The organism is Streptomyces peucetius (assembly GCF_025854275.1).
Classification (GTDB): domain Bacteria; phylum Actinomycetota; class Actinomycetes; order Streptomycetales; family Streptomycetaceae; genus Streptomyces; species Streptomyces peucetius_A.
The window spans coordinates 1,536,997-1,593,083 of sequence record NZ_CP107567.1; the positions used below are offsets into that span (position 1 = coordinate 1,536,997).

At 72.2% G+C, this 56,087-nt stretch carries 50 protein-coding genes and 1 pseudogene (2 of these 51 only partly in view); 27 read left to right on the forward strand and 24 right to left on the reverse strand.

Translation table 11 applies throughout. The annotated features are described in order from the left end of the window. Positions 1-520: the 3' portion of a pseudouridine synthase gene (locus tag OGH68_RS07085; RefSeq protein WP_264242462.1), read on the forward strand. It extends 425 nt beyond the left edge of the window; the window shows 520 of its 945 coding nt (coding positions 426-945); the start codon falls outside the window, past its left edge; it ends in the stop codon at positions 518-520. On the opposite strand, the gene OGH68_RS07090 is transcribed toward OGH68_RS07085, so the two are convergent. The 3 genes from OGH68_RS07090 to OGH68_RS07100 are packed head-to-tail and all read right to left on the reverse strand — an operon-like array spanning position 493 to position 2,968. Further along, a complete protein-coding gene (locus tag OGH68_RS07090; protein ID WP_264242463.1) occupies positions 493-1,122 on the reverse strand; it encodes an MBL fold metallo-hydrolase in 630 nt (209 codons plus the stop codon). The genes OGH68_RS07085 and OGH68_RS07090 overlap by 28 nt on opposite strands. Next, positions 1,122-2,210: an S-(hydroxymethyl)mycothiol dehydrogenase gene (locus tag OGH68_RS07095; RefSeq protein WP_264242464.1), complete on the reverse strand. Its 1,089-nt coding sequence runs from the start codon at positions 2,208-2,210 to the stop codon at positions 1,122-1,124. Before OGH68_RS07095 ends, OGH68_RS07090 begins: the two co-directional genes overlap by 1 nt. 56 nt (positions 2,211-2,266) lie before the next feature. Then, complete coding sequence (locus OGH68_RS07100; RefSeq protein WP_264242465.1) at positions 2,267-2,968, reverse strand: FadR/GntR family transcriptional regulator; 702 nt, start codon at positions 2,966-2,968, stop codon at positions 2,267-2,269. Between the two features lie 152 nt (positions 2,969-3,120). On the opposite strand from OGH68_RS07100, the gene OGH68_RS07105 reads away from it, so the two are divergent. Next, complete coding sequence (locus OGH68_RS07105; protein ID WP_264242466.1) at positions 3,121-3,630, forward strand: gluconokinase; 510 nt, start codon at positions 3,121-3,123, stop codon at positions 3,628-3,630. A 9-nt stretch (positions 3,631-3,639) separates the two neighbouring features. Continuing rightward, positions 3,640-5,037 (forward strand): GntP family permease, encoded by a 1,398-nt coding sequence (locus OGH68_RS07110; RefSeq protein ID WP_264242467.1) that lies wholly within the window; start codon positions 3,640-3,642, stop codon positions 5,035-5,037. Here the strand turns inward: OGH68_RS07110 and OGH68_RS07115 are convergent. After that, positions 5,023-5,685, reverse strand: a complete 663-nt coding sequence (locus OGH68_RS07115) for a cytochrome b/b6 domain-containing protein (protein ID WP_264242468.1) — start codon at positions 5,683-5,685, stop codon at positions 5,023-5,025. The two genes, OGH68_RS07110 and OGH68_RS07115, sit on opposite strands and share 15 nt — an antisense overlap. Further along, on the reverse strand, positions 5,627-6,292 hold the full coding sequence (locus tag OGH68_RS07120; RefSeq protein ID WP_413471089.1) for a molybdopterin-dependent oxidoreductase: 666 nt from the start codon (positions 6,290-6,292) through the stop codon (positions 5,627-5,629). Before OGH68_RS07120 ends, OGH68_RS07115 begins: the two co-directional genes overlap by 59 nt. Before the next feature lie 382 nt (positions 6,293-6,674). On the opposite strand from OGH68_RS07120, the gene OGH68_RS07125 reads away from it, so the two are divergent. Together OGH68_RS07125 and OGH68_RS07130 are read left to right on the forward strand one after the other, a co-directional pair. Continuing rightward, the gene (locus tag OGH68_RS07125) at positions 6,675-8,780 is read left to right on the forward strand and encodes a M14 family zinc carboxypeptidase (protein WP_264242470.1); all 2,106 of its coding nucleotides are present in this window, start codon (positions 6,675-6,677) and stop codon (positions 8,778-8,780) included. After that, positions 8,780-12,253 (forward strand): S8 family serine peptidase, encoded by a 3,474-nt coding sequence (locus OGH68_RS07130; protein WP_264242471.1) that lies wholly within the window; start codon positions 8,780-8,782, stop codon positions 12,251-12,253. The genes OGH68_RS07125 and OGH68_RS07130 overlap by 1 nt, the downstream gene beginning before the upstream one ends. 74 nt (positions 12,254-12,327) lie before the next feature. Here OGH68_RS07130 and OGH68_RS07135 read toward each other — a convergent pair whose 3' ends face one another. Next, positions 12,328-13,983, reverse strand: a complete 1,656-nt coding sequence (locus OGH68_RS07135) for an FAD-binding dehydrogenase (protein ID WP_264249950.1) — start codon at positions 13,981-13,983, stop codon at positions 12,328-12,330. A gap of 96 nt (positions 13,984-14,079) precedes the next feature. Between OGH68_RS07135 and OGH68_RS07140 the strand changes: the two genes are divergently transcribed. The 6 genes from OGH68_RS07140 to OGH68_RS07165 all read left to right on the forward strand — a co-directional run bounded on the left by OGH68_RS07140 (position 14,080) and on the right by OGH68_RS07165 (position 18,411). Next, positions 14,080-14,613 (forward strand): NUDIX hydrolase, encoded by a 534-nt coding sequence (locus OGH68_RS07140; protein WP_264242472.1) that lies wholly within the window; start codon positions 14,080-14,082, stop codon positions 14,611-14,613. Between the two features lie 95 nt (positions 14,614-14,708). Next, on the forward strand, positions 14,709-15,098 hold the full coding sequence (locus OGH68_RS07145; protein WP_264242473.1) for a YidH family protein: 390 nt from the start codon (positions 14,709-14,711) through the stop codon (positions 15,096-15,098). Continuing rightward, positions 15,095-15,391, forward strand: coding sequence for a DUF202 domain-containing protein (locus OGH68_RS07150; RefSeq protein WP_264242474.1), 297 nt, complete (start codon positions 15,095-15,097; stop codon positions 15,389-15,391). Before OGH68_RS07145 ends, OGH68_RS07150 begins: the two co-directional genes overlap by 4 nt. Before the next feature lie 169 nt (positions 15,392-15,560). Further along, positions 15,561-15,857 carry a hypothetical protein gene (locus OGH68_RS07155; RefSeq protein ID WP_264242475.1) on the forward strand — a complete coding sequence of 99 codons (297 nt, stop codon included), beginning with the start codon at positions 15,561-15,563 and terminating at the stop codon, positions 15,855-15,857. A gap of 311 nt (positions 15,858-16,168) precedes the next feature. Then, the gene (locus tag OGH68_RS07160) at positions 16,169-17,188 is read left to right on the forward strand and encodes a phosphotransferase family protein (RefSeq protein WP_264242476.1); all 1,020 of its coding nucleotides are present in this window, start codon (positions 16,169-16,171) and stop codon (positions 17,186-17,188) included. Positions 17,189-17,196: 8 nt separating this feature from the next. Next, the gene (locus OGH68_RS07165; protein ID WP_264242477.1) at positions 17,197-18,411 is read left to right on the forward strand and encodes an acyl-CoA dehydrogenase family protein; all 1,215 of its coding nucleotides are present in this window, start codon (positions 17,197-17,199) and stop codon (positions 18,409-18,411) included. A gap of 613 nt (positions 18,412-19,024) precedes the next feature. Here OGH68_RS07165 and OGH68_RS07170 read toward each other — a convergent pair. Genes OGH68_RS07170 through OGH68_RS07180 form a run of 3 tightly spaced genes read right to left on the reverse strand, consistent with a single transcriptional unit; the run spans position 19,025 to position 22,085 of the window. After that, positions 19,025-19,618 carry a TetR/AcrR family transcriptional regulator gene (locus tag OGH68_RS07170; protein ID WP_264242478.1) on the reverse strand — a complete coding sequence of 198 codons (594 nt, stop codon included), beginning with the start codon at positions 19,616-19,618 and terminating at the stop codon, positions 19,025-19,027. 50 nt (positions 19,619-19,668) lie between these two features. Beyond that, a complete protein-coding gene (locus tag OGH68_RS07175; protein ID WP_264242479.1) occupies positions 19,669-21,324 on the reverse strand; it encodes an AMP-binding protein in 1,656 nt (551 codons plus the stop codon). Further along, positions 21,321-22,085, reverse strand: coding sequence for an SDR family oxidoreductase (locus OGH68_RS07180; protein WP_264242480.1), 765 nt, complete (start codon positions 22,083-22,085; stop codon positions 21,321-21,323). The genes OGH68_RS07175 and OGH68_RS07180 overlap by 4 nt, the downstream gene beginning before the upstream one ends. 170 nt (positions 22,086-22,255) lie before the next feature. Here OGH68_RS07180 and OGH68_RS07185 point away from each other — a divergent pair, with 170 nt between their 5' ends. The 3 genes from OGH68_RS07185 (at position 22,256) to OGH68_RS07195 (ending at position 25,724) form a co-directional block, all read left to right on the forward strand. Beyond that, entirely contained in the window at positions 22,256-23,494 is a 1,239-nt protein-coding gene (locus tag OGH68_RS07185; RefSeq protein WP_264242482.1) for a DUF1343 domain-containing protein, read from the forward strand. 233 nt (positions 23,495-23,727) lie between these two features. Next, the gene (locus tag OGH68_RS07190) at positions 23,728-25,011 is read left to right on the forward strand and encodes a serine-threonine protein kinase (protein WP_264242483.1); all 1,284 of its coding nucleotides are present in this window, start codon (positions 23,728-23,730) and stop codon (positions 25,009-25,011) included. A gap of 101 nt (positions 25,012-25,112) precedes the next feature. Continuing rightward, positions 25,113-25,724: a hypothetical protein gene (locus tag OGH68_RS07195; RefSeq protein WP_264242484.1), complete on the forward strand. Its 612-nt coding sequence runs from the start codon at positions 25,113-25,115 to the stop codon at positions 25,722-25,724. A 111-nt stretch (positions 25,725-25,835) separates the two neighbouring features. Here the strand turns inward: OGH68_RS07195 and soxR are convergent, their stop codons facing one another. Continuing rightward, on the reverse strand, positions 25,836-26,315 hold the full coding sequence (soxR, locus tag OGH68_RS07200) for a redox-sensitive transcriptional activator SoxR (protein WP_264242485.1): 480 nt from the start codon (positions 26,313-26,315) through the stop codon (positions 25,836-25,838). 100 nt (positions 26,316-26,415) lie between these two features. Between soxR and OGH68_RS07205 the strand changes: the two genes are divergently transcribed. After that, positions 26,416-26,877 carry a MaoC family dehydratase gene (locus OGH68_RS07205; RefSeq protein WP_264242486.1) on the forward strand — a complete coding sequence of 154 codons (462 nt, stop codon included), beginning with the start codon at positions 26,416-26,418 and terminating at the stop codon, positions 26,875-26,877. Between the two features lie 25 nt (positions 26,878-26,902). On the opposite strand, the gene OGH68_RS07210 is transcribed toward OGH68_RS07205, so the two are convergent. Continuing rightward, entirely contained in the window at positions 26,903-27,541 is a 639-nt protein-coding gene (locus OGH68_RS07210) for a TetR/AcrR family transcriptional regulator (protein ID WP_264242487.1), read from the reverse strand. Positions 27,542-27,653: 112 nt separating this feature from the next. Beyond that, positions 27,654-28,805, reverse strand: coding sequence for an acyl-CoA dehydrogenase family protein (locus OGH68_RS07215; RefSeq protein ID WP_264242488.1), 1,152 nt, complete (start codon positions 28,803-28,805; stop codon positions 27,654-27,656). Positions 28,806-28,871: 66 nt separating this feature from the next. Here OGH68_RS07215 and OGH68_RS07220 point away from each other — a divergent pair, with 66 nt between their 5' ends. Genes OGH68_RS07220 through OGH68_RS07230 form a run of 3 tightly spaced genes read left to right on the forward strand, consistent with a single transcriptional unit; the run spans position 28,872 to position 31,234 of the window. Continuing rightward, complete coding sequence (locus tag OGH68_RS07220) at positions 28,872-29,558, forward strand: TetR/AcrR family transcriptional regulator (RefSeq protein ID WP_264242489.1); 687 nt, start codon at positions 28,872-28,874, stop codon at positions 29,556-29,558. A gap of 15 nt (positions 29,559-29,573) precedes the next feature. After that, positions 29,574-30,272, forward strand: a complete 699-nt coding sequence (locus OGH68_RS07225; protein ID WP_264242490.1) for an ArsR/SmtB family transcription factor — start codon at positions 29,574-29,576, stop codon at positions 30,270-30,272. A gap of 32 nt (positions 30,273-30,304) precedes the next feature. Further along, on the forward strand, positions 30,305-31,234 hold the full coding sequence (locus OGH68_RS07230) for a DMT family transporter (protein ID WP_264242491.1): 930 nt from the start codon (positions 30,305-30,307) through the stop codon (positions 31,232-31,234). A 155-nt stretch (positions 31,235-31,389) separates the two neighbouring features. Here OGH68_RS07230 and OGH68_RS07235 read toward each other — a convergent pair whose 3' ends face one another. From OGH68_RS07235 to OGH68_RS07280, 10 genes and pseudogenes are all read right to left on the reverse strand, one after another. After that, entirely contained in the window at positions 31,390-32,751 is a 1,362-nt protein-coding gene (locus tag OGH68_RS07235) for an MFS transporter (protein ID WP_264242492.1), read from the reverse strand. A gap of 180 nt (positions 32,752-32,931) precedes the next feature. Then, positions 32,932-34,011: a Zn-dependent alcohol dehydrogenase gene (locus OGH68_RS07240; RefSeq protein WP_264242493.1), complete on the reverse strand. Its 1,080-nt coding sequence runs from the start codon at positions 34,009-34,011 to the stop codon at positions 32,932-32,934. Positions 34,012-34,098: 87 nt separating this feature from the next. Next, positions 34,099-35,493 (reverse strand): aldehyde dehydrogenase family protein, encoded by a 1,395-nt coding sequence (locus tag OGH68_RS07245; RefSeq protein ID WP_264242494.1) that lies wholly within the window; start codon positions 35,491-35,493, stop codon positions 34,099-34,101. Positions 35,494-35,633: 140 nt separating this feature from the next. Next, a complete protein-coding gene (locus OGH68_RS07250; RefSeq protein WP_264242495.1) occupies positions 35,634-36,965 on the reverse strand; it encodes an ABC transporter ATP-binding protein in 1,332 nt (443 codons plus the stop codon). Between the two features lie 254 nt (positions 36,966-37,219). After that, entirely contained in the window at positions 37,220-38,005 is a 786-nt protein-coding gene (locus tag OGH68_RS07255) for a class F sortase (RefSeq protein WP_264242496.1), read from the reverse strand. Positions 38,006-38,069: 64 nt separating this feature from the next. Next, positions 38,070-38,747: a hypothetical protein gene (locus OGH68_RS07260; RefSeq protein WP_264242497.1), complete on the reverse strand. Its 678-nt coding sequence runs from the start codon at positions 38,745-38,747 to the stop codon at positions 38,070-38,072. Positions 38,748-38,862: 115 nt separating this feature from the next. Continuing rightward, positions 38,863-40,164, reverse strand: a pseudogene (locus OGH68_RS07265) (MFS transporter). A gap of 1 nt (position 40,165) precedes the next feature. Further along, on the reverse strand, positions 40,166-41,599 hold the full coding sequence (locus OGH68_RS07270; RefSeq protein ID WP_264242498.1) for a CitMHS family transporter: 1,434 nt from the start codon (positions 41,597-41,599) through the stop codon (positions 40,166-40,168). 134 nt (positions 41,600-41,733) lie between these two features. Continuing rightward, the gene (locus tag OGH68_RS07275; protein WP_264242499.1) at positions 41,734-44,043 is read right to left on the reverse strand and encodes a molybdopterin oxidoreductase family protein; all 2,310 of its coding nucleotides are present in this window, start codon (positions 44,041-44,043) and stop codon (positions 41,734-41,736) included. 161 nt (positions 44,044-44,204) lie between these two features. Then, positions 44,205-44,849: a TetR/AcrR family transcriptional regulator gene (locus tag OGH68_RS07280; protein ID WP_264249952.1), complete on the reverse strand. Its 645-nt coding sequence runs from the start codon at positions 44,847-44,849 to the stop codon at positions 44,205-44,207. Between the two features lie 95 nt (positions 44,850-44,944). On the opposite strand from OGH68_RS07280, the gene hmgA reads away from it, so the two are divergent. From hmgA to OGH68_RS07300, 4 genes are all read left to right on the forward strand, one after another. After that, positions 44,945-46,273, forward strand: a complete 1,329-nt coding sequence (gene hmgA / locus OGH68_RS07285; RefSeq protein WP_264242500.1) for a homogentisate 1,2-dioxygenase — start codon at positions 44,945-44,947, stop codon at positions 46,271-46,273. Positions 46,274-46,300: 27 nt separating this feature from the next. Beyond that, positions 46,301-47,053 carry a GntR family transcriptional regulator gene (locus OGH68_RS07290; RefSeq protein ID WP_264242501.1) on the forward strand — a complete coding sequence of 251 codons (753 nt, stop codon included), beginning with the start codon at positions 46,301-46,303 and terminating at the stop codon, positions 47,051-47,053. Between the two features lie 23 nt (positions 47,054-47,076). Continuing rightward, entirely contained in the window at positions 47,077-48,270 is a 1,194-nt protein-coding gene (locus OGH68_RS07295; RefSeq protein ID WP_264242502.1) for a type ISP restriction/modification enzyme, read from the forward strand. Between the two features lie 313 nt (positions 48,271-48,583). Further along, positions 48,584-49,786: a CaiB/BaiF CoA transferase family protein gene (locus OGH68_RS07300; RefSeq protein ID WP_413470947.1), complete on the forward strand. Its 1,203-nt coding sequence runs from the start codon at positions 48,584-48,586 to the stop codon at positions 49,784-49,786. Between the two features lie 60 nt (positions 49,787-49,846). Here the strand turns inward: OGH68_RS07300 and OGH68_RS07305 are convergent, their stop codons facing one another. Beyond that, positions 49,847-50,110 (reverse strand): hypothetical protein, encoded by a 264-nt coding sequence (locus tag OGH68_RS07305; RefSeq protein ID WP_264242504.1) that lies wholly within the window; start codon positions 50,108-50,110, stop codon positions 49,847-49,849. Between the two features lie 283 nt (positions 50,111-50,393). Between OGH68_RS07305 and OGH68_RS07310 the strand changes: the two genes are divergently transcribed. After that, positions 50,394-51,431: a serine/threonine-protein kinase gene (locus tag OGH68_RS07310; RefSeq protein WP_264242505.1), complete on the forward strand. Its 1,038-nt coding sequence runs from the start codon at positions 50,394-50,396 to the stop codon at positions 51,429-51,431. 80 nt (positions 51,432-51,511) lie between these two features. Here the strand turns inward: OGH68_RS07310 and OGH68_RS07315 are convergent, their stop codons facing one another. Continuing rightward, entirely contained in the window at positions 51,512-52,321 is an 810-nt protein-coding gene (locus OGH68_RS07315) for an SGNH/GDSL hydrolase family protein (protein WP_264242506.1), read from the reverse strand. Positions 52,322-52,811: 490 nt separating this feature from the next. On the opposite strand from OGH68_RS07315, the gene OGH68_RS07320 reads away from it, so the two are divergent. The 4 genes from OGH68_RS07320 to OGH68_RS07335 all read left to right on the forward strand — a co-directional run. Continuing rightward, complete coding sequence (locus tag OGH68_RS07320; RefSeq protein ID WP_264242507.1) at positions 52,812-53,645, forward strand: glycosyltransferase family 2 protein; 834 nt, start codon at positions 52,812-52,814, stop codon at positions 53,643-53,645. After that, complete coding sequence (locus OGH68_RS07325) at positions 53,642-54,664, forward strand: glycosyltransferase family 2 protein (RefSeq protein WP_264242508.1); 1,023 nt, start codon at positions 53,642-53,644, stop codon at positions 54,662-54,664. Before OGH68_RS07320 ends, OGH68_RS07325 begins: the two co-directional genes overlap by 4 nt. Then, complete coding sequence (locus OGH68_RS07330; protein ID WP_264242509.1) at positions 54,661-55,455, forward strand: polysaccharide deacetylase family protein; 795 nt, start codon at positions 54,661-54,663, stop codon at positions 55,453-55,455. Before OGH68_RS07325 ends, OGH68_RS07330 begins: the two co-directional genes overlap by 4 nt. A gap of 67 nt (positions 55,456-55,522) precedes the next feature. Next, on the forward strand, positions 55,523-56,087 hold the 5' portion of the coding sequence (locus OGH68_RS07335) for a DUF5925 domain-containing protein (RefSeq protein ID WP_319020187.1). Its footprint extends 533 nt past the window's final position; 565 of the gene's 1,098 nt are visible here — the first part of the coding sequence; the start codon lies at positions 55,523-55,525; its stop codon lies off the right edge, out of view.

A 56,087-nucleotide genomic window follows, 5' to 3' on the forward strand; every position in this document is an offset into this window, starting at 1 on the left:
CCAGCCCGCGCACCGCCTGGACCGGCTCACGGCGGGCCTGGTGCTGTTCGTCGTACGGCCCGGCGACCGGGGCGCGTACCAGACGCTGTTCCGGGACCGGCGGGTGCGCAAGGAGTACGAGGCACTCGCCCCGTACGACCCGGCGGTGGCGCTGCCGCGGACCGTGCGGAGCCGCATCGTCAAGGAGCGGGGGGTGCTCGCGGCGCGGGAGGAGCCTGGCGAGCCGAACAGCGAGAGCCGGATCGAGCTGCTGGAGACGGACGGCGGGTACGGCCGGTACCGGCTGCTGCCGGCCACCGGCCGTACCCATCAGCTGCGGGTCCACATGAACGGCCTGGGACTGCCGATCCTGAACGACCCGCTGTTCCCCGTGGTGCTGCCCGAGGCGGAGGAGGACTTCTCGCGTCCCCTGCAACTGCTGGCGACGGTCCTGGAGTTCACCGACCCGGTCACCGGGGAGCGGCGCCGGTTCGAGACCCGGCTGAGCCTGGCTCAGTGGCCCCGGCCCACCCATTCCTGAAGATGCGGCGCCTCGTCGCCGATGGTGGTGGTGGCGCCGTGACCGGTACGGACGACGGTGTCCGGCGGCAGGGTGAGCAGGCGGTCACGGATGGAGTCGATGATCGTCGGGAAGTGGGAGAACGACCGCCCGGTCGCGCCCGGACCGCCCTGGAAGAGCGTGTCGCCGGTGAACACGGTGGCCAGGTCCGGGGCGTGGAGGCAGACGGCGCCGGGGGCGTGACCGGGGGTGTGCAGCACCGTCAGAGCGGTGTCCGCGACCGTGATCACCGCTCCGTCGGCCAGGTCGCCGTCCGGGGCGCGCTCGGGATGGGTCTGCTTCCACAGGGGCAGGTCGTCCGGGTGGAGCAGGATCGGCGCGCCGGTGGCGGCGGCGAGAGCCGGGGCCGCGTCGATGTGGTCGTTGTGCGCGTGCGTGCAGACGATGGCGCGCAGGGTACGGCCGCCGAGCGCGGTCAGGATGGCGTCCGCGTCGTGGGCGGCGTCGACGACGACGGCCTCGTGGTCGTCGCCGACGATCCAGACGTTGTTGTCGACGTCCCAGGTGCCGCCGTCGAGCGAGAAGGTGCCGGAGGTGACCAGGTGGTCGATGCGGGCGGCCATCAGAGCTGCACCACCGATCGCAGGACGTCGCCCTCGTGCATCCGGGCGAACGCCTTCTCGACGTCGCCGAGCCCGATGGTCTCCGTGACGAACGCGCCGAGGTCGATACGGCCCTGCTGGTGGAGGTCGATCAGCATGGGGAAGTCTCGGGAGGGCAGGCAGTCCCCGTACCAGGACGACTTGAGCGCGCCGCCCCTGCCGAAGACGTCCAGGAGAGGCAGTTCGAGCTTCATGTCCGGGGTGGGCACGCCGACGAGGACGACGGTGCCGGCCAGGTCCCGGGCGTAGAAGGCCTGTTCGTAGGTCTCCGGGCGGCCGACGGCCTCGATGACCACGTCCGCGCCGAACCCGCCGGTGAGCTCGCGGATCGCCTCGACGGCGTCCCCGGTACGGGAGTTGACGGTGTGGGTGGCGCCCACCTTCTTCGCCGTGGCGAGCTTGCGGTCGTCGATGTCGACGGCGATGATCCTCGCGGCTCCGGCGAGCCGTGCGCCGACGACGGCGGCGTCTCCGACGCCGCCGCAGCCGATGACGGCCACCGAGTCACCGCGGCCCACCTGGCCGGTGTTGATGGCGGCGCCGATGCCGGCCATCACCCCGCAGCCGAGCAGACCCGCCACGGCCGGGGAGACCGCCGGGTCGACCTTGGTGCACTGGCCCGCGGCGACCAGGGTCTTCTCCGCGAAGGCGCCGATGCCGAGCGCGGGCGACAGTTCGGCGCCCGTGGCGGCGAGGGTCATCTTCTGCCGGGCGTTGTGCGTGTCGAAGCAGTACCAGGGCCGCCCGCGCCGACATGCCCGGCACCGGCCGCACACGGCCCGCCAGTTGAGGATCACGAAGTCCCCGGGCCCGACCTCGGTGACACCGTCGCCGACCGACTCCACGACGCCCGCGGCCTCATGGCCGAGGAGGAACGGGAAGTCGTCGTTGATCCCGCCCTGCTTGTAGTGCAGATCGGTGTGGCAGACCCCGCAGGCCTGCACCTTGACGACGGCCTCTCCCGGTCCCGGGTCGGGGATCGTGATCGTCTCCACCCGTACCGGCTCGTTCCTTCCGGGTGCGATCACGCCTTGCACCTGCTGCGGCATCGCAGTACCTGCCCTTCCTCGCGCAGTGGACGTCGGCCCCCACTATGCCTGTGACATCAGGGCGCGAGGACGTCGAGCTCCTGAAGGGCCCCGACGGCGATCTCCCGGGTGAGCCGCTCGGCCCGGTCGGCGTCGCCCTCGCGAACGGCCTCCGCGACCTGTACGTGCAGGGTGACCGCCGCCGGGTCGGGGTCGTCGAACATCACATGGTGGTGGGTGCGTCCGGCGAGCACCTCGGCGACGACGTCGCCGAGCCGGGCGAACATCTCGTTGCCGGAGGCGTCCAGCACGACGCGGTGGAAGGCGATGTCGTGTTTCAGATACCCCTCGAGCTGCTGGCCCCGGGAGGTGGCGACCATGCCGAGCGCCTCCTCGGTCAGGGCCGCGCACTGCTCGGGGGTCGCGTGCACCGCGGCGAGGCCGGCCGCGACCGGTTCGATCGCGGAGCGCAGCACGGTGAGTGAGCGCAGCTGACGCGGGCGGTCGGTGCCGGCGAGCCGCCAGCGGATGACGCGGGGGTCGTAGACGTTCCATTCCCCAGCGGGGCGCACCGTGACGCCGACGCGGCGGCGTGACTCCACGAGGTGCATGGACTCGAGGACGCGGACCACTTCCCGGACGACGGTGCGCGAGACGTCGAAGCGCTGGGCCACCTCGTCGGTGCGCAGCACGCTGCCCTGCGGATACTCACCCGCGGTGATCGCCAGACCGAGGGTGTCGAGCACGTGCGTGTGGAGCCCGCGGCCTTCTGTGGTCATGGACAAAGCGTACGGCGTGTGGATCTACGCGAGGCCCACGGGAACAAAAAGTATGACGTTTCTGTCTCAGGCTCTTGAATACGTCGTACCTAATAGGTTTCAGTAGCGCGACGGACCGACGTCGAACGTCGACGAAGACAGCGAGGCACGCAATGAGCACCCCCCACGTCGTCGTGGTGATGGGCGTGGCAGGAACCGGCAAGACCACGATCGGCCCCCTGCTCGCCGCCGCCCTGGGCGTCCCCTATGCCGAGGGCGACGACTTCCATCCCCCGGCGAACATCGCCAAGATGTCGGCCGGCGTCCCGCTGGACGACGAGGACCGCCGGCCGTGGCTCGACGCCATCGGCGAGTGGGCCCACGGCAGGGCGGGGCTCGGCGGAGTGGTCTCCAGCTCCGCGCTCAAGCGTGAGTACCGCGACCGGCTGCGGGCGGCGGCGCCCGACGCCGTCTTCCTCCACCTCACCGGCGGCCGCGAGCTCATCGAGCAGCGGATGACGGAGCGCAAGGGACACTTCATGCCCACCGCGCTTCTCGACTCCCAGTTCGCCACCCTCCAGCCCCTGGGAGACGACGAGGCGGGCGTCGCCGTCGATGTGTCCGGCACCCCCGAAGAAATCACCGAACGGGCCGTCGCCGCGCTGCGCGGGCTCGAACCTTAAGGAATCACCGTGACCAGTCTCAGCGTCGAGATGCTGGCAGCGGACACCGTCGAACCGATCACCTCGGCGGGTAACGCACAGCTGGGCATCGCCGTCCTCGCGGGCATCGCTGTCATCGTCCTGCTCATCACCAAGTTCAAGCTGCACGCCTTCCTCGCGCTGACCATCGGGTCGCTCGCGCTCGGCGCGTTCGCCGGTGCTCCGCTCGGTGCGGCGATCGCCTCCTTCACCACCGGTCTCGGTTCGACCGTCGCGGGTGTCGGCGTCCTGATCGCCCTCGGCGCGATCCTCGGCAAGCTGCTCGCGGACTCCGGCGGCGCCGACCAGATCGTCGACACGATCCTCGCGCGGGCGAGCGGACGGGCCATGCCGTGGGCGATGGTGCTGATCGCCTCGATCATCGGACTTCCGCTCTTCTTCGAGGTCGGCATCGTCCTGCTGATCCCGGTCGTGCTGATGGTCGCCAAGCGCGGCAACTACTCGCTGATGCGCATCGGCATCCCGGCACTGGCCGGCCTCTCCGTGATGCACGGCCTCATCCCGCCGCACCCCGGCCCGCTCGTCGCGATCGACGCCGTCGGCGCCAACCTCGGTGTCACGCTGGCCCTCGGCCTGGTCGTCGCCGTGCCGACCGTGATCATCGCGGGTCCGGTGTTCTCCAAGTACGCCGCGCGCTGGGTGGACATCCCCGCGCCCGAGAAGATGATCCCGCAGCGTCAGTCGGAGCACCTGGAGAAGCGTCCGAGCTTCGGCGCCACCGTCGCCACGGTGCTGCTGCCCGTCGTCCTGATGATGGCCAAGGCACTCGTCGACATCGTCGTGGACGACCCCGAGCACTCCGTCCAGCGGGTCACCGACGTCATCGGCTCGCCGTTGATAGCACTCCTCGCCGCCGTCGTCCTCGGCCTGTTCACCCTGGGCCGCGCCGCCGGGTTCACCAAGGAGCGCCTCTCCTCGACCGTCGAGAAGTCGCTCGCCCCGATCGCCGGTGTGCTGCTGATCGTCGGCGCCGGCGGCGGTTTCAAGCAGACGCTGATCGACATCGGTGTCGGCCGGATGATCCTGGACTTCTCCGAGGACTGGGCCATCCCGACACTGCTGCTCGCCTGGCTGATCGCCGTCGCGATCCGGCTGGCGACCGGCTCCGCGACCGTGGCCACGATCTCCGCGGCCGGTCTGGTCGCCCCGCTCGCCGCCGACATGTCGACGTCGCACGCCGCCCTGCTCGTCCTCGCCATCGGCGCCGGCTCGCTGTTCTTCAGCCACGTCAACGACGCCGGCTTCTGGCTGGTGAAGGAGTACTTCGGCATGAGCGTCGGCCAGACGATCAAGACCTGGTCGGTGATGGAGACGATCATCTCGGTCGTCGGCATCGTCTTCGTCCTGCTGCTGTCACTCGTCCTCTAGCCACCTCGGGTGGTGGTCGCGGGACCACCGGCGCTCGACCGACCCGGTGCGCATGCCACGGCGTGCCTCCGGGTCGGCGAGCGCCATTCCGATGTGCCCGGCGATCACGATCCCGACGGCGAGCGACAGCCAGTCGTGCACGAACGTCGCGCTCGTACGCCACACCAGCGGCGTGAGCCCGGTGAACCACATCAGCAGTCCGGTGCCGAGCATGACCAGCGTCGCGCCGGCGATCCAGGCGGCGTAGATCTTCTGCCCGGCGTTGAACTTGCCCGCCGGGCGGGCGTCCGGGCCGTGCCGGCGGTGGCGTACGGCACGCAGCCACGCCCGGTCGTGCGGCGCGAAGCGGTTCAGCCGGCGCAGGTCCGCGCGGAACGCGCGGGAGGCCAGCCCGAGCAGGAACGGCGCCGGCAGCAGCAGCCCCGACCACTGATGGACGGTGACCACGAGGTGGCGGCGGCCGACGAGTTCGGCGAGCTGGGGCACGTAGAGCGCGGCGGCGGTCGCGGCGCAGAGCAGCATCAGGGCGGCGGTGGTGCGGTGCACCCAGCGCTCGGCGCGGCTGAAACGCCTGACGCGGGCGGGCCGTTCAGACGGTGGGGGTGTCGGTGCGGCCGTTGGACCGGCCGACCCAGGCGTCGACGTCATAGCCCCGCTCCTCCCAGTAGCCGGGGCGGACGGCTTCGGTGACCGTGATCCCGGAGAGCCATTTCGCCGACTTGTAGAAGTACATCGGCGCCACATAGAGCCGGACCGGGCCGCCGTGCGAGTGGCTGACCGGCTTGTCCTGCATCCGCAGGGCGACGAGGACGTCGTCGCGGCGGGCCTGGGTGAGGGTGAGGCTCTCGCTGTACGTGCCGTCGAAGCAGGTGAACCGGATCGCGCGGGCGGCCGGCCGTACCCCGGCGGCGTCCAGCAGCTCCGAGAGCTTCACGCCCTCGAAGGGCGTGTCGGGCACCCGCCACCCGGTGACGCACTGCACGTCCCGCACCACGCGGGTCTGCGGCAGGGCGCGGAGGTCGGCCAGGGTGTACGTGGCCGGGTTCTCGACGAGACCGTCGACGGTGAGGCGGTAGGTCTCCGCGGTCCTGCGCGGCACGGAGGAGGCGACGGAGTAGTAGCGGAAGCCGCCGCCGTTCGGAAGCAGGCCCGTCAGTCCTGTCGGGTCCTTGTCGGCCGCGGCGCCGAGGAGGCTTTCCAGGCCGCGCTGCAGGTACGGCGCGGCGGCGACGCCGGCCGCGCCGAGGCCGAGCATGCCGAGGACCAGCCGGCGGCCCACAGGCGTGCCGCCTTCTTCCTCGGTGCCGGGGTGTTGTGTGGTCACCCTTCGATTCGAGCACCTGGACGCCGTCGGGGGCCAGTGCCGGGCGTGGTCCGTCAGACTTCCGTCACACTCCGGGGAGCTGCGAAGACGCCTCCGGGCGGGGAGACACGCGGCAGGGCTCCGGAGAGCAGGTCCACCCGCGGACCATCTTCTTCCGTTTCTTGCGCCCAAGATCTCGTGTGCATGACGTTCCTTTGATACGTTCCCGTCTGCCTCCCCCCACCACGGATAGGGCAATGCTCCGGAAAGTCGTCGTGCCCTACTCCGGCACGCCTTCCGACCTGGAGCAGAGCTCCTTTTGACGGGAGTTCACGTGGTCGTTTCACATCGACGATCCCGCAAGCGCATCGCACTGTCGTGCGCCCTGGTCGCAGCCGCCGCGGGCGGACTGCTGCCCTTCATGTCCTTCTCCCCCGCCGGAGCGGCGGAGGACGGATTCCGGCCCCAGCTCGTCACGGTGGACACCCCCACCAGAGCGGCCAGATCGGAGCTCGGCACACTCGGCCTCGACGTCACCGAACACGCGGGCCACGGATACACCGAAGTGGTCCTGCACCAGCCCGGCGACGCCCTGGCGCTGCGCGCGGCCGGCTTCACCTGGGAGGTGCGCATACCGGACCTCGTCCAGCGGGAGTCCGAGATCAACACCGCCAACCGCGCCTACGCGGCCGCCACCGCCACCTCGCCGCTGCCCTCGGGCCGCGACAGCTATCGGAGCCTCGCCGACTACAACGCGGACCTCGACCGCCTCGCGACGCGGCATCCCGGGATCGTCAAGAAGATCACGCTCAAGCACAAGAGCCTCGAGGGCAAACCCGTCCACGGCGTCGAGATCGCGCACGACGTGACCGCGGCCAAGGACGGGCGGCCGGTCTTCCTCATGCTGGGTCTGCACCACGCCCGCGAATGGCCCTCGGGCGAGCACGCCATCGAGTTCGCCCACGACCTGGTCAAGAACCACGGCAGCGACGACCGGATCACCGCGCTGCTGAAGAAGGCCCGCGTCGTGGTCGTGCCCGTCGTCAACGTCGACGGTTTCGAGAAGTCCTACAACGACGGACAGCTGGTGGACCTGCGCACCGTCGACGGCGGCGGCACGGCGTCCATCCTGGCGACGCCCGGCAACGCCTACAAGCGCAAGAACTGCCGGATCGTCGACGGCCAGGCCCCGCTCGCCGGCGAGTGCTCCCTGACGAGCAGCCCCGGCGGTTACGCCGTCGGCGTCGACCTCAACCGCAACTACGGCGCGTACTGGGGCGGTCCCGGCGCGTCGGCACAGTCCGTCGACCCCACCTACCGCGGCGCCGCGCCCTTCTCCGAACCCGAGACGCAGAACATCCGTCACCTGATCAGCACCCGGCAGGTGACCGGGCTGATCACCAACCACACGTTCTCCAACCTGGTCCTCAGCCCCGGCGGCGTCGCACCGGACACGATCGGCCCCGGCGGGCAGCCGGTCGGCAGCGCGGCCGACGACGAGGCGCTCGTGGCGCTGGGTGACCGGATGGCCGCCCAGAACGGCTACACGAGCCAGCACAGCTGGGAGCTGTACGACACCACGGGCTCCACGGAGGACTGGTCGTACAACGCGACCGGCGGCTTCGGCTACACCTTCGAGATCGGGCCGGACGAGTTCCATCCGCCGTTCCCCGAGGTCGTCGACGAGTACCTGGGCGCCGGCGAGTTCGCGGGCAGGGGCAACCGCGAGGCATTCCTCATCGCGCTGGAGAGTGCCGTCGACACCGCCACCCACTCGGTGATCTCCGGCAAGGCGCCCGAGGGCGCGACCCTGCGGCTGCGCAAGAGCTTCGCCACGCCGACCTGGACCGGGAGCATCACCGACACCCTGGACACGACGATGACCGTCGGCCGCGGCGGCTCGTACACATGGCACGTCAACCCGTCCACCCGGCCGGTCGTCAAGGCGCGCCAGCTCCAGGTGATCTCCTCCGAGCCGCTGGAGCAGCAGAGCTGGACGGGCACCACCGCGCCGGGGCAGCGCACCGAGCAGGAGTTCACGGTCGGCCGGGAGGCGGACGTCCTCGAGGTGAAGCTGGACTGGCCCACCCCGGACGACCTCGACCTGTACGTGCTGCGCAAGAACGCCGACGGCACGCTCACCCAGGTCGCGAGCTCGGCCGGGTTCGTCGGTGAGAAGGAGCGCGCTCTCCTCCAGGACCCGGAGCAGGGCACGTACGTCCTGCGGGTCGAGAACTTCGCCTCGGCGACGCCGTCCTGGACGCTCACCGCGTCACTGTTCGACGCCACCGAGGAGCAGACCGGCGGCCTGATCGAGAACTGGACGCTCACCTGCGAGAGGGACGGCAAGGTCCTCGAACGGGTGCCCGTCGTGGTCGACCGCGGGCAGAAGGTCAAGGCCGATCTGAAGACCTGCGCCAGGAACTGGAGCACCAACTGATGGCACGCGTATCCGGCGGAGCCGGCCGGCTCCGCGCCCTGGTCACGGTCGCCACGCTGGCCGTGTGCGTCTCCCTGCTGCCCGCGGCGGCCGCGGGCGCCGAAGGCGCCGATGTCACGGTCGGCTCCGTGGACGGCCGGCAGGTCGTCGACGGAGCCGTGCGTGGCGCCCTGGAGGGCACCGTCGACGTGACGGGAACCGCCCGCACCGGAGCTCCCGGCACGCCGGGCGAGAGTGCTCCGCTGCACGCGGACGCGGGCGACAGCGCCCATGTCGCCGTCGGCGAGAGGGCCGTACTGCTCGGCAGCGCGTACGGCGGGACGGCGCCCTACACCTGGGCGTGGACGGCGGAGCACGGCACCGTCACCGACCGGGACTCCTCGAGCGCCGCGTTCGACACCACCGGACTCGCCGCGGGCACCTACGAGGTGCGGCTCACCGTCACCGACGCGGCCGGCGCGAAGACGTCCGACACCGTCAGAGTCGTGGTGGTGGAAGAGAGTTCGGCCACCCTGCTCGACGAGACGAAGTCCGACCCGACTCCGGGCGTCTTCCCCACCGGCCAGGCCGTCGAGTTCCCCTTCGACGTCCCCTCCGGCGTGAGTTCCTTCGACGTCACCCTGTCGTGGAAGACGACCGCGCAGGACTACGACCTGCGGGTCACCGACCCGTCCGGCGATGTGGTGGCCCGTTCCGAGTCGTCCGGGCATCCCGAGAAGACGTCGGTGTCGTCGCCCGCCGCCGGCACCTGGAAGGTGGTGGCCGTCAAGTGGGCGACCGTCACCGACGAGGTGACCGCACAGGTCGTCGCCCGCAGCCGCCCGGCCGACCCCCGGCCGAAGGTGTCGGCCGGCGGCCCGTACGAGTTCGAGTCCGGCGCGGCACAGCGGCTCACGGGCAGCGTCTCGGGCGGTACCGCCCCGGTCACCGCCGCCTGGGACCTCGACGCCGACGGGCAGTTCGACGACGGCACGGGCACCACGCTCGACACCGCCCTGCCCGACGGGCGGCACCTGGTCACCCTCAAGGCGACCGACGCCGACGGCCTGGAGCGCCGTGAGACGACGTCCGTGCTGGTGGGCAGCGCCGAGCGGCTCGCCGCAGGGCCGCCGGTAACCGTCATCGGCATCGCCGACACCGGCATCAACCCGTACCACCTGGAGTTCTCCGCCGCCACCTACCCGGACCCCGACGTCCTGGCGCTGACGAAGAACTTCACCCGGCACCCGTCGGAGTACATCCCGGGTTACCCGGCCGCCGCGCCGGCCATCCCCGTCACACTCGGCAAGGGCTATCTGCCCGCCGCCGACAAGGAGTTGTGGACGAGCGAGCGGGTGCCGGGCGGCAAGCTGCACTGGATTCCCGGCACCAAGATCGTCGGCGCCTACTCCTCCGGCGTGGACGGCGCGCACCCGGTGCTCGACGACCACGGGCACGGCACCGGCTCCGCCTCAGTGTCCGCGGGCAACCGCTACGGCTACTGCCCGTCCTGCCTGCTGGTCATGGTGGAGGGCCTCGACGAGACGGTCGCCACGCAGTACCCCTGGGTCGACATCACCTCGCACTCCTTCGGCTACGTCGGCGGCGCGCCCGTCGGACCGGTGCTCAGCGGCGAGGAGGTCACCAAGGAGGCCGCCGAGCGCGGCCAGACCGTGCTGTTCGCCGCCGGGAACGGCGTCGGCAACGCCTTCGACGTACCGGTCAGCACCTGGCACTCCGACCAGACGGGGCCCGACTGGAACATCACCGTCGGCGCGCTGCGCCGGAACGACCAGCGGGCCGTCGTCGGTGACGGCATCCCCGTGCACCTGTCGTCGTGGGGCATCGGCAGCCTGCCGTCCGCGTGCCACACGGGTGTGCGGTGCCAGGACCAGTTCAGCGGCACCTCGGCGGCGACCCCGTACACGGCCGGCGTCTTCGGGACCACGCTGCAGCGGGTCCGTGACGCCATCGGTGACCCGAGCGCCGGGCAGGAGTCCGGACAGGTGGTCGCCGAGGGCCGTGCCGTGCCTTCGAGCGTGTACCTGCACGACGGCCGGCTCACCCGCGCCGAACTGCGCGAGGCGGTACTGAAGAACGCCTTCCCGCTCGGTGAGGACAACCTGCCGTCCGCGAGCTGGCCGCTCGCCTCGCCGTACACCGCCGGGAACGTCCTCTTCGAGGGTTACGGAGCCGCGACGCCCGAGACCGCCCGGCGCGCCGTGGACACCCTGCTCGGCAGGGCACTGCTGCCCGAACGGCCCGTCGAGGACGACTTCTTCGCCACCGACCGGGTGATCCGGGACAGCATCTGGGGCGGCTACGACCGCGACGGCGACGGCACCTCCGACCCGGCCGCGGCGCCCACCGGTCTCTCCGTCTCCCTCGACGACGTGGCCACGCTCGACGGCGCGCTCGACCTCCTGCACCGGACGGCCGCCGCCCGCGAGGACACGTCCGGATCCCGGGCCCCTGCCGGGGAGGGCGTCTTCAGCTACTACCTGCACCAGGGGCAGGACTGCGGTGCGGAGCGGACGATGGACCGCACCGACCGGGCCGGCGACGCGGACGGCTGCGCCGTCAGCGACACGCTGTCCTCGGCCGCGCCGTACCTTCCGACGGCCGCCTATCCGGCGACCGACACCCTCGGCGCGCCGCTCGCCTCCGGTTCGCGGGTGCGGGCGGAGCTGTACGTGCGCACCGCCGCGCCCGCCGCGATGACGGGGCCGACGGTCCTGCTCCAGGCGACCGACCGGGAGATCGGGCGCGGCAAGGCCGCCGCGCAGCCCGTCACGGGCGCCTGGACGAAGTTCACGATCGACTTCGAGACGGCCCGGCACGCGTTCACCGGTGAGCAGTTGACGGTGCAGCTGCTCTCCGACAGCACCGCGCTCGCCTCTGTGGGGTACGAGGGCGACCACGCCTCGAAGCTGACGGTCGGCCCGGCGGCGCTGCCGCCCACCGGTCTGGAGTTCGGCGCCACGATCGACTCCCCTGCCGACGGCTCCGAGGCCGTGGCCGGGCAGACGGTCGTCGCCGGCGGCCGGTTCGCCTTCCCGGACCTCGGCACCGACCCCGAGGGCGTCGGCGGCCGGCCGGAGACGCACCGCGTGCAGGTGTCGGTGGACGACGACACGTTCGCCTCGCCCGTCAGTGCGGTGCTCGACGACGCCACGGGCACCTGGCGGGCGGACCTCGGCGGGCTCGCGGCGGGCGAGCACACGGTGCACGTCCGCGCCGTGCGTGACGGCACGCCGTCCGAGGTGACGACCACCACGTTCCGCGTGGTGCCGGACGCCCGGGTCGAGTGGCAGGTCGTGCAGCGCAACGCGCCGGTGGACGCCGCCGCGTGGAAGCCCGCGACCGGGACCGCCCACTGGTCGTTCGCGCTCGATACCGGCGCGTACGGGTCCGGTTCCCGGACGATCGTCGTACGGCTGGTGGAGCAGGGGGTGGAGACGGCGAGGGACACCGTCCGGGCCGTCTTCCGCTGACCCGGCCCGCACACACAGGAGGGGCCGGCATCCCGCTGGGGGTGCCGGCCCGTCCCGCGTCCGGGCTCCGGCCGCTACGCGACCGCGGCCGCCGCCGCGCGGCCCGCCGCCCGCCCCGAGAAGAGGCAGCCGCCGAGGAACGTGCCCTCCAGCGACCGGTAGCCGTGGACGCCGCCGCCGCCGAACCCCGCCGCCTCGCCCGCCGCGTACAGGCCCTCGAGCGGTGTGCCCGCCGCGCCGATCACCCGCGACGACAGGTCCGTCTCCAGTCCGCCGAGCGACTTGCGGGTCAGGATGTTCAGCCGCACGGCGATCAGTGGTCCGGCCTTCGGGTCGAGCAGGCGGTGCGGCGCGGCGGTGCGGATGAGCTTGTCGCCGAGGTACTTGCGAGCGCCCCGGATCGCCGTGACCTGGAGGTCCTTCGTGAAGGGGTTCGCGATCTCCCGGTCGCGCGCCGTGATCTCGCGCCGCAGCTCCGCCTCGTCGATCAGGCCCTCACCGGTCAGCGCGTTCATGCCGCGCACCAGCGCTCCGAGGTCCTTCTCCACGACGAAGTCGACGCCCTTGTCCATGAACGCCTTCACCGGCGCCGGCACGTCCGCCCGCGCCCGTACGAACACGTCGCGGACCGACTTTCCCGTCAGGTCCGGGTTCTGCTCGGAGCCCGACAGGGCGAACTCCTTGCCGATGATCCTCCGGTCGAGGACGAACCAGGTGTAGCCGTGGCCCGTGCGCATGATGTGGTCGAGCGTGCCGAGCGTGTCGAAGCCGGGGAACAGCGGCACCGGGAGCCGCCTGCCGCGCGCGTCCAGCCACAGGCTCGACGGGCCGGGCAGGATACGGATGCCGTGCCTGGCCCAGATCGGGTTCCAGTTCTCGATGCCCTCGGTGTAGTGCCACATCCGGTCGCGGTTGATGTGGCTGGCGCCGGCGCGTTCGGCGATACCGAGCATCAGCCCGTCGACGTGCGCGGGAACGCCGGACAGCAGCTTCTCCGGCGGGGTGCCGAGCCGCTCGGGCCACTGGGCGCGCACGAGATCGTGGTTGCCGCCGATGCCGCCCGAAGTGACGATGACGGCCTGGGCCTTGAGCTCGAAGGCGCCGGTCACCTCGCGGCTGCTCGCCGTGCCCCGCTCCGCGTCGGACGGCTCGAGGATCTCACCGGTGACCGTGTCGAGGCTGCCGGCGCTGCGGCCGAGGCCGGTGACCCGGTGCCGGAACCGGAACTGCACCAGTCCCCTGGCGACGCCTTCGCGGACCCGGCGCTCGAAGGGCGCGACCAGACCCGGGCCGGTGCCCCAGGTGATGTGGAAGCGCGGCACGGAGTTGCCGTGGCCCCTCGCGTCGTAGCCGCCGCGTTCCGCCCAGCCGACGACGGGGAAGAACCGCACGCCCTGTCGGTGCAGCCAGGCCCGCTTCTCCCCCGCCGCGAAGTCGACGTACGCCTCGGCCCACTCGCGCGGCCGGCGGTCCTCGTCCCGGTCGAATCCGGCGGTGCCCAGCCAGTCCTGGAGTGCGAGGGCGTGACTGTCCTTGATGCGCATACGGCGCTGCTCGGGCGAGTCGACGAAGAACAGGCCGCCGAAGGACCAGTGCGCCTGGCCGCCGAAGGACTGCTCGGGCTCCTGGTCGAGAAGGATGACCTTCCGTCCGGCGTCGACCAGTTCGGCGGTGGCCACGAGGCCGGCGAGCCCTGCCCCGATCACGATCACGTCAGCGTCGTACGCCATGGTCTTCCATTCGTCGGTGGGGCCCGGTGGCACCCGATCTTCCTTACGGGCGAGTAACTCGTCAATGGCGGCGGGGGCTGGTGCTTGGATGGGGCCATGACTGAGCTGCGGTCCGCGGACGAGATCCTCGACATCGTCGACGAGCACGACCGGGTGGTCGGACAGGCCCCGCGAGGTGAGGCGTACGCCCGCGGGCTGCGTCACCGGTGTGCGTTCATCCTGGTCAGAGACGGATCGGGGCGCGTCTTCGTGCACCGGCGCACCGCCACGAAACTGGTCTTCCCCTCCCTGTACGACATGTTCGTGGGCGGTGTCGTGGGCGCCGGCGAGACCTACGACGAGGCCGCGCTGCGGGAGGCGGAGGAGGAACTCGGCGTGCGCGGACTCCCGCGCCCCGTACCGCTGTTCACGTTCCTCTACGAGGGCGAACGCGACGGCGGCCCCGCGCCGAGCTGGTGGTCGCGGGTCTACGAGGTGCGCTGCGACCTCCCGGTGGATCCGCAGAAGGAGGAGGTCGCCTGGCACGGCTTCCTCACGGAGGACGAGCTGGAGACGCGGCTGAGCGAATGGGAGTGGACGCCGGACGGGCTGGCCGCGTACGAGCGGCTCAAGGCGCACCGCCGCGGATGACGGCGGCGGATCGCCGGAGGGGCTGACCGGACGGCCCGCCGGGGGCCGGGGCCCGCAGCCGGGGCACCGGTCGGGTCACCAGTAGGGTGCCTGGCGTGAGCGACTTCGTACAGACCCTGCGGCTGTGGTTCGCACCGGCGCGGATCCGGGACGAGGGAGAGACCCCCGACTACCGGTTCTCGCTCGCCAACGAGCGGACCTTCCTGGCCTGGATCCGTACGGCGCTGGCGCTCATCGGCGGCGGTTTCGCGGTCGACCAGTTCCTGCCGGACCTGCGCTGGGGTGTGCGGGCGGGGCTGGCGCTCGCACTCATCGGCACCGGCGCCGCGTGTGCCGTGCGGGCCGTGAACCACTGGGTGCGGTGCGAGCGGGCTATGCGCCGCGGCGAGGACCTTCCGGTGTCGCGCTTCCCCGCGCTGCTGGCGGTCGTGGTCGCGGTCGTGTCGCTCGCCATGGTGGTCGTCGTGGCGTGGGGCGATGTATGACGGCACCCGCGCGGGATCCGGGACTGCAGCCGGAGCGGACTCGGCTCGCGTGGCGGCGCACCACGCTGACCTGCACAGTCGTGGCAGTGCTCGCCGCCAGACAGGCAGCGCAGGACACGGTGCTCGCGGCGGCCCTGAGTGTGGTCGCCTGGCTCGGCTTCCTGGCGGTCGCGCACCGGCGCATCGGGTCGATGGACAGGGCCCGGCCGCCGGCGATGTCCCTGGGCGGTGCGATCGCCGCGGTGGTGTGCGTCCTGGCGCTGGCGGGCTTCGCGGTGGCGATCGTGGTCTGACGCGTCCGGACACGGCTCCGACACGTCCGTTCGTCGGGTCGTTGGGAGCCGTGGCGCCTCGGGCACCTGTTCCATGGCGGCGCGGCGCACGGCGCAGGGCCCTCACGGGAGGCGCCCGCTAGCCTGGAAACCAGGCAGATCGGCACGTATCCCATCAGAGGTGAGCGCCATGACCGTTCTCCACCAGGAGCACGCCGCCCACGAGCACGCCCATGGCCCGGCCTGCGGCCACGCCGAGGTCCCGCACGGCGACCACGTCGACTACGCGCACGACGGGCATCTCCACCGGGAGCACTCCGGACACTGGGACGAGTGCGAACCGGGCGAGCATGTGTCGCACAGCGGTCACGCGCACGAGCACGGCGCCGGGTGCGGCCATCCCGCCGTGGTGCACGGCGATCACGTCGACTACGTCCACGACGGACACCGCCACGCGCAGCACGACGGCCACTGGGACGATCACTGACAGGCTCGTACCGCGGTTCCCCCGGCAGGCGCCGGCCGGCAGGCCATGAAGGCCGATGCACCGTCGGCCACGCCCCGGGGGATTCCGCTGTCCGCCACCGAGCCGGCCGTCTTGTTCGCGGACAGGCGGCGATGACCGGCGGGGCGCCGGTGGCCGGCCGCGCCTGACGCCCCCGCCCGCGGCCGGCCCCGGCCGCCTCCGCGCCCCACGGGTGTGATCCGGACTTCGCTTCGACCGGGCCACTGGACGACATACCGACTGGTCGGTCATCATGAACGCGTTCCCCAGGACCGCCCCCGGAGGTGCGCACCATGAGCTCAGTCCCCCCAGGCCTCGATCCCGAGGCGTTGCGCGGTTGTCTCGACCGCGAGCGGCCCGGACTGGTGGGCGGACCGCTCAGCGCCCGGCTGATCCAGGGCGGCCGTTCCAACCTCACCTACGCCGTCACGGACGGCACCTCCCGCTGGGTCGTCCGCCGGCCTCCGCTCGGGCACGTCCTGGCCACCGCCCACGACATGAAGCGCGAGCACCGGGTGATCAGCGCGCTGACGGCGACCGCCGTCCCGGTGCCGAGGCCCGTACTGCTCTGCGAGGACGAGTCGGTCATCGGATCGCCGTTCTACGTCATGGAGTTCGTGGACGGCACCCCGTACCGCACCGCGGAACAGCTCGCGCCGCTCGGCGCGGAGCGCACCCGTGCCGCCGTGCTGTCGCTCGTCGACACCCTCGTCGACCTGCACGCCGTCGACCCCCAGGCGGTCGGTCTGGGCGACTTCGGCCGACCCGAGGGCTTCCTCGACCGGCAGCTGCGGCGCTGGGGCAAGCAGCTGGCGGCCTCCCGGTGCCGGGACCTGGCCGGCATCGACGAGCTGCACGCCGCGCTCGGACGCGAACTCCCGGCCTCCCCGGCGGCCACCGTCGTCCACGGCGACTACCGCCTCGACAACGTCCTGATCGGTGACGACGACCGGATCAGGGCGGTCCTGGACTGGGAGATGTCCACTCTCGGCGACCCGCTGACCGACCTCGGTCTCCTGGTCATGTACAGCAAGCGGCTGGAGCTGCCCGACTCCCCCGTCAGCACCACCGCGGGCGCCGCGGGCCACCCCTCCCCGGCCGAGCTGATCGAGCGGTACGCCGGGCGCTCCGGCCGGGACACCTCGGCGATCTCCTGGTACGAGGCCTTCGCCTGGTTCAAGCTCGCCGTGATCCTCGAGGGCATCCACTACCGCTACACGCTCGGGCAGACCGTCGGCGCCGGATTCGACCGGATCGGCGATCTCGTCCCTGTCTTCATCGAGCACGGCCTCACCACCCTTCAGGAAGGCTGAGTCACCTCATGGACTTCGCATTCGACGCCCGTACCGAAGAACTCCGTGCCAAACTGCTCGCCTTCATGGACGAGCACGTCCGTCCCGCCGAGCAGACGGAGCACGAACAGCGCGCACAGCTGGCGTCGCCGTGGGACACCCCCGCGATCGTCGAGGAACTCAAGGCCGAGGCCCGCAAGCAGGGCCTGTGGAACCTCTTTCTGCCCGACTCCGAGTACGGAGCCGGTCTGACAAACCTGCAGTACGCACCGCTCGCCGAGATCACCGGCCGCAGCCCGCACCTCGCCCCCACCGCGCTGAACTGCGCCGCCCCCGACACGGGCAACATGGAGGTGCTGACGCAGTTCGGCAACGACGAGCAGAAGAAGCAGTGGCTGGAGCCCCTGCTGGCCGGCGAGATCCGCTCCGCCTTCGCCATGACGGAGCCGGAGGTCGCCTCGTCCGACGCGACGAACATCCAGACCCGGATAGACCGCGACGGCGACGACTACGTCATCAACGGGCGCAAGTGGTACATCTCCGGGGCGATGAACCCCAACTGCAAGATCTTCATTGTCATGGGCAAGACCGACCCCGACGGCGACGACATCCGCCGCCAGCAGTCCATGATCCTCGTCCCGCGCGACACTCCCGGTGTCGAGGTGCGGCGCGCGATGCAGGTCTACGGCTACGAGGACCACTCCCACGGCGGCCACGCCGAGGTCGTGTTCCACGACGCGCGGGTGCCGGCGGCCAACCTGATCGGCGAGGAGGGCGGCGGTTTCGCGATCGCCCAGGCGAGGCTGGGACCGGGGCGTATCCACCACTGCATGCGGCTGATCGGCATGGCCGAGCGGGCGATCGAGCTGATGTGCCGCAGGGCCGTGTCCCGTGAGGCATTCGGCAAGGCGATCGCCCAGCAGGGCGTCGTGCAGAACTGGATCGCGGACGCGCGGGTCACGGTGGAGCAGCTGCGGCTGCTGGTGCTGAAGACGGCGTGGCTGATGGACACGGTCGGCAACCGCGGCGCCCACACCGAGATCCAGGCCATCAAGATCGCGACGCCGCGGGCGGTCGTGGACATCCTGGACAAGGCGGTCCAGGTCCACGGAGCGGGCGGGGTCGGCCAGGACTTCCCGCTGGCGGAGCTGTGGGCGGCGGCGCGGACGCTGAAGCTGGCGGACGGTCCGGACGAGGTGCACCAGCGGTCGCTGGCGCGGCGGGAGCTGAAGCGGTACGTGTGACGCCGGGCGGGGGTTGGGGTGGGTGCGCCTCGGCGGGCTTGTCCCCTCCCCGCCCCTTCCCGAATCCGGGGCAAGCCCCGGACCCCGGTCCGCCCGCCGGACGGTCTTCGGGGCTCCGCCCCCGGGACCCGATCCGCCCTCCGGACTCGGGCTTCGCCCGCGCGTACCGCCCTACAGGCGGTTTCGGGCTCCGCGCCGGACCCCGATCCGCCCCTCCGGACCCGGGGCTTCGCCCGCGCGTACCGCCCTACAGGCGGTTTCGGGCTCCGCCCCGGACCCGATCCGCCCTCCGGACTCGGGCTTCGCCCGCGCGTACCGCCCTACAGGCGGTTTCGGGCTCCGCCCCGGACCCGATCCGCCCTCCGGACCCGGGGCTTCGCCCGGCGCGTACCCGCCCTGTGGGCGTCTTCGGGGCGGCGCCCGGGCGCTGGTCCGCCCTGCGGGCGGCGTACCGCGCATCGCGCGGTGGCGTCAAACGCCGGCAGGGCTGCTTTGCAGCCGGTCTGCAATGCCGCTGCGCGGCAAGCCGGCCCAGACGGCCGGAGCGGAATCCAGCCCCGCCGGCGATTGAGGCGCGGGGTACGGGGGCGGAGCCCCCGGTTCAAGGAGCGCGTTACGGGCGCAGGGCTCGCAGGAGGAGGTCCGCGAGGTGGTCGGCGACCTGCTGCTTGGTCATCGGGCCGTCGGGGCGGTACCACGTCGACAGGTGGTGGACCGAACCGAAGTGGTAGTCCACGACGAGGTCGGCGGGGGTGGCGGAGGAGAAGACGCCGCTCTCCTGCCCCTCCTCCACCAGCGCCCGGAAGCGCTCGTGGTAGCGGCGGCGTTCGGCGCGTACCTGCTTGTGCTTCTCGGGGCTCAGGTGGTGCATGGAGCGGAAGAAGATGTCGGCGTCGTCGAGGTTCTCGATGGTCGTGACGACGACGTCCGCCGCCGCGCCGCGCAGCCGCTTCTCGACCGGCTCGTCGGCGTCCGCGTAGGCGTCGAGCCGCTGCTGCTGGACGCGCAGCACACGGGCGTAGACCTCCTGGAGGAGGTCCTCCTTGGAGCCGAAGTAGTGGTACAGCGCGCCCTTGGTGACGCCGGCCGCCTCCACGATCTCCTGCACCGACGTGCGGTCGTAGCCGCGCTCGGCGAAGAGCCGGGTGGCAGCGGCCAGCAGCCTCTGCGGCACGGGGGTGCCGTCCCCGTCCGTCGTCCTGGCCATTGCCGCCACCCGCCTTTCTTTCTGTCTCTCCGTGCCGTTTGCGCTGTCTGTTACGCCGGGGAACGCAGTTCCCGCCTGAGGATCTTCCCACTTGTCGTCTTCGGGAGCTCCGGCAGCACCTCGACTTCGCGGGGGTATTTGTAGGCCGCCAGCCGCTCGGCGCAGTACGCGGAGATCTCGGCGGCTTCGGCGGACGCCCCCGGACGCAGGCTGACGAAGGCCTTCACGCTCTCGCCGCGGTAGGCGTCGGGGACGCCGACGACGGCCGCCTCGCGGACGGCGGGATGGGTGTAGAGCACATCCTCGACCTCGCGCGGCCAGACCTTGAAACCGGAGGCGTTGATCATGTCCTTCTTGCGGTCGACGACGTAGAGCCAGCCGTCGGCGTCCATGAACCCGATGTCGCCGGTGCGCAGTTCGCCGTCGGGGAAGGCCTCGGCCGTGGCCTCGGGCAACCGCCAGTAACCGGGCACGACCTGCGGGCCGCTGACCGCGATCTCGCCCTGTTCGCCGAAGGGCACGTCGTCGCCGTGCTCGTCGACGATCCGGACCACGGTGTCCGGACCCGGGACCCCGACGGAGAGGGTGCCGGAGGCCGGGTCGACCGGGGCCTCCTTCTCCGGGGGCACGGAGGCACAGGGCGCGGTGCACTCGGTGAGGCCGTAGCCGTTGCGGATGTAGGGCCCGAAGCCGGCCCGGAACATCTCGACGAGCGCCGGCGGCACCGGCGCCCCGCCGGAGGAGATCACCTCGAAGGACTCGAAGTGCTCCGGGGTGGCGGCGGGGTGGGCGGCGAGCGCCATGAACGCCGTGGAGGGGCCGACGGTGTACGCGGGACGGTGCTCGAGGAACGCGTCGAGGACGACACCGGCCTCGAAGCGGTAGGCCAGGGCGAGGGTGCCCGCGTTGGCGACGCAGGCCGCGAGCTGGCAGACCATGCCGGTGATGTGGAACAGCGGCGCGAGCACGAAGTAGCAGGCGCGTTCGGGCACGGGGTGGCCGGTGCGCTGGCGTTCGGCGTTGTAGGTGATGCCGCCGTGCAGGTTCATGGCGCCCTTGGGGGTGCCGCTGGTGCCGGACGTGTAGCTGATCAGCGCCACGTCGGTGGCCGCCGGTTCGCGGTCGGCCGGGGCGGGCAGGCCCCGGCGGGCGACGGCGAGGAGGTCGTCGGCGTCGTCGGCGGACAAGGTGCGCTCGAAGCCGAGGACCCGTTCGTCGTCCCGGGTCTGCAGGTCGAGCTCGCAGGCGGTGAGGGCGATCCGTACGGGAGAGGCTGCGGCGCAGTCGCGCAGGTACGCCTCCCACGCGCGGTCGGAGCAGATCAGCGCGCTCACGTCGGCGTCGGCGAGGACGTGCGCGACCTCGCCCGACTTGTACATCGGGTTGAGGGGGACGACGGTGGCCCCGGCCTTCCACGCGCCGAGCAGCGCGATCACGAAGTGCGGGGTGTTCTGCAGCATGACCGCGACCCGGTCGCCGCGCGAGACGCCGCGGGAGGCGAGGTGTCCGGCCACCGAGTCGGACAGTGCGTCGGTCTCGCGGTAGCTCAGCCGGCCGTCGAAGTAGGCGAGGGCGGTGTGTTCGGGGGCGCGGGCGACGGCGGCACGGAAGGAGTGCACGACGGTCGGGGCGGGGTCGACCGGGGCCCGCTGGGCCTCGGTGAGCTGGGACAGCCAGGGTTTGGCGGCGTAGCTCGGGGAGTTCATCGGGTGGTCCCCTCCCACTTCTGCTGGAGGTGGCTCATGCCGGCGAGCCACCGTTCGTTCTGGGTGGCGCGGGCCGCGTAGTAGCCGGCGACCTCGGGGTGCGGAAGGACCAGGAAGCGGTCCTCTGCCATGGCCTCGAAGAGGGAGTCGGCGACGTCCTCCGGTTCGATGGCGGTCGGCGTGAGGACCAGCTCGCCGGCCGTGCCGCTGGCGGTCAGCATGTCGGTGCGTACGCCCTGGGGGCAGATGGCGTGGACCTTGAGGCCGCGGTGCCGGTAGGTGAGGGAGAGCCACTCGGCGTAGGCGAGCGCGCCGTGCTTGGTGACGCTGTAGGGCGCCGCGCCAATCATCGTGAGGAGGCCGGCCGCGGAGACGGTGGAGACGAAGCGTCCGCTGCCGCGCTCGAGCCACTCGGGCAGCAGGGCCCGGCTCGCCCGTACGTGTGCCATGACGTTGACGTCCCAGGCTGCGGCCCATACGTCCTCGTCGGCGAAGGCGTCGCCGCCGGAGCCCAGTCCGGCGTTGGCGCAGTAGACGTCGACCACCCCGCCGAGGGCGTCGCGGGCCTCGTCCACGATCCGTGAGGCGTCGCCGGGTACGGCGGTGGCGCCGATCTCGTCGGCGACGGTCTTGGCCTTGCCCGCGTCGATGTCGTTGACGACGACCCGGGCGCCTTCCGCGGCGAACCGCCGGGCGAGCACGGCTCCGATGCCACCGCCCGCGCCCGTGACCACGACCCCCGCGCCCTGCACCGTACTCATCGGCTCCGCCTCTTCCCTCTCTCGTCCACCGGTCCGTCCCGGCAGACTAACCAGTCGGTATGTGCGGACGGAAGAGGGCGGCACAACCACGTGCCGAGGTCGTTCCCCGGGGGCGACATGAGCGCTAGCGTGCAGTGGTCATGACACACGGCGATCACGGAGGTAGCTCTATGAGCCTGTCCAGACGGGGTTTGCTGGTCGCGGGCGGCGCGGTGGGAGCACTGGCCGCCGCCCCCTCGCCCGCCGCGGCCCACGGGGCGCGCGGCCGGGCCCGCACCGGTTTCGAACGCCTGGCCGCCGACGGATACGCGGCGCTGTCCGGTCAGCGCGTCGGGGTGGTCACCAACCCGACGGGCATCGCCCGGGACGTGCGCCACATTGTGGACGTGATGCACGCCGACGACCGCGTGGACCTCGTCGCCGTCTTCGGTCCCGAGCACGGCTTCCGCGGCACCGCGCAGGCCGGCGGCTCGGAGGGCCGCTACGACGACCCGGCGACCGGGCTGCCCGTCTACGACACGTACCTCAAGAGCGGGCAGCCGCTGGCCGACATCTTCACCGCCTCCGGCGTGGACACGGTCGTCTTCGACATCCAGGACGCGGGCGCCCGCTTCTACACGTACATCTGGACGCTGTTCGACTGCATGCAGGCGGCGGCCCTCGCCGGCAAGCGCTTCGTCGTCCTCGACCGGCCGAACCCGATCACGGGCCGGGCGGCGCTCGGACCGGTGCTCGACAAGGCGTTCGCGACCTTCGTGGGCCGTGAGCCCATCTCCCAGGCGCACGGCATGACGGTCGGCGAACTGGCGCTGCTCTTCAACGGCGAGTTCCTCACCCGGCCCGTCGAGCTCGGGATCGTGACGATGAAGGGCTGGCGGCGGAACGACTTCTTCGACGAGACGGGCCTGCCGTGGGTCCCGCCGAGTCCCAACATGCCCACACCTCAGACCGCGCTCGTCTACGCCGGCACCTGCCTGTTCGAGGGCACCAACCTCTCCGAGGGCCGCGGCACGACCCGCCCGTTCGAACTCCTGGGCGCCGAGGGCATCGGCCCGGCGTGGGCGGAGTCCGCCAACGCGCTCGGCCTGCCGGGCGTCCGCTTCCGCGAGGCGTACTTCGCGCCCACCTTCTCCAAGTTCCAGGGGAAGACGGTCGGCGGCGTCCAGCTCCACGTCCACGACCGCGAGTCCTACGACCCGGTGCGGACGGGCATCGCCCTCCTGGTGACGGCGAAGCGCGGCTGGAGCGGTTTCGCCTGGCGCTCCGACAACTGGATCGACAAGCTGACCGGCTCCACCAAGGTGCGCACCCTGATCGACGCGGGCGCGGACACCGACGAGGTGGTGGGCGCGTGGCAGGACGAACTCGCCGCGTTCCGGGCCGTACGGAAGCGGTATCTGCGCTACTGACCGCTCCCCCCGGGCGCCCGCGCGTGGCCGGGAGCCGTCCGGCCGCCGCCGGGCGTCCGAAACAACCGGCCGGCCGGACCGGAGCCGTTGGTGCTGGTCACGTCGTACGACGTCCTGATCCCTCCGCACCGCGTCACCGCGGCAGGTCGTTTCCGACTCTCACGAGGTATGGCCGTTTCTCCCCTTGCGCAGGATGCTGTGGCAGCAGCGGAACGCAAGGGGAGGGGCGGGCCATGGCGGGGACGGATGTGCGGCCGTACGGGGAGATCTGCTTCGACGCGGACGGTGACCCCGGCGGCGATCCGTACGGCCTGCCCGCCGGCCCGCAGATCACGGACCTCGTCGTGTTCGCGCACGGCTGGAACAACTCCACCACCACGGCCCGCCGGCTGCACGCGTCGTTCTTCGCGCCGTTCCCGAAGCTGCTGGCGGCCTCGCCCGGCGTGCGCGTCGGGTACGCCGGGGTGATGTGGCCCTCGATGCGGTTCCCCGACGAGCCGTTCCCGGGCGCCGGGCGGGCCGCGGAGGCGCCTGCGGCGTGCCGGGGGCTGGACAAGACGACGCGGGACCTGCTCTCGTGCCTGTTTCCCGGGCACGGGGCGACGGTGGACCGGCTGGCGTGGCTGCTCGACGAACGGCCGGAGTCCCGGGCGGCGTTCGCCGAGTTCGGGATGCTGGCCCGGCAGTTGGCCGCCGCCCCGCCGGGCGGGCTGGAGGCGGCCTTCGCGGAGGATCTGCCGCGGGACGAGCAGAGCCCGCCGGCCGTCCTGTACGAGGACACGCTCACGCTCTGCGGGCGGCTGGCGGCGGCCCTCGGTCACCCGGCACAGGACGGCGGGCCGCGCGCGGCCTGGCAGGGCGCGAAGGAGCTGCTGCGGCAGACGACGTACTACGCGATGAAGCGGCGGGCGGGCGCCGTCGGCGAACTGGGCCTCGGCCCGCTGCTGGGGCGGCTGTCCCGGTCCGCGCCCGCGCTGCGGGTGCATCTCGTCGGCCACAGCCACGGGGCGCGGCTGGTCGCGTTCGCGCTGCGCGGGCTGCCGGAGGGGGCGCACAACGTGAAGTCGGTGACCCTGCTCCAAGCCGCTTTCTCGCACTACGCGTTCGCGACCGGGCTCCCGCACGCCCCGCACCGCTGTGGTGCGCTCGGCGCCCTGCAGGACCGCGTCGACGGGCCGGTGGTGGCGTGCCATTCGCGGTACGACACCGCCCTCGGGGTGTTCTACCCGCTGGCCTCCAGCCTCGCCGGCGATCCGGACGCCGCGACCGTGGCCGACCTGCGGTGGCGGGCGATGGGACATGACGGGATCCAGGCCGTCGCGGACACGCCACGCCTGACGCTGGACGAGGCGCTGCGCACCGGGCTGCCGGCGGCGGGGTGCGTCAACGTCGACGCCTCCGCCGTGGTGCGCCACGGGCCGCCGCCGACAGGCGCGCACGGCGACATCTGTCATGAGGAACTGGCCCGGGTGGTACTGGCCGCGGGCCGGCTCTGCGGCGCCGGGCCGGGGTCGTGATCCGGTCGAAGCGTCACGTTTTCCTTTTCGATGGAGCCGAAACGGGCACTCCTACGTCCATTCTTCAACGCCGATGTACCAGCGACGGAGGTGGCAGGGCGATGGCCGGTTTCCGGAGTCTCGCGAGACAGGTGCGCGACCCACGGTGTGATCTGGCGCTGCGGCGCTACTCACTGCGCAAATGCCTGGAACGCTTCGCCCCTTACGGGCACCGGGCCACATGGGATCACCTGTGCGGCAGGCACCGTATAGACCCGGAGGACAGAGCCCCGGATCCGGCGCGGCTGGTGGCCGCGCTCGAGGAACTGGAAGAGGCACGGGCCGTCTGGCTCGCCTACGAGGACAACTTCGCGGACCGCCGCAAACGGGAGAAGCTCGACGGGCTGCGGCGGCCCGGACACATCGACGACTGGCACCGCAGGACCTGGGGCGGCAACGGGGTGGCCCGCTGTGACACACCGACGGAGCACCCGTCCGCTCCCCTCGGCGAAGTGCTGCGCCGGCTGATCGCCGCCCTGGAGGCGGACCCGGGGGAAGCGTGCCCGGTGTGCGGACAGACGCACATCGTGTGGCGCGAGGACCTGGAGCACGAGCCGTGGACCGGTCCGGTCTGCACCGGCTGCGGCATCGTCGTGCCGCAGCCCGTCCTGACGCCGCGGGCCGTGTCCGCGGCGAAGCGCGCGGGGCGGCGCGAACTCGCGCCGGTGGCATGACGCCCACGGGTTCCGGGCCGGGCGCCCGGAACCCGTCGGCCGGGTCCGGCGGCCACGGGTCCTGAACGGGAGCCGGTAGCCGCGGGCGTACAGGCCCGTCTCCTCGTGCGTTCAGGCCCCGTCGCTCTTGGCGCGCCGCCGCTCCGGCAGCAGTCGCGAGCCGGTCAGCTGCTCGCCGAAGACGTCGTCCGGGTTGGACAGGACGCAGGTCTCCAAGGAGAGGCAGCCGCAGCCGATGCAGTCGGTGAGGTGGTCGCGGAGCCGGCCGAGCTGCTTGATGCGCTGGTCGAGTTCACTGCGCCAGGCCTCGGAGAGCCGGGCCCAGTCGTCGCGGTCGGGCGTCCGCTCCTCCGGCAGCTCCGCGAGGGCCTCCCTGATGGTGGCGAGGGGGATGCCGACGCGCTGCGCGGCGCGGACGAAGGCGACCCGCCGCAGGGCGTCCCTGCTGTAGCGGCGCTGGTTGCCGCTGGTGCGGCGACTGGTGATGAGCCCCTTGGACTCGTAGAAGTGCAGGGCGGACACGGCGGCGCCGCTGCGTGCGGAGAGCTGGCCGACCGTGAGCTCGTGGATCTTCTCTGGAATCTGCGGCACCTCTCGAAGCCTACTGGTCCGTCGTTGACAGAACGGCGCCCGCCCAACCATGCTGAGCAAGCGCTTAGACATCAGTCGTCGAGAGGCAGGGACCAGGGACATGGCAGAGCCGAGGATCTTCACCTCCCCCGAGGAGCTGCGCGCCGGAATCGGCGAGCAGCTCGGGCACAGCGACTGGCTGGAGGTCGATCAGAAGCGGATCGACCTCTTCGCCGACGCCACGGGTGACCACCAGTGGATCCACGTGGACCCCGAGCGTGCCGCGAGCGGCCCCTTCGGCACGACGATCGCCCACGGCTATCTGACGCTGTCGCTGCTTCCGGCGCTGGTGCCGCAGGTCCTGCGGGTCGAGGGCATGAAGATGGGCATCAATTACGGGACCAACAAGGTCCGTTTCCCCGCCCCGGTACCCGTGGGCTCGCGGCTGCGCGCGACGGCGGTTCTGCAGCGCGTCGAGGAGGCCGGCGGCGGCGTGCAGGTGACCGCCCTCGTCACGATCGAGCGCGAGGGCGGCGACAAGCCGGTGTGCGTGGCGGAGTCGGTGTCCCGCTACTTCTTCTGAGCGCAGGGCGCCCTCTTGCGGGCGCCTACTTCTTCTGAGCGCTCACCATGCGCAGCACGAGGTCGGCGTAGAGCGCGCCGACCTCGTCGGGCGTCCGGCGGCCCTGGGTGTTGAACCAGCGCGCCACGTCGATGCAGAGGGAGAGCACGGCGACCGTGGTGCCGGGCACGTCCGGCACGTCGAACTCGCCCGTCTCGACCCCCTCACTGAGGATGCGGCGCACCACGGCGTCGCTCTGCCTGCGCAGCCCGAAGATCTCGGTGCGGTGCGCCTCGCTGAGCGCGTCCAGCTCGTACTGCACCACTCGGGCGGTGGTGTGCCGGCCGGCGTGCCAGCGGACGAAGGAGCGCACAGCACCGGCGAGCCGCTCGGTGGGTGTGCTGCCGCTGTCGTAGGCGGCGCCCAGGATCTCGAGGGCCTTGTCGTGCCCGATCCGGCTGATCCGGTGGAGCAGCTCTTCCTTCGTCTTGTAGTGGATGTAGAGCGCCGCCGGGCTCATGCCCGCGCGGCCGGCGATGTCACGGGTGGTGGTGGCGTGGTATCCCCGCTCGGCGAAGGCCTCGACGGCGGCGACGAGCAGTTTCCTCGCGGCCTCCGGGGTCACCTCGTCCCACGGCTTCTCCTCGTCGGCCGCCCGGTCCGCCGTCTCGTCCGCCGCACTCATCGCTCGTTCGCCCCTTTCGTGGCACAGGACGAACACCATACCCCGAAGGTGAGCAAGCGCTTAGAGCTTGCTCCGTGGCGGCCGGGATGTCGGACGCGACGCGCGGCGGCGCTCAGAACGCCGAGACGCCGGTCAGCGCGCGGCCGATGATGAGCTTCTGGATCTGGCTGGTGCCCTCGTAGAGGGTCATCACACGGGCGTCGCGCAGCAGCTTGCCGACGGGGTACTCGTCGATGTACCCGTAGCCGCCGAAGACCTGGAGGGCGTTGTTGGCGGCGCGCACGGCGGCTTCCGAGGCGAACAGCTTCGCCTTGGACGCCGCTGTGGCGAACTCCTGGCCGCGCTCGATCAGGTCGGCGACGCGCCAGGTCAGCAGCCGGGCGGCGTCCACGTCGACGGCGATGTCGCTGATCAGCTCCTGGACCAGCTGGTAGTGCGCGATGGACCTGCCGAACTGTTCGCGTTCCCCGGCGTAGCCGACCGCGGCGTCGAGGGCCGCCTGCGCTATGCCGACGCAGCCCGCCGCAACCGACATCCGGCCCTTGGCGAGGGCGGACATGGCGATGGAGAAGCCCTTGCCCTCGGGGCCGAGCAGGGCGGAATCCGGCACCCGGACGTCCTCGAGCACCAGCTCGGCGGTGGCCTGGCCGCGCAGCCCGAGCTTGCCGTGGACGGTGCGGCGGGTGAGACCGGGGGTGTCGGTGGGGACGAGGTAGGCGGAGACGCCCCTGTGGCCGGGCGTGTCGTTCGTCCGGGCGAACAGCAGCACCACATCGGCCCAGGTGCCGTTGGTGATGAACATCTTGGAGCCGTTGATCACCCAGCCGTCGCCGTCCCGGACGGCCCGGGTGGCGAGGCTGCCCGCGTCCGACCCGGTGCCGGGCTCGGTGAGACCGAAACAGCCGAGCGCGTCGCCGGCGGTGAGCCGGGGCAGCCAGTGGCGCTTCTGGTCCTCGGTGCCGTAGGCCGCGATGGTCTTGGTGACGAGGCCCAGTGACACGGAGACGATGCCGCGCACCGAGGAGTCCCCGCGGCCGAGCTCCTCCGTGACGAGGCAGTAGGAGAGGTGGTCGCCGCCGGAGCCGCCGTACTCCTCGTCGACGGTGAGCCCGAGGAAGCCGACCGCACCGAGCTTCTTCACGATGCCCCGATCGACGCTCTCCGCCCGGTCCCACTCCACGACGTGCGGGGCGATCTCGCGGGCGACGAAGTCCTTCGCCAGCTGCCGGACGGCGGTCCGCTCCTCACCGAGCTCCAGGTTCATGTGCGAACACCCCACCTTTTAACTATCACTGCTAGTTTCTTTTTGGCAGGCCCTACTATGTGCCGCATGGCCCGACCGCGCAAGCCCCTCCTCAGCAGAGACCGCATCGTCGAGACGGCGAGCGCGCTCGTGGACGCCGAAGGGCTCGACGCGGTCTCCACCCGCCGGCTCGCCGCCGAACTGGGTGTCAGCGGCCCCTCTCTCTACAACCACTTCCGCAACAAGGACGAGATCCTCGACGCCGTCGCCGACGCGGTCAGCGCCCGTGTCGACCTGTCGATGTTCGACGAGGACGACGGCCGCGACTGGCGCACCGCCCTGCACGACTGGGCCGTCTCCTACCGCGCCGCCCTGAGCGCCCACCCCAACACCGTCCCGGTCCTCGCGCGCGGACCCGGCCGCCGCCCGGCAGGGCTCAAGGTCGCCGACGCCGTCTTCGGCGCGATGGTCCGCTCCGGCTGGCCGCCCGCGCACGCCACCCGTATCGGCGCGCTGATGCGCTACTTCATCACCGGCTCCGCCCTCGGCTCCTTCGCCCGCGGCTTCGTCGACGACGCCGCGGCCTACGACCCGGCCGACTACCCGCACCTCGGCCAGGCCCATCTGCTCGCCGAGCGCCAGGAGCAGATCGACGAGGGCGCGTTCGAGACGGGTCTGCGGGCGCTGCTCGACGGGCTGGCGCTGCAGTACGAGGCGGTCCGGCAGGACTCCGCCCTGCACGGCACCCTTCGGCCGGCGCCGAAGAGTGGCTGACGCATCCTGGGAGGCATGACCTCCTCCCGTGACCTCGCCGCCTTCGCGGCGCTGCTCGCCGACGAGACCCGCGCGGGCTTCGCCCTGGCCCTGCTCGACGGACGGGCCTGGACCGCCGGGGAACTCGCCCGGTACGCCGGGGTCGCCGCGTCCACCGCGAGCGAGCACCTCGGCAGGCTCGTCGCGGGCGGCCTCCTCGCCGAGGAGCGCCAGGGCAGGCACCGGTACGTACGGCTCGCGGACGACCGGGTGGCGCACCTGGTCGAGGAACTCGCCGCGTACGCCGCGCCCGGGCCGGCCGCCGCTCCCCGCACCCTGCGCGAGTCGAGTGCCGCACACGCCATGGCACGGGGCCGCACCTGCTACGACCATCTCGCGGGGCGGCTCGGCATCACGATCACGCAGGCCATGACCGCCCGCCGGCTGCTCACGCAGGACTCGGGCTTCGCGCTCACGGAACGCGGCACGGCCTGGTTCGGCGACCTGGGCATCGACCTCGCCGTCAAGGGCCGCCGCCCCCTGGTGCGCGGCTGCCTCGACTGGACCGAACGCCGGCCGCACCTCGCGGGCGTGGCCGGGGCACGACTGTGCACCCACGCCCTGGAGTCCGGATGGTGCGTACGGATCGGCTCGGAGCGCGCGGTGAAGGTCACCGGTGCCGGCGAGCACGCGCTGCACACCCTCCTCGGCATCGAGCCCGGTACATTGCGGTGACCACCGAACGGTCGCGGCCCTACGGTCGCCCCATGACACACCCCGCCCGCCACGCCCAGTGGCCCGCCCTCGCCGCCGCAGCCGTCACCGTCGTCCTGTGGGCCTCCGCCTTCGTGTCCATCCGCAGCGCCGGGGAAGCCTACTCACCCGGCGCCCTCGCCCTCGGCCGACTGCTGGCGGGCTCACTGGCGCTGGGCTGCGTCCTGCTGATCCGGCGCGAGGGCCTGCCGCCGCGGGCCGCCTGGCCCGGGATCGCCGTGTCCGGACTGCTGTGGTTCGGCGTCTACATGGTGGTGCTCAACTGGGGCGAGCAGCAGGTCGACGCGGGCACGGCGGCGATGGTGGTGAACATCGGCCCGGTCCTCATCGCCCTCCTCGGCGCCCGGCTGCTCGGCGAGGGCCTGCCGCCCCGGCTGGTGGCGGGCATGGCCGTCTCGTTCGCCGGAGCGGTGGTCGTCGGCCTGTCGATGTCCGGGGAGGGCGGGGCCTCCACGCTGGGGGTACTGCTGTGCCTGGTGGCGGCGGTGGGATACGCGGGCGGCGTCGTGGCGCAGAAGCCGGCGCTCGCGCACGCGAGCGCCCTGCAGGTGACGGCGTTCGGCTGCCTGGTGGGAGCGGTGGCATGTCTGCCGTTCGCCGGACAGCTCGTCCGGCAGGCCGCCGACGCGCCGGTGTCGGCCACGCTCAACATGGTCTACCTGGGCGTGTTCCCGACCGCGCTGGCCTTCACGACGTGGGCGTACGCGCTAGCCCGTACGACGGCAGGCCGGATGGGCGCGACGACGTACGCCGTGCCCGCGCTGGTGGTGCTGATGTCGTGGCTCGCCCTGGACGAGGTACCCGGCCTGCTCACCCTCGCGGGCGGCGCGCTGTGCCTGGCGGGCGTGGCGGTGTCGCGGTCGCGCGGGCGTGGCGCTCTCCGTCCGGGGCGGGTGGCCGAGCCCGTGCGGGAACGCAGCTGACGCGGACATCGGGCGGGCTGCGTGCCGGCCCGTTCCCGCCGTCGCCGCCCCGGGGGCCGTTCCACGGCGGCCACCCGGGGAACGCTTCGGCGACGGACGGTCGAGGCGGAAGGGGCCGGGCGGATGCCCGGCCCCTTCCCGACGACACCGTCGTGTCACTCGGCGGGCGCCGCCGCCGGGACGGCGGGTTCGGGGGCGGCGGCCGCCGATGCCTTCGCCGCCCTCGTGGCGAGGATCCTGATCGAGACGAGGGCGATGACGGCGAGCCCGATGATGTAGGCGGACACGGCCATCGACGTGCCGGTGGCCTCCAGCAGCAGGACCATGATGAACGGCGCCAGCCCGCCGCCGAGGACGGCGGCGATCTGGTAGCCGAGGGACGCCCCGGTGTAGCGCATCTCCGCCGTGAACAGCTCGGCGAACAGCGCGGCCTGAGGCCCGTACATGATGCTCAGGAAGCAGCTGGTGACGAAGGTCCCGATGCCGAGCCACAGCAGCGAGGCGGTGTCGATCAGCAGGAACATCGGCACCGCCCAGACCAGCAGTCCGATCGCGCCCGCGGCGTAGATCCGCAGCCGTCCGATGCGGTCGGAGAGCGCCGCCGCCGCGGGAATCAGCACCAGTTGTGTGAGGCTCACGCACAGGGAGACCGCCAGCACGGCGCCGCGCTCCATGTCGAGCTCGCGCGTCGCGTAGTCCAGCACTCCGGTGATGATGATGTAGAACGTGGCGGTGTTGACGGCGAACGAGCCGCCGGCGAGGAAGACGGTGCCGAGGTGGTTGCGCAGGATCGTGCGCAGCGGCGAACGGGCGGCGCTCTCGCCCTTCTCCTGCTCGGCGAGGGCGCGTTCGGCCTCGCGGAACTCCGGCGTCTCCTCGACCTTGGTGTGGATGTACCAGGCGAGACCGAGAACGAGGAAGCCGACGAAGAACGGGACGCGCCAGCCCCAGGCGGCGAAGGTGCTGTCGCTGGTGAGCGAACCGGCGGCAAGGAACGCGGTGTTGGCGGTCACGACTCCGATGGGGACGCCGAGCTGGACGAGGCTGCCGTAGAGACCGCGCTTGCCCTCGGGGGCGTACTCGGTGGCCATGAGCATCGCCCCGCCCCACTGGGCGCCGACGGCGAGGCCCTGCACGATGCGGAGCAGGACGAGCAGGACCGGCGCGGCGATGCCGATCGTCTCGTACGTGGGGAGCAGGCCGATCCCGGCGGTCGCGACGCCCATCAGCGTCAGCGCGAGGACCAGCATCGGCTTGCGGCCACGCCTGTCGCCGAGCTGGCCGGCGATGACGCCGCCGACCGGGCGGGCGAGGAAGCCGACCGCGAAGGTGGCGAAGGCGGCCAGCACGCCGGCGGAGGAGCTGCCGGCGGGGAAGTACAGGTCGCCGAGTACGAGGGCGGCGGCGATGCCGAAGACGAAGTAGTCGTACCACTCGACGGCCGAGGCGAGCGCGGCCGCGGTGGCGACGCGGCGCCGGCGGGTGTCGGCGGTGGCGGTGGGGACGGGGGTGTCCATGCGTGCACACTCCACTGGGTGCGGGGACGAGGAGTGCGGGGAACGTACCGACCGGTGGGTATGGAGTCAACGGGGTGCGCGGTGACGATTCCGTGCCCGGGCACAGGCAGGTGACGGGCGCACGGGCAGCACGAGGAGCCCCGGCGGCTCCAGCGGCCGGGGCTCCGTCGGACCGGGGCGTCAGAACACGACCAGTGCCCGCCCGCCCTTCCCGGCGAGCATGTTCTCGAAGGCCGCCGGGATGCCGTCCAGCGCGATCCGTTCCGTCACGAGCGCGCTCACGTCCAGCCGCCCCGCGCGGATGTGGTCCGCGAGCACCGGAAGGTCGGCGGCCGGGTCGGAGTTGCCGTACACACAGCCCGACAGGGTGCGGCCCCAGTGGAAGAGTTCCAGCGCGTTGAACGTGACCTGCTGATCCTTGCCGCCGATGCCGACGACCACCGCGCGGCCGCCGCGGCGGGTGGAGTCCCAGGCGGCGCGGATCGTCGCGGCGCGGCCGACGCACTCGATCGCCACGTCCGCGCCCCGCTTGCCGGTCAGGGCACGGATCCCCCTCGCCGTGGTGTCGGAGGCGACGACGTACTCGGTGGCGCCTGCCCGGCGGGCGAGTTCCTCCTTCTCCGGGGAGACGTCGACGGCGATGACTGGGCCCGCGCCCGCGATCCGGGCCGACTGGAGGGTGGCGAGGCCGACCCCGCCGACGCCGAAGACCGCGACGGACTCGCCCTCGCGCACCCGTGCGGCGTGGTGGACGGCCCCGTAGCCGGTGAGGACGGCGCAGCCGAGCAGGGCGGCGTCGGCGAGGGGGACGCCGTCGGGGACCGGCAGGACGCAGTTCGCCGCGACGACCGTCTCCTCTGCGAACGCGGCGACGTTCAGGCCCGGATGGAGATCGGTCCCGTCCGCCGCCGCGGCGTGCACCCGGCCCGCGCCGGTCAGTGCGTCGGCGCACAGCCACACCTCACCGATCGCGCAGGCGTGGCAGCTGCCGCAGGAGGGCGCCCAGTTGAGGACTACGCCGTCGCCGGGCGCGACATGGGTGACGCCGTCGCCGACGGAGACGACCGTGCCGGCGCCCTCGTGGCCGAGGACGGCGGGGACGGGCACCCGCATGGTGCCGTTGGACAGAGACAGGTCGGAGTGGCACACCCCGGCGGCGGCGAGCCTGACCCGGACCTGGCCGGGGCCGGGCTCCGGCAGGGAGATCTCCGTGATCTCCAGGGGAGCGCCCACGGCGGGCAGAACGGCTGCACGGACCACGTTGGTTTCCTTACCGCTCAGAACTGGCAGAGCTGACACAGCTGTCGGAGCTTTCGGAGGCGGGGAGGTGTCGGAGGCGGGGAGGTGTCAGAACTGGAGGGACTTGGTCTGGAAGTACTCGGCAAGGCCGTGCGGGCCGAGTTCGCGGCCGACGCCGGACTGCTTGTAGCCGCCGAACGGCGCCAGCGGGTTGAAGCGGCCGCCGTTGATGTCGACCTGGCCGGTGTCCATCCGGCGGGCGAAGGCCACGGCTTCGGCGTCGTCACCCGCCCACACCGCGCCGGCGAGCCCGTAGACGGTGTTGTTGGCGAGGGCGAGGGCGTCGTCCTCGTCCTCGTACTTCATGAGGGAGAGGACCGGCCCGAAGATCTCCTCCTGGGCGATCGTCATGTCGGGCGTGACGTCGGCGAAGACGGTGGGGCTGACGTAGTAGCCGGTCTCCAGCGGTGCGTCGGGGCCGCCGGCGACGAGCCGGGCGCCCTCCGCGACGCCCTTGGCGATGTAGCCGCGGACCCGTTCGTGCTGTTTGGCGTTGACGAGCGGGCCGACCCGGTCGCCGGGGACGTACTTGGCGACGGCGGCCGCGGCGAGGGCGACGGCCTCGTCGTACTGGTCGCGGTGCACGAGCATCCGGGTCCAGGCGCTGCAGGTCTGGCCCGAGTTGGACATCACGTTGGCGACACCGACGTTCACCGCCTTCGCGAGGTCGGCGCTCGGCAGAATGACGTTGGCGGACTTGCCGCCGAGTTCGAGCGCGACGCGCTTGATCGCGCCGCCCGCGGTGGCGCCGATCTGCCGGCCGACGGCGGTGGAGCCCGTGAAGGACACCAGGTCGACGTCCTCGTGCTCGGCGAGCGCCTGGCCGGCCACCGCCCCGATCCCGGTGACGAGGTTGAACACACCGGCCGGGACGCCCGCGGCGTCGACAGCCTCCGCGAACAGCTGGGCGGTCAGCGGGGTGTCCTCCGCGGGCTTGAGCACGACGGTGCAGCCGGCTGCCAGCGCGGGTGCCACCTTGGCGACGATTTGGTGCAGGGGGTAGTTCCAGGGGGTGATCGCGCCGACGACGCCGACCGGCTCCATCAGCACGGTGGAGTTGCCGAGCTTCTCCTCGAAGGAGTACGAGCCGGCAAGTTCCGCGTAGGACCCGACGACCATGACGGGCAGGCCCGCGTGGACCGCCCGGGCCAGGGCAGGCGGCGCGCCGAGCTCCGCGGTGACCGTCTCCGCGATCTCCTCCGACCGCCGGACCAGCTCGTCACGGAGGGCCGCGAGACGCTGCGCCCGCTCGGCGGGCGGTGTCGCCGCCCAGGCGGGGAAGGCGGCGCGGGCGGCGCGTACGGCGGCGTCGACGTCCGCCGCCGTGCCGGCCGGGACATGGGCGATGACCTGCTCGTCCGCCGGGTTGACGACCGCGATCGTGTCCGGTGCCGCGGCCGGCTGCCACCGGCCGCCGATGTACATGCCGTCGTGGGCCTGCATCGCTCTCCTCCACGCCTGGGGTAGTGTCCGCGCCCCAAACTAGCGCCGTTAGTTTTACGGCGCCAGGGGCACCCGGCGTGCCGCCGGCCACTGTCCCCGGAGCGCGGGCCCCCGACCCGCCGGGCATGCCCGGCGCGGGATCAGGCGTCGAGACCCGGCACGTCCATGGGCGCCGGGCAGATGCGGCGTCCCTGGTGGTCGAAGACATAGAGATGGGCGAGGTCGACGAGCAGGGGCACCTGGGCGCCGGTGCGCAGCCGGAGGTCCGGGCCGGTGCGGACGACGATGTCGCTCGGGTCGGCCGTCTGCCGCTCGTGGACCGGGGCCGGTTCCGGTGCGTCGAGGACCGCGACCGGCCCCGCGACCTGGGCGATCGCACGGTCCTTCAGCCGGGTCAGCACTCCGGGGCCGGCGTTCCTCCGCCGCCGTACGGGCACCTGGGGACGCGGCGACTCCAGACCGGCGACCACGGCCGGCCGGGAGCCGGTGTTGAAGTGCACCAGCGTCTCGTGCCCCTGGTACTCGGTGTGTTCGACGATCCCGGTGAGCGCCACCTCCCCCGGCCGGGCCTGGCTGGGCGGCGCCACCCGGGCGGCCTCCGACCGCAGGCCCACGATGATCTGCCGTCCCTGCTGGATGCGCAGCAGCTGGTGGTCGGGGCTCAGGGGCTCGGGCAGCGGCAGCCGCTGCCTGCCCAGGTCGATGGACATCCTGCCGTCCAGCGGCGCGTGGACGACGGCCTGCAGCAGGTTGATCCGGGGCGTGCCGATGAACGCGGCGACGAAGACGTTCACCGGCAGGGCGTAGGTCTCGCGCGGGGTGCTGACCTGCTGGAGCACTCCGCCGCGCATCACCGCCACCCGGTCGCCCAGTGACATCGCCTCGGCCTGGTCGTGCGTGACGTAGACGGTGGTGACGCCCAACTCGGCGGTGAGCCGCGCTATTTCCGCCCGCAGATGGTTGCGCAGCTTGGCGTCGAGGTTGGAGAGCGGCTCGTCCATCAGGAAGACGGAGGGCCGCCTCGAGATGGCCCGGCCCATCGCCACGCGCTGGCGTTCTCCGCCGGAGAGCTGGGCGGGGAAGCGGTCGAGCAGGTCCTCGATGCCGAGCATCCTGGCGGTGGCCTCGACGCGGGGGTTGCGGTCGGCCCTGGGGTTCTCCAGCTTCAGCGGGAAGCCGATGTTCTCCCGGTTGGTCATGCTGGGGTAGAGCGCGAAGTTCTGGAAGACCATGGCCATGTCGCGTTCCCGCGGCGGCACGTCGTTGGCGTACTCGCCGTCCAGCAGCAGCTCGCCCTCCGTGATGTCCTCCAGCCCGGCGATCATCCGCAGCACCGTCGACTTGCCGCAGCCGGACGGCCCCAGCAGAACGAGGAACTCCCCCGGTTCGACACCGAGGGAGAAGCGGTCGACGGCGCGGGGAGCACGGCCGTATCTCTTGCTGACGTTGTGCAGAGCGATGGCGCGAGTCATGGGTTCCCGCCGGGATGAGAAGGGGCAGCTGCGTGGCCAGAAGTTAGCCCACTGTTGTCCCGTCTGGGAATGGATCGCGCACGGCGGAAGGTGCGCTTGTTACACATGTGTCCACCATCCGAGACCGCCCGCAGCGCCCCGCCGGGAACGCCCCGGTGCCGTACCGAGCCCCGCGCCCCCGCCCGTGCATCCCCCCGGGCGCGGCCGCGGGCCTCCGCCACATGCCCGGCCGGCCCCGCGTGCCCGATGGATGGTCACACGCGCCTGACGTCCGTGAGGTGTGCGAAGACGACGACGTTGGCGGCGTAGCCGGTCTTCTCGTCGAAGCTCCCGCCGCAGGTCAGCAGCCGCAGTTCGGGCCGGCCGGTGTGGCCGTACACCTCGGCGTCGGGGAACTGGTCCTTCTTGTAGGTGCGCACCTTGTCGACGGTGAACACGGCTGTGCGCCGGTCCGCGCGTACGACGTCGACCTTGTCGCCCGGTTTCAGTGCGTTGAGGTTGAGGAAGATGGCGGGGCCGGTCTTGGTGTCGCGGTGCCCGACCAGCAAGGACGTGCCCCGTTCGCCGGGCGAGGGACCGTCGCGGTACCAGCCGACGATACGCGGGTTGTCCACCGGAGGTGCCGTGAGCCGGCCGTGGCGGTCGAGACCGAGCTCCATCACGGGCGACTCGATGGTGATGGCCGGAACCGACAGTTTCTTCGCCGGCGAGGGCGGCAGGGCAAGCCCCTTCCCCCGGTCCGGTGTCCTCTTCCGCGCCGCCGGGGCCGGCTCGGGGGCCGGTGTCCTGACGGCCGGCGTGGGTGGGGTGCCCGCTGTGCGGGTGGTGAGCGGCGGCAGGTCGATGTCGTTGGAGCCGCCGCGCCCCGCCGTGCTGCCGTGCTCCGCCTCCTCGGCGTCGGCCGTCGCCCCGGTGACGGGCGTCTTCGCGGCCGGCTCTCCGGCCGCGAGCGGTCTGTCTGCCGCGACGGTGACCGACGACGCGTCCGGGGGCGGATCCTCGCACCCCCGGACGACGCCGGTGACCAGGGTGGCCGTCACGCCGAGCGTGATGGTCAGACGACAGGCACGACTCGGTCCGCGTCGACGGCGGCGACTGCGGACGTTACGCGGCGCCATGGGCGCGGCGTCGGGCCCGTCGGACGGCGACCATTCCGGCCAGTCCGGCGGCACCTGCGACGAGCGCGGTGGTCATGCCGACGGAGGAGCCGTCGTCCCCGCCGCCCGTGCCGGCGTCGTCGGCCATGCCGCCGCCGCCCGCGGGCACGGCGCCGTGCGGCGAGCCCTTGTCACCCTTGGACCAGTCCGAGCCGTTCCGCTCGTCCTCGATCTTGTCGCCCTTCTTCTCGCCGTACTTGTCGCAGTCGACGGTGAAGACCTTCTGCTTGGTCTCGGGCGGCGGGCCCGGGATCGTCCAGGTGAGCAGGTAGTCGCCGTCGGGCAGCGCGTACTCCTCGGTGTGGCCGCGCCCCGCGATGAGCGCGATGGAGTCGTTCAGCGTGGGCCCGCTGGCCGTCGGGGGCTGGGGGGTGATCCTCCACTCGAGCAGATCCAGGCTCTCGAAGTTGAACGCGCTGAGGCTGAACTTGCAGACTCCCTTGACGTCGTCCCGGGTGTCCCAGTGCGGGACGCCGGCCTTGTGGATCTTGAGGTCGCCGCTGTCGCCGGGCTGGGCGAACGCCGCCGGCGCCCCCGCCAGCGTCACGCCGGCGTAGGCCAGAACGGCGAGAGCGGCAGCCCCCGTGCGGACACGGCGGGGGCGGAGAGTTGCGGTCGTGCTCATGCGAGGCTCCTTCAAGCCGATGCGATTGTCATACTGATCACGCGATCGCCTGACTAGATGTCACGAATTCGGCAAGAGGGAGCGTTGAAACGCTGAGAAGCCGTCAGAAATGCCCCTAGTAGCGGACACGGCGTGTATGCCGACCGGGCGACTCCGCCTCGTCGGCACGCTGCGGACCGCCGACACGGGCGCTCCCGTCCGCCCCGTCACCGGCCGTGGGCCCGTTCCCCGGGCGCGCCGTACGCACGGCGACCGCGCCGGACGCGAGCAGCAGCGCGCCCAGCATCACGAAGGGCGCGGCCGTCCCGGCCACCCCGGCGATCAGTCCGGCGGAGGCGGGCGCGGCGACCTGGCCGAGGCGGTTGCCGGTCAGACGCAGGGCGAGCACCGTCGAACGCGCTCGGGCCGGCGCCGCCTGCACGACCGTCGTCATGGACAGCGGCTGTCCCACCCCGAGACAGAAGCCGAGCGCCGCCGGCATCGGCGCGAGCGCCCACAGCGGCACCGGCAGTGCGATGCCCGCGCACAGCACCCCGCCGAGCAGACACGTCACGGTGAGCAGCGCGGTACGGCCGATGATGCGGATCATCGGCGTCATCACCAGCCGGCACGCGATGGTGGCGGCGGCCCACAGGCTCAGCAGGGCGCCCACGACGGCGGGTTCGATGCCGCGGTGCTCGCCGACCACCGGCAGGTACGCGGTGAGAATGTCCGTGGCCGAGAGCACGGCGAGGCTGATGAAGATTCCCGCCGGAACGCCAGGGGTGCGCAGGATGCGGTGCACGGGCACCTTCGCCGCCCGCTCGCCCGGCTGTGCACCGCCGCCCTCCTCCCCGCGCTCGATGCGCCACAGCGAGGTCAGGGAGAGCGCCGCGACGGCGGCGGAGACGACGAGCGCCAGTGCGCTCGTACGGTCCATGTCGCCACCGATCAGCGCGCGCGGCCACCGGTCCCGCAAGCTGGCCGAGCGACGCGCCGATGGTGAAGTTCCCGAAGTTCCGGTCCTGTTCTGCCGGGGTGGACTGCCGGGCGACGATCGACTGGGCACCGATGACGAAGCAGAGGTGACCGAGTCCCTCCCCCAGCCTCCGGCCGGGGGGACCCCATTCGCTTCGCTCCCCGCTCCACGCGGCCATCGCGGCGAGCGAGCCGGCCAGTCCGCTGAACGCACAGCCGGCGGAGATCAGTACGACCCCGGCGGGCAGCAGCGGCGCACGCCGGCCGTGGTCGGCCAGCGTTCCAGCGGCACGGCGGCGAACAGCGGAAGCACCGCGTACACACCGGCGATCACGCCGATCGCCCACTCGTCCGCGCCCAGCGACAACGCCCGGTGGGAAACGGCCGGACGCGCCATCGACACCGCCCCCTGCGCGAAGCCGAAGGCGATGACGAGGCGCAGCAGCCACAGCCGCCCCATGTCAGATGATGCCGAACAGGATTCCGGCCCCCAGCACCACCAGGCAGGTGAGGGCGGCCCACTTCACGGTGAACCTGGTGTGGTCGCCGAACTCGACCTTGGCCATGCCGACGAGGACGTACACGGCGGGGACGAGCGGGCTGGACATGTGCAGGGGCTGGCCCACGAGCGAGGCCCGGGCGATCTCCAGCGGCGAGACACCGTGCGCGGCGCCCGCTTCCGCGAGGACCGGCAGGACACCGAAGTAGAAGCCGTCGTTCGACATGAAGTAGGTGAGCGGCAGGCTCAGTACGCCGGTGACGATCGCCATGTGCGGGCCCATGCCCTCGGGGATGGCGCCGACGAGCCAGTCCGCCATGTGCTCGACCATGCCGGTGCCGGTGAGGACGCCGGTGAAGACGGCGGCGGCGAAGACCATGCCGGAGACGTTGAGGACGTTGTCCGCGTGAGCCGCGACACGGGCCTTCTGGTCCGCCATGTTGGGGAAGTTGACGGTCAGGGCGAGCGCCGCGCCGAGGAGGAAGAGCACCGGGATCGGCATCAGTTCCATGATCATGGCGGTGAGCAGGGCGAGCGTGAGACCGGCGTTGAACCAGTAGAGCTTGGGGCGCAGGGTCGGCCGGTCGGGGTCGAGCCCCTGGAATCCGCCGTCTCGGGACGGGACTTCGGCGTCCGTCCCGGAGCCGGACCCGGTGCCGGAGACGACGTCCTTGCCGACCGCGTCGGAGCCCGGACCGCCGGCCGCGGCGCGCCCACCGGAACCGCCGGCCTTGACGAGCACCGTCCCGGTCTCCGGCTCCAGCACCTCGTCGAGGGTGAGGTAGCCGAGGCGCTTGCGCTCGCGCCCGCCGAGGACGCAGGCGAGAAGGAGCACGAAGAGGAGGCCGACGCCGAGCGCCGGGATCATCGGCACGAAGATGTCCGCGGCGTCCAGCTTGAGCGCGGTGGCCGCACGGGCGGTGGGGCCGCCCCAGGGCAGGGTGTTCATGACGCCGTTCGCGGTGGCCGCGATGCCGGTCAGCACCACCAGGCTCATCTTGAGGCGCTTGTAGAGCGGATACATCGCCGAGACCGTGATCATGAAGGTCGTGGAGCCGTCGCCGTCGAGCGAGACGATGGCGGCGAGCAGCGCCGTACCGATCACGATGCGCAGCGGATCCGCCCTGCAGAAGCGCAGGATGCCGCGCACGATCGGGTCGAAGAGGCCGACGTCGATCATCACGCCGAAGTAGACGATGGCGAACATCAGCATCGCGGCGGTCGGGGCGAGGTTGCCCACGCCTTCGATGACGTAGTCCCCGAGCTGTGCGCCCTGCCCGACGGCGACGCAGAAGAGTGCGGGGATGAGGACCAGCGCCGCGATCGGCGACATCTTCTTCGTCATGATCAGGACCAGGAAGGTCGCGATCATGGCGAAGCCGAGGATTGTCAGCATGGGGACACCTAACGTTCATCCTTGAACGGCCACCGGCGGAAGCGGCCGCCGGGGTGCGGTCCGGATGACGTTAGGTGTCGTCATCTGCTGTTAACAAGGTGTTGCCGTGTGAGCAATACGAGCAAAACCCCAGGTCATCGGCTTAGTGTCACTTCCACCGGGATGGCGTTGAGCACGGCGGTGCCGGACAGGGGGTCCAGCCGGGAGCCGTCGAGCAGCTGGTTCACGTTGACTCCGGGGTGCTCGGCGGCCACCGACAGGCGGGTCCCGGGGCGGCTGTGTCCCCAGCCGTGCGGCAGGCTCACCACACCGGGCCGTACCGAGTCAGTGATCTCCACCGGGGCCTCGACGCGTCCGCCGTCGGCGGCGACGCTCGCCGTGACTCCGTCCTCGAGTCCGAGCCGGGCGGCGTCGTCCGGATGGACGTGGAGCGTGCAGCGGTTCGAACCGCCGTTCAGCGCCGGCACGTTGTGGAGCCAGCTGTTGTTGGACCGCAGATGGCGGCGGCCGACCAGGACCAGACCCTCCGGGCGGGCGTCGAGGGCGGCACGCAGGCGGGGCAGATCGTCCGCGACCGGGCCGGGCAGCAACTCGACGCGTCCGCTGCGAGTCCTGAGGATCTGCGGGACACGTGATTCCAGCGGCCCGAGGTCGACACCGTGCGGCTGTTCCAGCAGCGTGTCGAGGGTCAGGTCGTACGGGCCGAGGCGCAGCATCATGTCCAGGCGGCGTTCTGCTCCGGTGTGTCCGGTCAGACCGGCGGCGGCCTCCTCGACGGTCCGGCCGTGCACCGGGGAGTGCGGGTCCGCGACCGCCTTGGCCAGGGCGCCCTGGACGACCATGCCGTCGACGGCGGACGGCTCTGCCCCGTGCATCCCGGAGACCGCGAGGATCAGCCGCGCGTGGATCTCGCACTCGTCCATCAGCCCGGCCTCCAGCGGCACGGCGGCGGGGTTGTAGCGGACCTGGTTGCGGACGGCCAGCGCGTTGAAGGCGAAGTCGAAGTGGGCGCTCTGGGCGGGCGGCGGCGGGGGCAGCACGACGTCCGCGTGGCGCGATGTCTCGTTGAGATACGGGTCGATGCTGATCATCAGATCGAGGCCGGCCAGGGCGCGGTCGAGGCGGTCGCCGTCGGGGGCGGAGAGCACCGGGTTGGCCGCGATGGCGATCAGGGCGCGGATCTGCCCCTCGCCGGGCGTCTCGATCTCCTCCGCGAGGGCGACGATCGGCAGTTCACCCTTGGCCTCGGGGTGGCCGCTGACGCGGCTGCTCCAGCGGCCCAGCGCGAATCCCCTGCCGGGGGCGGCGGGGCGCGGGGCCCGGTCGGTGGCGGCGAGCGGGAAGAGAGCGCCGCCCGGCCGGTCGAGGTTGCCCGTGAGGACGTTGAGGACGTCGACGAGCCAGCTGGCGAGCGTGCCGTGCTCGACGGTGCAGCTGCCGATGCGCCCGTAGACGGCGGCGGTGGGTGCGGCCGCGAGTTCGCGGGCGATCGTACGGATCTCCCCGGGCTCCATGTCGCAGGCCGCCGCGACGGCCTCCGGGGTGAAGTCCTTGACCGCGGCCTCCACTTCGGCGACGCCCTGGACATGAGCGGCGAGCGTGCCCAGGTCGGTCAGGCTCTCCTCGAAGAGAACCTGGACGAGCGCGGCGAGCAGCAGCGCGTCGGTGCCGGGCCGGATGGCGACGTGCCGGTCGGCGAGCCGGGCGGTGCGGGTGCGGCGCGGATCGACGACCGTGAGGGTGCCACCGCGGCGGCGGAGCGCCTTGAGCCTGCCGGGGAAGTCCGGCGCGGTGCACAGGCTGCCGTTGGACTCCAGCGGGTTGGCACCGAGCATCAGCAGGTGGTCGGTGCGGTCCAGGTCGGGGACGGGGATCGCGACGGCGCTGCCGAAGAGCAGTCCGCTGGAGACGTGCTTGGGCATCTGGTCGAGGGTGGAGGCGGAGAAGACGTTGCGGGTGCGCAGCGCGGAGAGGAGAACGGGCGGGTAGAGCCCCCCGGCCATGGTGTGCACGTTGGGGTTGCCGAGCACGACGCCGACGCTGTTGGGTCCGTGTTCCTCGATCAGCGGCCTGATCCGGGCGGCGATCAGCTCGAAGGCCTCGTCCCAGGTGGCGTCGCGCAGTTCACCGTTCTCCCGGACCAGGGGTGTGCGCAGCCGGTCGGGGTCGGCGTCCAGTTCGCCGAAGGACGCGCCCTTGGGGCAGATGAAGCCCTGGCTGAAGACGTCGTCGCGGTCACCCTTGGCGCCGGTGACGCGGGTGCCCTCGATGGTGAGCGTGAGCCCGCAGGTGGCTTCGCACAGCGGGCAGACGCGCAGTGCGGTGCGCTTCCGCGCGCCGGGCGGGGACACCGCGGGCGCCTCGGCGGCGCCGGGCGGCGACGTCGTCGTACGGGTGCTGGGCTGGGAAGTCGTCGTACGGGTGCTCGGAGCGGTGCGGGACATGAGCCCTCCCGGGGCGGCGGCAGCGGCGGCGGCGATGTGCCGGCCCGCCGAGCATACCGACCGGTATGCATGAGCGGGAAGACCACTGACCTTCCTCCCATCGGCCCGCCGCCCGGCCCACCGGCCGGTCAGAGCCGGCGAGAGCCGGTGAGAGCCGGTCGTCAGAGCCGGTCGAGGATCCGCGCCAGATAGGCCCGCAGCAGCTCCCGCGTCTCGCTCACGATCTCCTGGTCCCCCGACGGCAGCACCCGGAAAGCCAGCTGGAGCAGCGCGTCGGCCGCCTCCACCGACACGAGCACCGCCCGCCGCAGCTCCTCGTCCGCCACGCGGCCCAGATGCGCGGCGAGCAGGTCCGCCAGCCGCCCCGCCACTTCGAGGTTGGCTCCGGCGGCAGGAGCCCCGACGGGGATCTGCGAGCCGAAGTCGACCAGCGCGAAGCCGGGCACGGAACGCTTCATGGCCAGGTACTCGTCCAGCACGACGTCAACCGCGCCCCGCCAGTCGTCGGAGCCCACCCCGGGGAGGCGCGCGGCGATCCGTTCGGCGTATCCGTCCAGGTTGCGGCGCGCGAGGGCGTCGACCAGCGCCCGCTTGTTGCCGAAGAAGCGGTAGACCGACCCGATCGGCACGCCGGCCCTGGCCGCGACCCTACGGGTGGACAGCTCCTCGTAGCCGGTCTCGTCGAGCACCTCCGCGCAGGCGTCCAGAATCCGGGCGAGCCGGTCGGCGCTGCGCTGCTGGACCGGCACGCGGCGCAGATGCGCGGAGGAGGGAAGCGGGGAACGGGCCTGGGACACGCCGCCCATCATGCCGCTCCGTTGCCGTTGACGGGGTGAACCTGCAATCCTACGGTTGTCCATAGGAATGGATTCCAGGAATCCTTCAGCACCAGGAGCGGGCGATGAGCGGCACCGAGCAGGCGCGGAAGATGGTCGAGGGGCTGACCGACCGGTCGTTCTCCCCCGGCTTCGGCAACGAACACAGTTCCGAGGCGGAGCCCGGTGCACTTCCCCAGGGGCGCAACTCCCCCCAGCGCGCCCCCCACGGCCTCTACGCGGAGCAGCTCAGCGGCTCGGCCTTCACCGAGCCCCGCGCGCACAACCGCCGCTCGTGGCTGTACCGGATCCGGCCCTCTGCCGCGCACCCTCCCTTCGTGCGCGTCGACAACGGCCATGTCCGCAGCGCCCCCTTCACCGAAACCGTGCCCGACCCCAACCGGCTGCGCTGGAACCCGCTGCCCGAGCCCGCGCCCGGTACCGACTGGCTGGCCGGTCTGTGGACCCTCGGCGGCAACGGCGACGTCACCCAGCGCACCGGTATGGCCGTGCACCTCTACCACGCCAATACGTCGATGACGGACCGGGTGTTCAGCGACGCGGACGGCGAACTGCTGATCGTCCCCGAACGCGGCGGGCTGCTCCTCGTGACCGAACTCGGCCTGCTGCCCGCCCGCCCCGGCGAGGTGGCGCTGATCCCCCGCGGTGTCCGCTTCCGCGTCGAGCTCCTGGACGAGACGGCCCGTGGTTACGTCTGCGAGAACTACGGACAGCCCTTCCAGCTCCCCGACCTCGGCCCGATCGGCGCCAACGGCCTGGCGAACGCCCGTGACTTCCTGGCCCCCGTCGCCGCCTACGAGGACGTCGAGCGCCCGGTGGAGGTGGTCAACAAGTTCTGCGGCAACCTGTGGGCGGCGACGTACGACCACTCCCCGCTCGACGTGGTCGCCTGGCACGGCAACCACGTCCCGTACGTCTACGACCTGCACCGTTTCAATGTGATCGGGTCGATCTCGTACGACCACCCCGATCCCTCGATCTTCACGGTGCTCACCTCGCCGTCCGACACCCCCGGCCTCGCCGGAGTCGACTTCGTCGTCTTCGCACCGCGCTGGCTCGTCGGCGAGGACACCTTCCGCCCGCCCTACTTCCACCGCAACGTGATGAGCGAGTACATGGGCCTGATCGAGGGCGCGTACGACGCCAAGGCCGAAGGTTTCGTGCCGGGCGGCGGATCGCTGCACAACATGATGTCGGCGCACGGCCCCGACCGGGAGACGTTCGACCGGGCGAGCGCCGCCGAGCTGAAGCCGCAGAAGATCGACGACGGCCTGGCCTTCATGTTCGAGACCCGCTGGCCGGTGACCGCGACCGGGCAGGCGGCGAACGCGGACCACCTGCAGAAGGGGTACGACGACGTATGGCAGGGTCTGGAGCGCCACTTCAGGCCGTAGTGGAGAGATGCCGTTTTCGGAGATGCCGTGACCTCCTTCGCCCCTGACTCGCTGGTCCTGAACCGCAAACTGCCGCTGTGGTATCAGGTCTCGCAGTCGCTGCGCGCCTCGATACTGGGCCGGCCCCCCGAGGCGTCGCTGCGGCTGCCCACCGAGGAACAGCTGGCCCAGCACTACGGCGTGAGCGTCCTGACCATGCGCCAGGCGCTCAAGGAGCTGGAGGAGGAGGGCCTGATCAGCCGGCACCGGCGGCGCGGCACCTTCATCGAACCGGGGGCACGGCGGGGCGCGCCCCGCCGGCTCCTCGGCTCCATCGACGCGATCGTCGCCCAGCAGTCCGGCGAGCGCACCACGATCCTCGACCACGGCCCGGAGCCGGTGCCCGGCGAGCTCACGGAGTACTTCCCGGACGCCGCGGAGGTCGTGGTGTACCGGCGGCTGCGCTGCGACGGCGACACCGGGGAGCCCACCAACTGGGCCGAGAACGCGCTGCACCCGGACGTCGCCGCCGGTCTGGACATCACGGATCTGGAACGCTGGCCGATGACCAAGGTCCTGCGGGACTCTCTCGGCGTCCGGATCAGCCGGATCACGGACACCGTGGAGGCCCGGCTCGCGGACCCGCGGACCGCGGAACTGCTGCGGGTGCCGCTGCTGAGCCCGATCCTCCACTACACCGGAGTGACGTACGACGACTCCGGCCGGGTCGTCGACGTGGCACGCATCCGCTACCGCGGGGACCGGTTCTCCTTCTCCGTCACCCTGGACGCCGCGGACTAGACGGGTCGTCGGTGGCTATTAGCATGCGGACGGTGACTGCTCTCACCGAGGACGTGCCGCTGCTCGACGACCTCATGCCGTGGTCCGTCGCACCGCTGCGACTGGGCCGGAGCTGGGTGATGGCCCCGGACGCGGCCTGTCTGCGGACGCGTTGGGACACCCTCGTACGGGCGGAGGACGGCGAGCACGAGGCGCTGTTCCGCCCCACCCGGCTGCGGGGACCGCACAGCGCGGTCGCACAACTGCCCGGCCGGGCGACCGGTACGGGGCGGCTCGCCCGCGAGGGCGGACGCTGCCCGGAGCCCGTGCGGGTGCTGCACGGGCCGTTCGACGAGCAGTGGCTGATACCGGACCACCGGCTGATCGACGTGGCACGGCCCGAGTTGTGGCGGGTACGGGACGAACACCAGCTGTTCGTCGTCGAGGCGGGCACGGCCCTGGTGGTGTCCGGCCTGCTGCCGGACGGACGCACGCCCGCGGGCCGGCCGGGCCGGGTCCGGCCGCTGTACCGCCGGCCGGGCGGCCACGAACCCAACCTCGCGCCCGGTCTGACGGAGTTGCTCGGCGAGCAGTACGGGTGCACGGTGGGCGCGGAGGATGTCGCGGCCTGGGTGGTGGCGGCCGCGGAATCGACGCCGACTGGATGCGTCGTGCCGCTCACCGCGGACGCCGGCGTCTGGGCCTCCGGGGTCGCCCTGGGACGCGAGCTGATCCGCGTCATGCTGCGCGGGGCGCGGGGCGCGGAACGCCCGCGGCTGCCGGGGGGCCGCCGCCCGTACGTCCGCGCGGCGCTGCCGGCCAGGCCGTCGTCCGTCGACTACGTCCCCGACGAGGAGACGCTCGTCATCGGCGACACCGGCCGCGTCTCGCCCGTGCCGGCGGCGGCCTGGGACTACGAGGTGGGCGGTGCGCGGGTCCTTCAGCTCTGGTTCGAGCAGCGGACGGGGGCGGCGGAGCCGGGCACGCTGGATGCGGTGCGGCCGGCGGCGTGGCCGCAGCAGTGGACCTCGGAGCTGCTGGAGCTGATCACCGTGCTGGCGATGCTGGCGGACCTGGCGCCGCGGCGGGCGGCGTTGACCGCGCCCGGCCACGCCCGGCTGCCGGCCGCCGCCCTGCGCGCGGCGGGCGTCCTCCCGCCACCGTCCCGCTCTCGCCGCCCGGCGTCGGTCCTGGACTTCGCGGAGGAGGGGCCGGAGGGGCAGTTCGCGCTGCTGTGACGGCGGGGGGGCGGGCGGGGCCGCTGCGCGGGGCCGTTCCCCACCCCGCCCGTTCCCGAATCCGGGCTCCTCCGCCTGCGCCTGGCGGCGTGGGGGGACCCCCACCGGACCCCCGCGCCTCAAACGCCGGCGAGGCTGATTTCGCGGAGCGAAATCCAGCCCGGCCGGCGTTTGAGGCCACCGCGCGGAGCGCGGTACGGGTCCGGGCGGAGCCCGGTTTCGGGCGGGGTGGGGAACAAGCCCGCCGCAGACGCCACCCGCCGCACCCGCCGGGTGGTGACAAAGGTGCTACGTACACGATATGCACGGCTGCATGAGCCCTCAGCCACAGCCACTGCCCCTGGACGGCATCACGGTCGTCGCCGTCGAACAGGCCGTCTCCGCCCCGTTCGCCACGCGCCAGCTGGCCGACCTCGGAGCCCGCGTGATCAAGGTGGAGCGCCCCGACGGCGGGGACTTCGCCCGCGGCTACGACACCGCCGCCCGCGGTCTCGCCTCGCACTTCGTGTGGTGCAACCGCGGCAAGGAGTCCATCGCGGTGGACCTCAAGGATCCGCGCGGCCTCGACGTCGTGCACCGGCTCGTCGCCGGGGCCGATGTGTTCGTCCAGAACCTCGCACAGGGTGCGGCCGCCCGGCTCGGCCTGGACGCCGAGACCCTGTGCGCCGGGCATCCGCGGCTGGTCGCCGTCGACATCTCCGGTTACGGATCGACTGGCCCGTACGCGCACAAGCGCGCGTACGACATGCTCGTGCAGTGCGAGGCCGGCCTCGTCTCCGTGACGGGCACGCCCGAGGAGCCGGTGAAGGCCGGCGTCCCGGCGGCCGACATCGCCGCCGCGATGTACGCCTTCTCCGGTGTGCTGGCGGCCCTGCTGCGGCGGGGCACCACGGGGCGCGGCGGGCCGGTGGAGATCTCCATGCTGGAGTCGCTGGCCGAGTGGATGGGGCATCCGCTGCACCACGGGATGCACGGGGGCGAGCCTCCGGCGCGCACCGGGCTGGCGCACGCCGTCATCGCACCGTACGACGCCTATGCCACCGCGGACGGCGGTCAGGTGCTGCTGTCGGTGCAGAACGACCGCGAGTGGCGGCGGTTGTCCGGACAGGTGCTGGAGCGGCCGGAGTTGGGACTCGACCCCGCGTTCGCCACGAACACGGCCCGCACGGCGAACCGGGAGCGGACGGACGCTGCCGTGGCCAAGGCACTGGCGGGGCTGGACACCGAGGAGGCGGTCGCACGGCTGGAGGCGGCGGGCATCGCCTGTGCGCGGCTCAACAACATGACCGATGTGGCCGCCCATCCGCAGCTCGAGGCGCGGGACCGGTGGCGCGAGATCGGTTCACCGGCCGGACCGCTCCGGGCGATGCTGCCCCCGATCACCCTGCCGGGCGGGGAACCGGCTCGGATGGGGGCGGTTCCCGGTCTGGGGGAGCACACCGACGCGCTGCTGCGGGCCCTGGGGATGACGGATGAAGCTGCGGCGGTGCTGCGCCGGGACGGTGTGGTCGCCTGAGCGGGTGGGCGCGGTCGTCCCGACGCCGGGAGCGGGTGGGTGGTGGGGCCGGGCGTCGGGTCAGCCGCGGCTGCCGAACAGTGAGCGGCGCAGCCGGCGCAGCGGCGCGAAGAGCGACACGCGGGCGCTCTTGCTCCGGCGGCTGTGCGTCACGTCACGCGAGGTCAGTTCACGCATCAGGAGCGTCGCCTCGGCCGACTCGCGCTGCGGGACGGCAGGGCCGCCGAGCACCGAGAGATGGCGGTCGAGACGCGAGCTGGTCGCACCGCTCCCGCAGGTGATGGCAGGTACTCGCGCCCTGCTGCGCACTGTTATCTGATCCATGTCACTCCCCACCCGTACGAGGCACCCGGCCCGGGCAGGTTAACCCTATCGCCCCGCCGGTACACCCGTGTATCCCGCCTGCATGATTCACCGCACTCGTACGCGGGTTGACCATTACTCTCCGAATCTGACTGATTCCAGGGCGAGTTGGACAACGTGCAGAAAGATTTCCGGCCTCCATCGTACTGATGGCCTATCAACACCACTACGACCGGAATGAGTTGAGCTAACTTGGAGTGGTTTCCACCATGCTGCGGCGCTGGTTGCGGACAGGGGGCTCGCCATGAGCGACGTACCGGGAACGGCGGGGACCGCACGGCTGATCGCGGGCCGATACCGCCTGCTGAGCCCGCTGGACGAGGACGGCGGCGGCACCCTGTGGCTGTCCCACGACGAGGTCCTGCGGCGCGAGGTCGCCGTCAAACAGGTCAGGGCGCCGGCCTCGCTCGCGGCCGGGGACGTCCGCCGGCTGTACACACACCTGGAGAACGCCGCTCGTGCCGCCGGCCGCGTCTCGCACCGCAACGCGGTCGCCGTCCACGACGTGGTGACCGAGGACGGCCGGCCGTGGATCGTGAGCGAACTGGTGCGCGGCCTCACCCTCGCGGACGTCCTCGACGCCGAGGGACCGCTCCCCCCGCGCCGTGCCGCCCACGTGGGGGCGGAGGTGCTGGCCGCGCTGCGGGCGGCGCACGCCGCGGGGGTGCTGCACCGGGACGTGAACCCGTCGAAGGTGCTGATGGCCAACGACGGCCGGGTGATGGTCACGGACTTCGGGACGGTGGCGGAGCACGACTCCCCCGAGTTCGGCGCACCGGAGACGGTGGCGGGCCGTGACCCGGGCCCGGAATCGGACCTGTGGTCGCTGGGTGCCCTGCTGCACGCGGCGGTGGAGGGGCGCTCCCGGTTCGGCGCCGCCACCGACGCGTCCACGGCGCCCGGCTCCCCGGAGCGCCCGGCACCGGCCGCGGCCGATGCCCTCGGTTCGGTGATCACGGGTCTGCTGCACCGCAATCCGGCGGACCGGCTCGACGCCGCGGAGGCCGAGCACCAGTTGCGCCTGGTGAGCGCGGGCGGTGGCGGCGTACGGACGGACGGGACGCCCGCCGCGTCCGCACCGCGGACCGCACCGGACACGGTGGCCGAGCCGGACAGCGCCCCACCGCCGGACACGACCTCCCGTCCGGTCGCGCCGGCGGCCACGGGCGCCGCCGGGCCGTCCGACGCATCCAGGCGGGCGACGACGGTCCTGGCGGTGGGCGTGGCGCTGCTGCTGCTCTGCGTCGTGGCACTGGTCTGGGCGGTGGCGGGGAGCGCGTGACCCGAGGGCGGTGACCGGCCCGCGGCAGAGCCCGCGGGCCGGTCACGGTGCGACGCCGGCCGTGCTGTGGCTTGCCGGGCTCAGGCGGCGGAGTCGAACACCGGCAGGTAGCCACCGGACTGGCCGGCCGCAGTCGGGTGGTACGACTCCCCGATGTTGAACCAGTTGAGGCTGTGCAGCCAGGACGCGCCGGAGCAGATCTCATGGCCGGTGAACGTCCCGACGACGCTCGCGTAGCCGTAGCCGTGGTCGGCCGCGCGCTTGGCGATCGCCGCGTTGAGATGGTCTGCGGCGCCATTGATGGCGGACCGCTCGTTCTCGCTCAGACCGGCCATGCAGGTGCCGTTCAGCTTGTAGAAGCGGGGATAGCCGAGGACGACGACCCTGGCGGCGGGGGCCTTGGCGCTGATCGCCGAGTACACCTGGTCGAGCTTGCCGGGCAGCGTCGTGTCGACGTACTCCTTGGCCTGTTCGATCCGGGCGAGGCAGGCGGACTCGGACTGGAGCACACAGGTGGTCATGACGTCGGCGAAGCCGGCGTCATTGCCGCCGACGGTGATGGAGACGAGGTCGGTGGCGGACGTGAGCGGGACGAGCTGATTCGCCGTGACGTCACCCGTACGAGCGCCCGAGCAAGCGGTGAACGCGAACGACGAGGGTGAATTGGCGTTGGCCCACAGCTTCGGATAGGCCCGGGTGCTGCGCTTGCAGTTACCGCTCGCGCTGTCGTAACTGCCGGCTCCCACACCGGAGGAGTAGGAGTCGCCGAGAGCCACATAGTCCAGGGACTGGGCGGTGGTGTCGGCCTGCGCCGGGCCCGCTCCGGTGAGAGCGAGGACGGCGCCGAGGAGGAGTGAGGATGAGAATGCCGCGGCTCGGGACAGTTTCATGGAACCTCCCTTTAGCAGGATCTCTGCCTCACATTTCGTAGCAGCGGAGGGACTTCACCGGAAGTGTCCATGCCAAAAATGTTACTGATGAGTCAGTGGGACGGTTGGGACGACACCGCACACGGGCGCTGATCGGCTGTCAAAAACCCCGAAAGCAGGGCCTCTACGACGGTCTTGTCATACAGTCCCAATCATCAATACCGTCGTACATCCACCCGCACCGGTCCGTCACGCACAGCGGCTCAGGGGAGGGCATCGGCACCGCGAGGGGCACCGGGCGGGAATTACGGCAGGGGGGTGCCGTGTTCGTCCCCGCGCTCGCGCACATGCCGAGCCGTGGACGGCGCGGCCAGTGAAGCCGGCTCAACCACCCAGCGCGGCACGGGGCTTCGTCATGGGCGGATGAGTAGAACCCCCCTTTCGAACCGGACACTCATCCGGGCCGCCCGCGAGAAGGCGGTCCACCGGTGGAGAGAGGGAACGAAGGCCCATGAGCTCAGTCCTGCACCCGGCCGCCCCGGGGCAAGATCCGGTGAACGAACTCGCCCGCACGTCGGCCGGATACCGGCCGATCTCCTCGCACCTCGCCATCACCCCGCCCGTCAGCGTCGTGATCCCCGCGATGAACGAGGCGGAGAACCTTCCGCACGTCTTCAAGACCCTGCCCGACTGGATCCACGAAGTGGTGCTCGTCGACGGACGGTCCGCCGACGACACCGTCGCGGTCGCCCGTGACCTGTGGCCCGGCCTCACGGTCGTCCGGCAACTCGGCAAGGGCAAGGGCGACGCCCTGATCAGCGGGTTCGCCGCCTGCACGGGCGACATCATCGTGATGGTCGACGCCGACGGCTCCGCCGACGGGCAGGAGATCGTCTCCTACGTCTCCGCCCTCGTCTCCGGCGCCGACTTCGCCAAGGGCTCGCGCTTCGCCAACGGGGGCGGCACCGACGACATGACCTGGGTGCGCAGGCTGGGCAACCGGGTCCTGTGCGCCGTCGTCAACGCCAAGTTCGGCGCGCGGTACACCGACCTCTGCTACGGCTACAACGCCTTCTGGAGGCACTGCCTCGACGACATCAGCCTGGACTGCACCGGTTTCGAGATCGAGACCCTGATGAACATCCGGGTGGTCAAGGCGGGGCTGCGGGTCCAGGAGGTGCCCAGCCACGAGTACCTGCGCATCCACGGCGTCAGCAATCTGAGGGCCGTCAGCGACGGGCTGCGGGTGCTGAAGGTGATTCTCAAGGAGAAGCGCGTACGGCGGGACGCCCGCCGGCGGCCCGCGAGCCCGGGCGTCCCGGGGCCACGAGGAGGCGTGTCGTGAGCCCGTCCCACGACGGCCGCCGCTTCTCCGTGGTGATCTGCGCCTACACCGAGGAGCGCTGGGAGGACATCCTCGCGGCGGTCGCCTCGGTACGGCGCCAGACCCTGCCGGCCCTCGAGACGCTGCTCGTCGCCGACCACAATCCGGCGCTCCTGCGGCGGCTGCGCGACCGTTACGCGTCCGAACCGGAGGTGCGGGTGCTCGCCAACGCGGGCTCCCGCGGTCTCTCCGCCGGCCGCAACACCGGAATCGGGGCGTCCCGGGGCGAGTTCGTCGCCTTCCTCGACGACGACGCCGTCGCCGAACGCGACTGGCTGCGGTACTTCGCCGAGGCGTACGACGACCCGCGGGTCATGGCCGTCGGCGGGCACACCCTGCCCGCCTGGGCCTCCGGCCGCAGACCGGCATGGTTCCCGGAGGAGTTCGACTGGGTCGTCGGCTGCACCTACCGGGGGCTGCCGCCCGGAAAGGTGCAGGTGCGCAACGTGCTCGGCGGCAACGCCTCCTTCCGCCGCTCGGCGTTCGACGCCTGCGGCGGCTTCGCCACCGGCATCGGGCGCGACGGGGACCGGCGGCCGCTGGGGTGCGAGGAGACCGAGCTGTGCATCCGGCTCACCCGGGCGCTCCCCGGCGCGGTGCTCCTGATCGACGACCGCGCGGTCATCCACCACCGGGTCCCCGCCGCCCGCGAACGGTTCGGCTACTTCCGCACCCGCAGCTACGCCGAGGGGCTTTCCAAGGCGCTGGTGGCCCGCAGCGTGGGAGCGGGCCCAGGGCTCGCGACGGAGCGCCGCTACACCACCCGTGTCCTTCCCGCCGGTGTCGCCCGCGGGCTGCGCGACGCGCTGCAAGGCCGCAGGGGCGGCGCACGCCGGGCCGGCGCGATCGTCGCGGGCGTCACCGCGGCGGCCGCCGGTTGCGTCGTCGGCGGCGTACGGGCACGCGTCGGCGGCGTGACGTTCTCCTCCGGACCGGTCGCCACGAGCACGGCACCCGCACCCTCGAAGGCCGCTCCATGAACCGGGCGGTGCCCATCCTGATGTACCACGCCGTCGGGGAGCGGCCCGCTCCGGCGGCGTACAGCCTGTCGGTCTCCCCCGCCGCTTTCGCACGGCAGATGGAGATGCTCGCGGAACACGGGTGCACGCCCGTCACCACGGCACGGCTCGGCGACGCCTGGCGCTCCGGCGGGCGCCGGCCGCTGCCGGACCGTCCGGTGCTGATCACCTTCGACGACGGCTACGAGGGCGTGCACCGGCACGCCCTCCCCGTCCTCGCCGCACACGGCTTCGCCGCCACCGTCTTCGTCACCACCGGCTGGCTGCGCGGCCCGTACGACCGGGGGAAGGCGCTCGACACCATGCTCGACTGGCAGCAGGTGCGTGAACTCGCCGGCGCCGGCACGGAGATCGGCGGCCACGCCCACACCCATCCCCAGCTCGACCAGCTCGACGACCCGCGCCTCGCCCACGAGACCGCCCACTGCCGGGACGTCATCGCCCAGGAACTGGGGGCCGCGCCCGTCTCGTTCGCCTACCCGTACGGCTACTCCGACCGCCGGGTCCGCGACGCCGTCCGCACCGCCGGCTTCAGGCAGGCCCTCGCCGTCGGCAACGCACACGCGGCGCGGCGCCAGGGCCCGTACGCACTGCGGCGGCTGACGGTACGGCGCGGAACAGGACCGGCCGAGTTCCGGCGGCTCCTCGAAGGGCACGCACTCACCAGGAACTTCGCCAAGGACCGTGCCCTCACCAAGGGCTACGCCGTCGTGCGCCGGGCCCGCCGGGCCGCCGCACTCGTCCTCCGCTGAGCCTGTCCGGCCGCCGCACCGGCAAAAGACCGTGCGGCGGCCGGGGACGTGCCGGATCATGGGCGGCATGTCTGCCAACCCCAAGGACGCACTGCCGATCCGGCTCAACGTCGACGACAGCGACTCGCCCTCCGACGTCATCGACGCGCTGTTCCTCGGACGCTTCGCGACGGGCGAGCAGCCGTACTCCCACAGCTCCTCGATCGACCGCGTCAGGCCCGGCGCGACGATGCTGCCGCCCCGGGCCACCGTCCTGCGCTCGGCGCGCGACGACGACCGCAGCGCCACGCTCGCCGAGGGCGACGGTTGGACGCTGCTGATCTCCCGCTGGAACCGCGGCGCGGACGTCACCGTCACGGCGGTCAGCTCCGAAGTCGCCGAGAAGATCCTCAAAGAGGCGACCGACGGCGCGGCGGACGAACCGGAACCGCAGCCCTCGAACGTGACCATGGGCTTCTGGTACGTCTCACCGCGCCGCGGCCCGCACCGCACGACACGGCAGATCGCGGCCGGTACGTGGGAAGAGGTCCGTGCCAACTACACGGCGCCGGTCGCCGACGCGATGGACCGGCTGATGAAGGTCACGCCCGACGACATCGCGGGCCGGCTGCTGCTGCTCCACGGCCCGCCCG

Bases quoted from the DNA above. Each gene is read 5' to 3' on its own strand.
- OGH68_RS07295 (WP_264242502.1), top strand. From the start codon at position 47,077: ATGCGGACGGTGACTGCTCTCACCGAGGACGTGCCGCTGCTCGACGAC.
- OGH68_RS07300 (WP_413470947.1), top strand. From the start codon at position 48,584: ATGAGCCCTCAGCCACAGCCACTGCCCCTGGACGGCATCACGGTCGTC.
- OGH68_RS07205 (WP_264242486.1), top strand. From the start codon at position 26,416: ATGGCAGAGCCGAGGATCTTCACCTCCCCCGAGGAGCTGCGCGCCGGA.
- OGH68_RS07195 (WP_264242484.1), top strand. From the start codon at position 25,113: ATGGCCGGTTTCCGGAGTCTCGCGAGACAGGTGCGCGACCCACGGTGT.
- OGH68_RS07120 (WP_413471089.1), bottom strand. From the start codon at position 6,292: ATGCTCGGCCTCGGCGCGGCCGGCGTCGCCGCCGCGCCGTACCTGCAG.
- OGH68_RS07150 (WP_264242474.1), top strand. From the start codon at position 15,095: ATGACGGCACCCGCGCGGGATCCGGGACTGCAGCCGGAGCGGACTCGG.
- OGH68_RS07130 (WP_264242471.1), top strand. From the start codon at position 8,780: ATGGCACGCGTATCCGGCGGAGCCGGCCGGCTCCGCGCCCTGGTCACG.
- OGH68_RS07245 (WP_264242494.1), bottom strand. From the start codon at position 35,493: ATGCAGGCCCACGACGGCATGTACATCGGCGGCCGGTGGCAGCCGGCC.
- OGH68_RS07275 (WP_264242499.1), bottom strand. From the start codon at position 44,043: ATGTCCCGCACCGCTCCGAGCACCCGTACGACGACTTCCCAGCCCAGC.
- OGH68_RS07330 (WP_264242509.1), top strand. From the start codon at position 54,661: ATGAACCGGGCGGTGCCCATCCTGATGTACCACGCCGTCGGGGAGCGG.
- OGH68_RS07090 (WP_264242463.1), bottom strand. From the start codon at position 1,122: ATGGCCGCCCGCATCGACCACCTGGTCACCTCCGGCACCTTCTCGCTC.
- OGH68_RS07095 (WP_264242464.1), bottom strand. From the start codon at position 2,210: ATGCCGCAGCAGGTGCAAGGCGTGATCGCACCCGGAAGGAACGAGCCG.
- OGH68_RS07315 (WP_264242506.1), bottom strand. From the start codon at position 52,321: ATGAAACTGTCCCGAGCCGCGGCATTCTCATCCTCACTCCTCCTCGGC.
- OGH68_RS07160 (WP_264242476.1), top strand. From the start codon at position 16,169: ATGAGCTCAGTCCCCCCAGGCCTCGATCCCGAGGCGTTGCGCGGTTGT.
- OGH68_RS07260 (WP_264242497.1), bottom strand. From the start codon at position 38,747: ATGAGCACGACCGCAACTCTCCGCCCCCGCCGTGTCCGCACGGGGGCT.
- OGH68_RS07155 (WP_264242475.1), top strand. From the start codon at position 15,561: ATGACCGTTCTCCACCAGGAGCACGCCGCCCACGAGCACGCCCATGGC.
- OGH68_RS07210 (WP_264242487.1), bottom strand. From the start codon at position 27,541: ATGAGTGCGGCGGACGAGACGGCGGACCGGGCGGCCGACGAGGAGAAG.
- OGH68_RS07320 (WP_264242507.1), top strand. From the start codon at position 52,812: ATGAGCTCAGTCCTGCACCCGGCCGCCCCGGGGCAAGATCCGGTGAAC.
- OGH68_RS07140 (WP_264242472.1), top strand. From the start codon at position 14,080: ATGACTGAGCTGCGGTCCGCGGACGAGATCCTCGACATCGTCGACGAG.
- OGH68_RS07175 (WP_264242479.1), bottom strand. From the start codon at position 21,324: ATGAACTCCCCGAGCTACGCCGCCAAACCCTGGCTGTCCCAGCTCACC.
- OGH68_RS07185 (WP_264242482.1), top strand. From the start codon at position 22,256: ATGAGCCTGTCCAGACGGGGTTTGCTGGTCGCGGGCGGCGCGGTGGGA.
- OGH68_RS07190 (WP_264242483.1), top strand. From the start codon at position 23,728: ATGGCGGGGACGGATGTGCGGCCGTACGGGGAGATCTGCTTCGACGCG.
- OGH68_RS07235 (WP_264242492.1), bottom strand. From the start codon at position 32,751: ATGGACACCCCCGTCCCCACCGCCACCGCCGACACCCGCCGGCGCCGC.
- OGH68_RS07305 (WP_264242504.1), bottom strand. From the start codon at position 50,110: ATGGATCAGATAACAGTGCGCAGCAGGGCGCGAGTACCTGCCATCACC.
- OGH68_RS07280 (WP_264249952.1), bottom strand. From the start codon at position 44,849: ATGGGCGGCGTGTCCCAGGCCCGTTCCCCGCTTCCCTCCTCCGCGCAT.
- OGH68_RS07215 (WP_264242488.1), bottom strand. From the start codon at position 28,805: ATGAACCTGGAGCTCGGTGAGGAGCGGACCGCCGTCCGGCAGCTGGCG.
- OGH68_RS07310 (WP_264242505.1), top strand. From the start codon at position 50,394: ATGAGCGACGTACCGGGAACGGCGGGGACCGCACGGCTGATCGCGGGC.
- OGH68_RS07220 (WP_264242489.1), top strand. From the start codon at position 28,872: ATGGCCCGACCGCGCAAGCCCCTCCTCAGCAGAGACCGCATCGTCGAG.
- OGH68_RS07250 (WP_264242495.1), bottom strand. From the start codon at position 36,965: ATGACTCGCGCCATCGCTCTGCACAACGTCAGCAAGAGATACGGCCGT.
- OGH68_RS07105 (WP_264242466.1), top strand. From the start codon at position 3,121: ATGAGCACCCCCCACGTCGTCGTGGTGATGGGCGTGGCAGGAACCGGC.
- OGH68_RS07170 (WP_264242478.1), bottom strand. From the start codon at position 19,618: ATGGCCAGGACGACGGACGGGGACGGCACCCCCGTGCCGCAGAGGCTG.
- OGH68_RS07225 (WP_264242490.1), top strand. From the start codon at position 29,574: ATGACCTCCTCCCGTGACCTCGCCGCCTTCGCGGCGCTGCTCGCCGAC.
- hmgA (WP_264242500.1), top strand. From the start codon at position 44,945: ATGAGCGGCACCGAGCAGGCGCGGAAGATGGTCGAGGGGCTGACCGAC.
- OGH68_RS07100 (WP_264242465.1), bottom strand. From the start codon at position 2,968: ATGACCACAGAAGGCCGCGGGCTCCACACGCACGTGCTCGACACCCTC.
- OGH68_RS07230 (WP_264242491.1), top strand. From the start codon at position 30,305: ATGACACACCCCGCCCGCCACGCCCAGTGGCCCGCCCTCGCCGCCGCA.
- OGH68_RS07135 (WP_264249950.1), bottom strand. From the start codon at position 13,983: ATGGCGTACGACGCTGACGTGATCGTGATCGGGGCAGGGCTCGCCGGC.
- OGH68_RS07165 (WP_264242477.1), top strand. From the start codon at position 17,197: ATGGACTTCGCATTCGACGCCCGTACCGAAGAACTCCGTGCCAAACTG.
- OGH68_RS07270 (WP_264242498.1), bottom strand. From the start codon at position 41,599: ATGCTGACAATCCTCGGCTTCGCCATGATCGCGACCTTCCTGGTCCTG.
- OGH68_RS07115 (WP_264242468.1), bottom strand. From the start codon at position 5,685: ATGACGTCGACGCCTGGGTCGGCCGGTCCAACGGCCGCACCGACACCC.
- OGH68_RS07180 (WP_264242480.1), bottom strand. From the start codon at position 22,085: ATGAGTACGGTGCAGGGCGCGGGGGTCGTGGTCACGGGCGCGGGCGGT.